At 71.1% G+C, this 54,948-nt stretch carries 56 protein-coding genes (1 of these 56 only partly in view); 29 read left to right on the top strand and 27 right to left on the bottom strand.

Annotated features, from left to right (window positions below):
* Nucleotides 1–533, bottom strand: the 5' portion of a protein-coding gene (locus tag AC0IW9_RS09835) for an aminotransferase (protein WP_471648055.1). The gene continues 664 nt to the left of window position 1, outside the view; the window shows 533 of its 1,197 coding nt (coding positions 1–533); the start codon lies at nt 531–533; its stop codon lies off the left edge, out of view.
* Nucleotides 534–930: 397 nt separating this feature from the next.
* Here AC0IW9_RS09835 and AC0IW9_RS09830 point away from each other — a divergent pair, with 397 nt between their 5' ends.
* Together AC0IW9_RS09830 and glnA are read left to right on the top strand one after the other, a co-directional pair.
* On the top strand, nt 931–1,269 hold the full coding sequence (locus AC0IW9_RS09830) for a P-II family nitrogen regulator (protein WP_471648054.1): 339 nt from the start codon (nt 931–933) through the stop codon (nt 1,267–1,269).
* A gap of 245 nt (nt 1,270–1,514) precedes the next feature.
* Nucleotides 1,515–2,936 (top strand): type I glutamate--ammonia ligase, encoded by a 1,422-nt coding sequence (gene glnA, locus AC0IW9_RS09825; protein WP_471648053.1) that lies wholly within the window; start codon nt 1,515–1,517, stop codon nt 2,934–2,936.
* Nucleotides 2,937–3,013: 77 nt separating this feature from the next.
* Here glnA and AC0IW9_RS09820 read toward each other — a convergent pair whose 3' ends face one another.
* Genes AC0IW9_RS09820 through AC0IW9_RS09805 form a run of 4 tightly spaced genes read right to left on the bottom strand, consistent with a single transcriptional unit; the run spans nt 3,014 to nt 6,378 of the window.
* Entirely contained in the window at nt 3,014–3,742 is a 729-nt protein-coding gene (locus tag AC0IW9_RS09820) for a haloacid dehalogenase type II (protein ID WP_471648052.1), read from the bottom strand.
* 35 nt (nt 3,743–3,777) lie between these two features.
* Entirely contained in the window at nt 3,778–4,758 is a 981-nt protein-coding gene (locus AC0IW9_RS09815) for a Bug family tripartite tricarboxylate transporter substrate binding protein (RefSeq protein ID WP_471648051.1), read from the bottom strand.
* Nucleotides 4,759–4,810: 52 nt separating this feature from the next.
* A complete protein-coding gene (locus AC0IW9_RS09810; RefSeq protein WP_471648050.1) occupies nt 4,811–5,206 on the bottom strand; it encodes a Zn-ribbon domain-containing OB-fold protein in 396 nt (131 codons plus the stop codon).
* Nucleotides 5,207–5,211: 5 nt separating this feature from the next.
* Entirely contained in the window at nt 5,212–6,378 is a 1,167-nt protein-coding gene (locus AC0IW9_RS09805) for a thiolase domain-containing protein (RefSeq protein ID WP_471648049.1), read from the bottom strand.
* Nucleotides 6,379–6,531: 153 nt separating this feature from the next.
* Here AC0IW9_RS09805 and AC0IW9_RS09800 point away from each other — a divergent pair, with 153 nt between their 5' ends.
* Entirely contained in the window at nt 6,532–7,752 is a 1,221-nt protein-coding gene (locus AC0IW9_RS09800) for a CaiB/BaiF CoA transferase family protein (RefSeq protein ID WP_471648048.1), read from the top strand.
* 16 nt (nt 7,753–7,768) lie between these two features.
* Here AC0IW9_RS09800 and AC0IW9_RS09795 read toward each other — a convergent pair whose 3' ends face one another.
* Both AC0IW9_RS09795 and yddG read right to left on the bottom strand, forming a co-directional pair.
* Nucleotides 7,769–8,194 carry a hypothetical protein gene (locus AC0IW9_RS09795; protein ID WP_471648047.1) on the bottom strand — a complete coding sequence of 142 codons (426 nt, stop codon included), beginning with the start codon at nt 8,192–8,194 and terminating at the stop codon, nt 7,769–7,771.
* Between the two features lie 132 nt (nt 8,195–8,326).
* Complete coding sequence (yddG, locus tag AC0IW9_RS09790; protein ID WP_471648046.1) at nt 8,327–9,214, bottom strand: aromatic amino acid exporter YddG; 888 nt, start codon at nt 9,212–9,214, stop codon at nt 8,327–8,329.
* Between the two features lie 63 nt (nt 9,215–9,277).
* Between yddG and AC0IW9_RS09785 the strand changes: the two genes are divergently transcribed.
* From AC0IW9_RS09785 to AC0IW9_RS09770, 4 genes are all read left to right on the top strand, one after another.
* Nucleotides 9,278–9,619 (top strand): phage holin family protein, encoded by a 342-nt coding sequence (locus tag AC0IW9_RS09785; RefSeq protein ID WP_471648045.1) that lies wholly within the window; start codon nt 9,278–9,280, stop codon nt 9,617–9,619.
* 48 nt (nt 9,620–9,667) lie between these two features.
* Nucleotides 9,668–10,483: a 23S rRNA (guanosine(2251)-2'-O)-methyltransferase RlmB gene (rlmB, locus tag AC0IW9_RS09780; protein ID WP_471648044.1), complete on the top strand. Its 816-nt coding sequence runs from the start codon at nt 9,668–9,670 to the stop codon at nt 10,481–10,483.
* Entirely contained in the window at nt 10,480–11,256 is a 777-nt protein-coding gene (locus AC0IW9_RS09775) for a 2-keto-4-pentenoate hydratase (RefSeq protein WP_471648043.1), read from the top strand. The genes rlmB and AC0IW9_RS09775 overlap by 4 nt, the downstream gene beginning before the upstream one ends.
* Before the next feature lie 105 nt (nt 11,257–11,361).
* The gene (locus AC0IW9_RS09770; RefSeq protein WP_471648042.1) at nt 11,362–11,589 is read left to right on the top strand and encodes a hypothetical protein; all 228 of its coding nucleotides are present in this window, start codon (nt 11,362–11,364) and stop codon (nt 11,587–11,589) included.
* Nucleotides 11,590–11,782: 193 nt separating this feature from the next.
* Here AC0IW9_RS09770 and tyrS read toward each other — a convergent pair whose 3' ends face one another.
* Nucleotides 11,783–13,018 (bottom strand): tyrosine--tRNA ligase, encoded by a 1,236-nt coding sequence (tyrS, locus tag AC0IW9_RS09765; RefSeq protein WP_471648041.1) that lies wholly within the window; start codon nt 13,016–13,018, stop codon nt 11,783–11,785.
* A gap of 92 nt (nt 13,019–13,110) precedes the next feature.
* On the opposite strand from tyrS, the gene AC0IW9_RS09760 reads away from it, so the two are divergent.
* The gene (locus AC0IW9_RS09760; protein ID WP_471648040.1) at nt 13,111–14,250 is read left to right on the top strand and encodes an anhydro-N-acetylmuramic acid kinase; all 1,140 of its coding nucleotides are present in this window, start codon (nt 13,111–13,113) and stop codon (nt 14,248–14,250) included.
* Between the two features lie 3 nt (nt 14,251–14,253).
* Here AC0IW9_RS09760 and AC0IW9_RS09755 read toward each other — a convergent pair whose 3' ends face one another.
* Nucleotides 14,254–14,718: a RidA family protein gene (locus tag AC0IW9_RS09755; protein WP_471648039.1), complete on the bottom strand. Its 465-nt coding sequence runs from the start codon at nt 14,716–14,718 to the stop codon at nt 14,254–14,256.
* Between the two features lie 201 nt (nt 14,719–14,919).
* Between AC0IW9_RS09755 and AC0IW9_RS09750 the strand changes: the two genes are divergently transcribed.
* Nucleotides 14,920–17,139: an HWE histidine kinase domain-containing protein gene (locus AC0IW9_RS09750; RefSeq protein WP_471648038.1), complete on the top strand. Its 2,220-nt coding sequence runs from the start codon at nt 14,920–14,922 to the stop codon at nt 17,137–17,139.
* Nucleotides 17,140–17,164: 25 nt separating this feature from the next.
* Here the strand turns inward: AC0IW9_RS09750 and AC0IW9_RS09745 are convergent, their stop codons facing one another.
* Nucleotides 17,165–18,595 (bottom strand): TSCPD domain-containing protein, encoded by a 1,431-nt coding sequence (locus tag AC0IW9_RS09745; protein WP_471648037.1) that lies wholly within the window; start codon nt 18,593–18,595, stop codon nt 17,165–17,167.
* 320 nt (nt 18,596–18,915) lie between these two features.
* Here AC0IW9_RS09745 and AC0IW9_RS09740 point away from each other — a divergent pair, with 320 nt between their 5' ends.
* The 7 genes from AC0IW9_RS09740 (at nt 18,916) to AC0IW9_RS09710 (ending at nt 23,103) form a co-directional block, all read left to right on the top strand.
* Nucleotides 18,916–19,269, top strand: a complete 354-nt coding sequence (locus AC0IW9_RS09740; RefSeq protein WP_471648036.1) for an NADH-ubiquinone oxidoreductase subunit NDUFA12 family protein — start codon at nt 18,916–18,918, stop codon at nt 19,267–19,269.
* 3 nt (nt 19,270–19,272) lie between these two features.
* A complete protein-coding gene (gene mlaD / locus AC0IW9_RS09735; RefSeq protein ID WP_471648035.1) occupies nt 19,273–19,803 on the top strand; it encodes an outer membrane lipid asymmetry maintenance protein MlaD in 531 nt (176 codons plus the stop codon).
* Nucleotides 19,800–20,018 carry a hypothetical protein gene (locus tag AC0IW9_RS09730; RefSeq protein WP_471648034.1) on the top strand — a complete coding sequence of 73 codons (219 nt, stop codon included), beginning with the start codon at nt 19,800–19,802 and terminating at the stop codon, nt 20,016–20,018. The genes mlaD and AC0IW9_RS09730 overlap by 4 nt, the downstream gene beginning before the upstream one ends.
* The gene (locus AC0IW9_RS09725; protein WP_471648033.1) at nt 20,015–20,410 is read left to right on the top strand and encodes a DUF2155 domain-containing protein; all 396 of its coding nucleotides are present in this window, start codon (nt 20,015–20,017) and stop codon (nt 20,408–20,410) included. Before AC0IW9_RS09730 ends, AC0IW9_RS09725 begins: the two co-directional genes overlap by 4 nt.
* The gene (locus tag AC0IW9_RS09720; RefSeq protein WP_471648032.1) at nt 20,407–21,369 is read left to right on the top strand and encodes an MBL fold metallo-hydrolase; all 963 of its coding nucleotides are present in this window, start codon (nt 20,407–20,409) and stop codon (nt 21,367–21,369) included. The genes AC0IW9_RS09725 and AC0IW9_RS09720 overlap by 4 nt, the downstream gene beginning before the upstream one ends.
* A gap of 82 nt (nt 21,370–21,451) precedes the next feature.
* Nucleotides 21,452–22,096 (top strand): DUF47 domain-containing protein, encoded by a 645-nt coding sequence (locus AC0IW9_RS09715; RefSeq protein ID WP_471648031.1) that lies wholly within the window; start codon nt 21,452–21,454, stop codon nt 22,094–22,096.
* Entirely contained in the window at nt 22,096–23,103 is a 1,008-nt protein-coding gene (locus tag AC0IW9_RS09710; protein ID WP_471648030.1) for an inorganic phosphate transporter, read from the top strand. Before AC0IW9_RS09715 ends, AC0IW9_RS09710 begins: the two co-directional genes overlap by 1 nt.
* On the opposite strand, the gene AC0IW9_RS09705 is transcribed toward AC0IW9_RS09710, so the two are convergent.
* Nucleotides 23,100–24,371, bottom strand: coding sequence for a M20 family metallo-hydrolase (locus tag AC0IW9_RS09705; protein ID WP_471648029.1), 1,272 nt, complete (start codon nt 24,369–24,371; stop codon nt 23,100–23,102). The two genes, AC0IW9_RS09710 and AC0IW9_RS09705, sit on opposite strands and share 4 nt — an antisense overlap.
* A gap of 106 nt (nt 24,372–24,477) precedes the next feature.
* Between AC0IW9_RS09705 and uraH the strand changes: the two genes are divergently transcribed.
* From uraH to wrbA, 3 genes are read left to right on the top strand one after another with little or no spacing between them, the layout of a single operon-like run.
* Complete coding sequence (uraH, locus tag AC0IW9_RS09700) at nt 24,478–24,837, top strand: hydroxyisourate hydrolase (protein ID WP_471648028.1); 360 nt, start codon at nt 24,478–24,480, stop codon at nt 24,835–24,837.
* 35 nt (nt 24,838–24,872) lie between these two features.
* Nucleotides 24,873–25,277, top strand: coding sequence for an ankyrin repeat domain-containing protein (locus AC0IW9_RS09695; RefSeq protein ID WP_471648027.1), 405 nt, complete (start codon nt 24,873–24,875; stop codon nt 25,275–25,277).
* Nucleotides 25,278–25,328: 51 nt separating this feature from the next.
* Entirely contained in the window at nt 25,329–25,928 is a 600-nt protein-coding gene (wrbA, locus tag AC0IW9_RS09690; RefSeq protein WP_471648026.1) for an NAD(P)H:quinone oxidoreductase, read from the top strand.
* A gap of 18 nt (nt 25,929–25,946) precedes the next feature.
* On the opposite strand, the gene AC0IW9_RS09685 is transcribed toward wrbA, so the two are convergent.
* The gene (locus AC0IW9_RS09685; RefSeq protein WP_471648025.1) at nt 25,947–27,644 is read right to left on the bottom strand and encodes a methyl-accepting chemotaxis protein; all 1,698 of its coding nucleotides are present in this window, start codon (nt 27,642–27,644) and stop codon (nt 25,947–25,949) included.
* A gap of 278 nt (nt 27,645–27,922) precedes the next feature.
* Here AC0IW9_RS09685 and fusA point away from each other — a divergent pair, with 278 nt between their 5' ends.
* The 3 genes from fusA (at nt 27,923) to AC0IW9_RS09670 (ending at nt 33,676) form a co-directional block, all read left to right on the top strand.
* The gene (gene fusA, locus AC0IW9_RS09680) at nt 27,923–30,004 is read left to right on the top strand and encodes an elongation factor G (RefSeq protein ID WP_471648024.1); all 2,082 of its coding nucleotides are present in this window, start codon (nt 27,923–27,925) and stop codon (nt 30,002–30,004) included.
* A gap of 93 nt (nt 30,005–30,097) precedes the next feature.
* Nucleotides 30,098–31,537 (top strand): D-glycero-beta-D-manno-heptose-7-phosphate kinase, encoded by a 1,440-nt coding sequence (gene rfaE1 / locus AC0IW9_RS09675; protein WP_471648167.1) that lies wholly within the window; start codon nt 30,098–30,100, stop codon nt 31,535–31,537.
* Between the two features lie 66 nt (nt 31,538–31,603).
* Nucleotides 31,604–33,676 (top strand): sensor histidine kinase, encoded by a 2,073-nt coding sequence (locus AC0IW9_RS09670; protein ID WP_471648023.1) that lies wholly within the window; start codon nt 31,604–31,606, stop codon nt 33,674–33,676.
* Between the two features lie 6 nt (nt 33,677–33,682).
* On the opposite strand, the gene AC0IW9_RS09665 is transcribed toward AC0IW9_RS09670, so the two are convergent.
* The 3 genes from AC0IW9_RS09665 to AC0IW9_RS09655 are packed head-to-tail and all read right to left on the bottom strand — an operon-like array spanning nt 33,683 to nt 35,554.
* The gene (locus AC0IW9_RS09665; protein WP_471648022.1) at nt 33,683–34,126 is read right to left on the bottom strand and encodes a MaoC/PaaZ C-terminal domain-containing protein; all 444 of its coding nucleotides are present in this window, start codon (nt 34,124–34,126) and stop codon (nt 33,683–33,685) included.
* A 6-nt stretch (nt 34,127–34,132) separates the two neighbouring features.
* On the bottom strand, nt 34,133–34,915 hold the full coding sequence (locus AC0IW9_RS09660; protein WP_471648021.1) for an SDR family oxidoreductase: 783 nt from the start codon (nt 34,913–34,915) through the stop codon (nt 34,133–34,135).
* Nucleotides 34,916–34,939: 24 nt separating this feature from the next.
* Nucleotides 34,940–35,554, bottom strand: coding sequence for a hypothetical protein (locus AC0IW9_RS09655; RefSeq protein ID WP_471648020.1), 615 nt, complete (start codon nt 35,552–35,554; stop codon nt 34,940–34,942).
* A gap of 45 nt (nt 35,555–35,599) precedes the next feature.
* On the opposite strand from AC0IW9_RS09655, the gene AC0IW9_RS09650 reads away from it, so the two are divergent.
* From AC0IW9_RS09650 to AC0IW9_RS09630, 5 genes are all read left to right on the top strand, one after another.
* Nucleotides 35,600–36,541: an endonuclease/exonuclease/phosphatase family protein gene (locus AC0IW9_RS09650; protein ID WP_471648019.1), complete on the top strand. Its 942-nt coding sequence runs from the start codon at nt 35,600–35,602 to the stop codon at nt 36,539–36,541.
* A gap of 56 nt (nt 36,542–36,597) precedes the next feature.
* On the top strand, nt 36,598–37,563 hold the full coding sequence (locus AC0IW9_RS09645; protein WP_471648018.1) for a Bug family tripartite tricarboxylate transporter substrate binding protein: 966 nt from the start codon (nt 36,598–36,600) through the stop codon (nt 37,561–37,563).
* A gap of 2 nt (nt 37,564–37,565) precedes the next feature.
* Entirely contained in the window at nt 37,566–38,795 is a 1,230-nt protein-coding gene (locus AC0IW9_RS09640; protein ID WP_471648017.1) for an MFS transporter, read from the top strand.
* Between the two features lie 119 nt (nt 38,796–38,914).
* Nucleotides 38,915–39,808, top strand: a complete 894-nt coding sequence (locus AC0IW9_RS09635; protein WP_471648016.1) for a polyphosphate kinase 2 family protein — start codon at nt 38,915–38,917, stop codon at nt 39,806–39,808.
* Nucleotides 39,809–39,839: 31 nt separating this feature from the next.
* Nucleotides 39,840–40,124, top strand: a complete 285-nt coding sequence (locus AC0IW9_RS09630; RefSeq protein ID WP_471648015.1) for a hypothetical protein — start codon at nt 39,840–39,842, stop codon at nt 40,122–40,124.
* A gap of 34 nt (nt 40,125–40,158) precedes the next feature.
* On the opposite strand, the gene AC0IW9_RS09625 is transcribed toward AC0IW9_RS09630, so the two are convergent.
* From AC0IW9_RS09625 to AC0IW9_RS09590, 8 genes are all read right to left on the bottom strand, one after another.
* Nucleotides 40,159–40,713: a hypothetical protein gene (locus AC0IW9_RS09625; RefSeq protein ID WP_471648014.1), complete on the bottom strand. Its 555-nt coding sequence runs from the start codon at nt 40,711–40,713 to the stop codon at nt 40,159–40,161.
* On the bottom strand, nt 40,710–41,879 hold the full coding sequence (locus AC0IW9_RS09620) for a zinc-dependent alcohol dehydrogenase (protein ID WP_471648013.1): 1,170 nt from the start codon (nt 41,877–41,879) through the stop codon (nt 40,710–40,712). Before AC0IW9_RS09620 ends, AC0IW9_RS09625 begins: the two co-directional genes overlap by 4 nt.
* A gap of 102 nt (nt 41,880–41,981) precedes the next feature.
* On the bottom strand, nt 41,982–42,962 hold the full coding sequence (locus AC0IW9_RS09615) for a cation diffusion facilitator family transporter (protein ID WP_471648012.1): 981 nt from the start codon (nt 42,960–42,962) through the stop codon (nt 41,982–41,984).
* 70 nt (nt 42,963–43,032) lie between these two features.
* Nucleotides 43,033–45,660 (bottom strand): DUF4175 domain-containing protein, encoded by a 2,628-nt coding sequence (locus AC0IW9_RS09610; RefSeq protein ID WP_471648011.1) that lies wholly within the window; start codon nt 45,658–45,660, stop codon nt 43,033–43,035.
* Nucleotides 45,657–47,015: a diaminopimelate decarboxylase gene (lysA, locus tag AC0IW9_RS09605; RefSeq protein ID WP_471648010.1), complete on the bottom strand. Its 1,359-nt coding sequence runs from the start codon at nt 47,013–47,015 to the stop codon at nt 45,657–45,659. Before lysA ends, AC0IW9_RS09610 begins: the two co-directional genes overlap by 4 nt.
* A 67-nt stretch (nt 47,016–47,082) precedes the next feature.
* Nucleotides 47,083–48,069 (bottom strand): Bug family tripartite tricarboxylate transporter substrate binding protein, encoded by a 987-nt coding sequence (locus AC0IW9_RS09600; RefSeq protein ID WP_471648009.1) that lies wholly within the window; start codon nt 48,067–48,069, stop codon nt 47,083–47,085.
* Nucleotides 48,070–48,089: 20 nt separating this feature from the next.
* On the bottom strand, nt 48,090–49,073 hold the full coding sequence (locus AC0IW9_RS09595; protein WP_471648008.1) for a Bug family tripartite tricarboxylate transporter substrate binding protein: 984 nt from the start codon (nt 49,071–49,073) through the stop codon (nt 48,090–48,092).
* A gap of 86 nt (nt 49,074–49,159) precedes the next feature.
* Entirely contained in the window at nt 49,160–50,116 is a 957-nt protein-coding gene (locus tag AC0IW9_RS09590; protein WP_471648007.1) for a threonine dehydratase, read from the bottom strand.
* 74 nt (nt 50,117–50,190) lie between these two features.
* On the opposite strand from AC0IW9_RS09590, the gene AC0IW9_RS09585 reads away from it, so the two are divergent.
* Entirely contained in the window at nt 50,191–50,724 is a 534-nt protein-coding gene (locus AC0IW9_RS09585; protein WP_471648006.1) for a hypothetical protein, read from the top strand.
* Between the two features lie 50 nt (nt 50,725–50,774).
* The gene (locus AC0IW9_RS09580) at nt 50,775–51,746 is read left to right on the top strand and encodes a Bug family tripartite tricarboxylate transporter substrate binding protein (RefSeq protein ID WP_471648005.1); all 972 of its coding nucleotides are present in this window, start codon (nt 50,775–50,777) and stop codon (nt 51,744–51,746) included.
* Nucleotides 51,747–51,770: 24 nt separating this feature from the next.
* On the opposite strand, the gene AC0IW9_RS09575 is transcribed toward AC0IW9_RS09580, so the two are convergent.
* The 4 genes from AC0IW9_RS09575 to AC0IW9_RS09560 all read right to left on the bottom strand — a co-directional run.
* A complete protein-coding gene (locus AC0IW9_RS09575) occupies nt 51,771–51,974 on the bottom strand; it encodes a cold-shock protein (RefSeq protein WP_290317583.1) in 204 nt (67 codons plus the stop codon).
* 262 nt (nt 51,975–52,236) lie between these two features.
* Nucleotides 52,237–53,883 (bottom strand): chaperonin GroEL, encoded by a 1,647-nt coding sequence (groL, locus tag AC0IW9_RS09570; RefSeq protein ID WP_471648004.1) that lies wholly within the window; start codon nt 53,881–53,883, stop codon nt 52,237–52,239.
* A 108-nt stretch (nt 53,884–53,991) separates the two neighbouring features.
* Nucleotides 53,992–54,303: a co-chaperone GroES gene (groES, locus tag AC0IW9_RS09565; RefSeq protein WP_290317581.1), complete on the bottom strand. Its 312-nt coding sequence runs from the start codon at nt 54,301–54,303 to the stop codon at nt 53,992–53,994.
* 164 nt (nt 54,304–54,467) lie between these two features.
* The coding region (locus AC0IW9_RS09560; protein WP_471648003.1) for a hypothetical protein at nt 54,468–54,948 on the bottom strand (481 nt) is incomplete at its 5' end.

The following is a 54,948-nucleotide window of genomic DNA, read 5'->3' as shown; positions in this document are numbered from 1 at the left end:
GCGGTGAAGACCTTGCCGGTCGGGTTCATCGGGCTGTTGAACAGGATGGCCTTGGTCTTCGGCCCGAAGGCGGCGGCCAGCTCGGCCCGCGGCAGTTCCCATTTCGGTGGGCTGAGCCGGACCAGCTTGGGGATGGCGCCGAGCAGCTTCACCACCGGCAGGTAGGTGTCGTAGAGCGGCTCGATCAGCACGCATTCGTCGCCCGGGTTCAGCACCGCCATGAGGCAGGCGGTGATGGCCTCGGTGGCGCCGGAGGTGACGATGACCTCGCCGTTCGGGTCGGCGTCGATCCCGTAGAAACGCTTGTTGTGGCTGGAGACCGCCTGGCGCAGCTCCAGCAGCCCGGTCATCGGCGGGTACTGGTTGCGGTTGTCCTTCAGGGCGGCGGCGGCCGCCTCCACCACATCCTCGGGCCCCTCGTAGTCCGGGAAGCCCTGGCCGAGGTTGATGGCGTCATGCTGCACCGCGAGCGCGCTCATCACCGTGAAGATGGTGGTGCCGGTGGCGGATAGCAGATCGTTCTGGGGCTTCATCCGCCCAAACCCTTCCAAGCCGATTGCGGGGCCGGGCGCTGGCGCCGGGCCTGCCCCATCATACGCATCGGCGCCAGCGGGGCTAGGCTGCGGCTGGGCCCGGACGGACCCGATCGGAAACGACACGGTATCTGCCGGTTTTCCGGGCAAGATGCCGCCAAGACAGGCGATCATGGCGTGAAAACCTCGGGAATCCCTGGACACGGCCGATTGAACCCGTGGCACGGGGCGTGCAAAACACCCGGGGACGGCGACGGCGCAACGGGTGCCCGCCGAGGGAAGCGTCAGGCCGGAAGCCAAATCGGACATCAGTGCAGGATCGGAGCCCCTTGCGGGATCGGGCCATGGCAGGATCGACCGGGTGGGGACCAACACGCTGGAACGCAAAGCGGAGCCGATGAAAAAGATCGAGGCCATCATCAAGCCCTTCAAGCTCGACGAAGTGAAGGATGCCCTGCACGAGATAGGGCTGCAGGGGCTCACCGTCGTCGAAGCCAAGGGCTTCGGCCGCCAGAAGGGCCATACGGAACTCTACCGCGGGGCCGAATACGTCGTCGATTTCCTGCCGAAGGTGAAGATCGAGGTCGTCTGCAGCGATGACCTCGTGGAGCGCGCCGTCGAGGCGATCTCCCAGGCCGCCCGCACCGGGCGCATCGGCGACGGGAAGATCTTCATCTCCGAGATCCAGGAGGTGATCCGCATCCGCACCGGCGAAAGGGGCGACGACGCGGTCTAGCTGACGGGCGCGCTTTTCCGGATTTCAGCAGAAGCCGGAATGGTGCATCACGGGCCGGGATAGGCCGCTGCCGGGTTGCACCCACGGCCGGCGGTGACAAGCCTGGATGGCACGCAGGCCCCCTTCCCGGGGGCAGCGCGGCATCCGGGGCGCGCAACGGGCCATGGGGCCGGGGCGCGGCAGGGGGCATCGTGGGGATCCCGCAAGGGGTCCCGGGACCAACCAAGGGTACAGGATACAAGCGCATGTCGGACAAGGCAGCCGCCGTCTCCAAGGTCATGGAGATGATCAAGGAGCACAGCGTCGAGTACGTGGACTTCCGCTTCACCGACCCGAAGGGCAAGTGGCAGCACACCGCGCAGCACGTCTCGACCGTGGACGAGGATAATTTCGTCGACGGCATCATGTTCGACGGTTCGTCCATCGCCGGCTGGAAGGCGATCAACGAGTCCGACATGATCCTCATGCCGGATGCCTCCACCGCGACGATGGATCCGTTCTCGGCCAAGCCGCAGCTGATCCTGATCTGCGACATCATCGAGCCCTCGACCGGCCAGTTCTATGCCCGCGACCCGCGCGCGACCGCCAAGCTGGCCGAGGCCTATGTCGCCTCCTCCGGCGTCGGCGACACCGTGCTGGTGGGCGCCGAGGCCGAGTTCTTCATCTTCGACAGCGTGAAGTTCGGCACCGGCGGCAACTTCGGCACCTACCAGCTCGACAGCATCGAGGGTCCCGGTTCGTCCTTGAAGGACTACCCCGAGGGCAACATGGGCCACCGCCCGGGCGTCAAGGGCGGCTACTTCCCGGTGGCGCCGGTCGATGGCGATGCCGACCTGCGCGCCGAGATGCTCTCGACCATGATCGAGATGGGCCTGCCGGGCGAGAAGCACCACCACGAGGTGGCGCAGTCGCAGCACGAGCTGGGCACCAAGTTCGGCAAGCTGACGACGATGGCCGACCAGATGCAGATCTACAAGTACTGCGTCCACAACGTCGCCCACAGCTACGGCAAGACCGCGACCTTCATGCCGAAGCCGATCTACGGCGACAACGGCTCGGGCATGCACACCCATCTTTCCATCTGGAAGGAAGGCAAGCCGATGTTCGCGGGCAACGGCTATGCCGACCTGTCCGAGATGTGCATCTACGCCATCGGTGGCATCATCAAGCACGCCAAGGCGGTGAATGCCTTCACCAACCCCTCGACCAACAGCTACAAGCGGCTGATCCCGGGCTTCGAGGCCCCCGTGCTGCTGGCCTATTCGGCCCGCAACCGCTCGGCCTCCTGCCGCATCCCCTACACCACCAGCCCGAAGGCGAAGCGGGTCGAGGTGCGGTTCCCGGATCCCTCCGCGAACCCCTATCTCGCCTATGCCGCGCTGACCATGGCGGCGATGGACGGGATCAAGAACAAGATCCACCCCGGCGACCCGATGGACAAGGATCTCTACGACCTGCCCCCCGAGGAGCTGAAGGGCATCCCGACGGTCTGCGGCTCGCTGCGCGAGGCGCTCGGCGCACTGGCCGCCGACCACGACTTCCTGCTCGAGGGCGGCGTCTTCTCGAAGGACCAGATCGAGAGCTACATCGAGCTGAAGTGGGCCGACGTCTACCGCTTCGAGCACACCCCGCACCCGGTCGAGTTCGAGATGTACTACTCGGTCTGATCGATCCTCGCCGGCCCCACGGGGCCGGCGAATGTTGCTGCGAAAGCCGGCCCGGGGTCTCCCCCGGGCCGGCTTTTTCATGGACCGGCGGCCAGCTCCGCCCGATGCGCCTCGACCAGCGCGGCCATGCTGGGGAAGTGGAAGGCGATCCGCGCCTCCTTCGGCGGCGGCGGCGTCGCGCCCCAGCCGGCGATGCCCTGGCGCCGGTCGATCCAGGCGCAGGCGAGCCCCGCCTCGGTCGCCGGGTCATGGTCGTGGAACAGGCTCTGCGCCGTGTGCAGGATATCCGCGCGGCCGAAGCCGAGCCCCGCCAGCTTGCCCAGCAGGTAATCGAAATTCGCCGGCGCCGGCTTGTAGGAACCGATGTCCTGCGCGGTGCAGATCAGGTCGAATTCCACCGCCAGCCGCCGGTTGCTGGCAGCGAAGCTGGTGCGGTCGACATTCGAAAGGATGACCAGCCGGAAATGCTGCTTGAGGTAGGCCAGCGCCGCGGCGGAATCCGGGAAGGCCGGCCAGTCCGGGACCGAGGCCCCGAAGGCGGCATCCGCGGCCGCATCCGGCGCGGCGCCCCATTCCTCCGCGAGCCGGCCATGCACCACCGCCAGCAGCTCGGAATAGACCATGCCGGGGGTCGCAGCTTCCTGGCGGGACTCATGCTCCCCGAAGACCTCCAGCGCCGCGTCGCGCCCGGGCGGCTTGGGCAGGCGGGAGAGCAGCGGTTGCAGCGCGGCGAAGATGCCGCTCTCCCAGTCGATCAGGGTGCCGTAGCAGTCGAAGGTCAGGACCTTGAAATCACGCAACCGCATCATCCGCTCCTCGGGTGGCGCGGCCAGGATAGACCTCAATCGGCCCGGATCGAATTCTCCCGCACCACCTTCCCCCAGATCTCCACCTGCCGGTCGACGAAGGCGGCCAGCGCCGGCGGCTCGGACAGCACCAGCCGGGCCTGCTGCGTCTCCTCCATCTGCTGGCGGAGCCGCGGCTCGTTCAGCGTTTCCCGCAGCACCGCATTCATCCGGGCGATCAGCGGCGCCGGCGTGCCGGCCGGGGCGAATACGCCCCACCAGGCTTCGGCCTGCAGGCCGGGGAAGCCGGATTCCTCGGCCGTGGCGATATCCTTCAGCAGCGGCAGGCGTTCCGGCCCGAACTGGGCGATGGCGCGCAGGCTGCCGCCGCTGATATGCGGCGCGAGCAGCGCGGCACTGCCGATCATCACCTCGATATGCCCGGCGATGGTGTCGTTCACGGCGAGGCCGCCGCCACGATAGGCCAGGTGCGGCATGCTGGTGCCGGTGCGGGCCTGCAGCAGCATCATCGTCAGATGGCCGAGCGTGCCATTGCCGGTGGAGCCGTAGGAGACGCCATCCGGCTTCGCCTTCGCCGCCGCCACCAGATCCGTCAGGCTGCGATAGGGCTTGTCCGGCCGCGTGGCGATGACATAGGGCGCGCCGCCGATCAGCATGACCGGATCGAGGTCCTTGGTCAGGTTGAAGGGCAGGCTCGGCAGCAGCGCCGGCATGGTCGCATGGCTGTCGAAGGTCAGCAGCCAGGTGAGGCCATCGGGCGTCGCCTTGGCGACCGCATCGGTGCCGATGGACCCCGCCGCGCCGGAGCGGTTCTCCACCACCACCGGCTGGCCGAAGCGCTGGGTGAGCCCCGGCGTCACCAGCCGCGCCACGGCATCGGTGGAGCCGCCGGCGGCGAAGGGCACGATGATGCGGATGGGACCGGCGGGCATCGCCGCGGGCTGGGCGAAGGCGGGGCCGGCAAGCGACGTGGCCGCCAGGCCAAGCGCCAGCCGCCGCGAAAGGCTTTGGGTCACTGCATATCCTCTCGGGAAGGGGCCGCGCCGCATGGCGCGGCCCCGGTTCGCATCAGGCCGGCTTGAAGACCGGATAGGGCGGGCCGTCATCCTTCGTCGGCCGCCAGGTGACCTGCACCTTGTCGCCGATCGCCACGGTGTCGTAGTCGCACTCGACGATGTTGGTCATCATCGTCGGGCCTTCCTCGAGCGTCACATAGGCGATGGCGTAGACCTCCGGCGCGCGCTTCATCACGCTGACGCTGTAGATCGTGCCACGGCCGGGGCTCTCGACCCATTCCGTGGTCTCGCTCATGCAATGCGGGCAGCAGGCGCGGGGATACCAATGCGCCTTGCCGCAGCTCGTGCATTTCTTGATCAGGAATTTGCCTTCCTTCGCCGCGGCCCAGAAGGGCTCCGTCTCGGGGGAGGACATCGGCGCCGGGATGGCGCGCTCCTTGCCGGCCATGCTGCTTACTCCCGTTCCATGATGAGGGTCGCGCCGCCGTGCCGGCTGCCGAGCAAGCCGCCCGTGCCATGCGCCAGGGCGATGTCGCAATTGGGCACCTGAACCTTGGGATGCGCCTCCCCGCGCAACTGCCGCACCGCCTCGATCACCTTGGTGATGCCGCCGCGATTGGCCGGGTGGTTGTTGCAGAGCCCGCCGCCATCGGTGTTGAAGGGCAGCTTGCCGACGCCCGAGATGAGGTTGCCGTCGGCGACGAAGCGGCCGCCCTGGCCCTTCTCGCAGAAGCCGAGGTCCTCGAGCTGCACCACCACGGTGATGGTGAAGCTGTCGTAGATGGAAGCGTACTTGATGTCGGACGGCTTCACCCCCGCCTCGGCGAAGGCGGCAGGCCCGGAGCGGACGCCGGCTGAATAGGTCAGGTCGACGTTGCCGCCCATCTGGCCCTTCATGCTCTCACCCGCGCCCATCACCTTGACCAGCGGGCGCTTGAGGCTGCGGGCGATCTCCGGCGAGACGACCACGAGCGCCCCGCCGCCATCCGAGACGACGCAGCAATCCAGCCGGTGCAGCGGCGTGGCGATCAGCGGCGAGCCCACCACCTGCTCCACCGTCACCACGTCCCGCAGCATCGCATGCTCGTTGTACTGCGCATGGTGGGAGGCGGCGACCTTTACCCAGGCCAGTTGCTCGCTAGTGGTGCCGAACTGGTGCATGTGCCGCGCCGCGACCATCGCATAGGCATTCACCGTGGCGACGCCGAGCGGGAATTCCCACTGGGTATCCGGCGCATCGGCCCCGCGGATGCGCGGCGTGGCCCCCGAATGCCCCTCCGACCGCGGCCGGCCGGCAAGGGTGATCAGCGCCACCGAACACTTACCGGCGGCGATCGCCTCGGCCGCATGGGCGACATGGGCGATGTAGGAACAGCCGCCGACATCGGTGCTGTCGTAGTGCTTGAGGGTGAGGTTCATGTAGTCGGCCATGGCCAGCGGGCCGAGGCCGGGCGCGTCGCCGGCGCAGAAATAGCCGTCCACGTCGTCCTTGGTCAGCCCGGCGTCGCGCAGGGCGCCGAGCGCCGATTCCGCGTGCAGCTGGGCGACGGATTTGTCCTTGGCCAGTCGCGTCGGATGCTCATAGGCCCCCGCGATATAGGCCTTGCCTTTGATCGACATGCGCTCGGGCGCTCCCCTTCCCTGCCCGGCCTTTGGCGGCCGGGCGGCGGGAGTGTCGCGCCACCCAGCCGGGGCGGCAAGGGAGGCCACCCGGGCTGGCCGGCCGGCCCTGCCGCCCCTATCCTGGCCCCCAGGGAAAAACGGGACCGATCCATGAACGACGCCGCCGATGCCACGCCCCCCGAAGCGACCGGGCCGCTGAAGGGCCTGCGCGTGCTGGACCTGACGGCGGTGGTGCTCGGTCCCTTCTGCACCCAGATGCTGGGCGACTGGGGCGCCGAGGTCATCAAGATCGAGACGCCGACCGGCGACATTGTGCGCAACTCCGGCGTCTACCGGAACAAGGGTATGGCCTCGGTCTTCCTCGGCATCAACCGCAACAAGCGGGCCGTCGCCATCGACCTCAAATCGCCCGAGGGGGCGGAGGTGCTGCGGCGGCTGATCCCGACGGTCGACGTGCTGGTGACCAATATCCGCCCGGCCGGCATGGCCCGTCTCGGCTTCGGGCCGGAGCAATGCCGGGTGCTGAACCCGAAGCTGGTCTTCGCCGTCGCCACCGGCTTCGGCCAGGACGGCCCGCACCGCGCCCGGCCGGCCTTCGACGAGATCATCCAGGCCGCCTCCGGCTTCGCCGACATCGTCGGCGAGGCGCATGGCCAGCCGATGTTCGTGCCCAGCCTGGTCGCCGACAAGATCACCGGCATGGCGCTGCTCTCGGCGGTGCTGGCCGCGCTCTATCACCGGGAGAAGACCGGCGAGGGCCAGCTGGTCGAGGTGCCAATGCTGGAGACGCTGACCGCCTTCCTCAGCGTCGAGCATCTCGGCGGCATGGCCTTCGAGCCGCGCAACGGCGAGGCCGGCTACAAGCGCCTCAAGCACCGCAAGCCGGCGCCGACGCTCGATGGCTACATCACCCTGCTGCCCTATTCCTCGGCGAACTGGAAAGCCTTCTTCACCATGGCCGGGCGGCCCGACCTGGTGGAGACCCTCTCGGTCGAGGATCCGGTGAAGCGCAATGCCCAGATCGACAAGGTCTATGCGGCGATGGCGGAAATCTCCGCCGGGCGGACCACGGCGGAATGGCTGGAACTCTGCGAGCAGCACGACATCCCGGCGACCGGCTTCTCCCGGATCGAGGATGTGACCGAGCATCCGCACCTGAAGGCGGTGGAGATGTTCGGGCTGCATGACCACCCGACCGAAGGCCGCATCCGCATGGCCAAGCCGCCGACCCGCTTCGCCCAGACCCCGGCGAATATCCGCAGCATGGCCCCGCGCCTGGGCGAGCATACCGAGGCGATCCTGGGCGAGCTCGGCTTCTCCGCCGCGGCGATCGCCGACATGCGGCTGCGGAAGGTGATCCGCCAGGCCTGAGGTTCCAGGCCCGCGGTCAGGGTACCGCCAGGAAGGCAAGCCCGGCCGCCGGGATGCTGCCCCCGGTGGCCCGGGCCAGCGCCGCCGCGGGGTCCGGGCAGACCGAATGCGCCACATGGGGCGCAAGGTGGTCCAGGTAGCGGGCGGTGAAGACCATCCCGCTGTCATGGCTTATCAGCACGCTGCGGGTCTGCTGCCGCTGCGCGGCCTGGCCATGCCGCAGGGCCATGATCTCGTTCATGCCTTCCACCCCAAGATGCCCGGTGTGCTGCCGCAGGTCGCAGATGCAGTGGAAACCGGTAAGGCCGGGATGGTCGCGGAACGCGCCGCGCAGCATGTCCAGCACCATGGCGGTCCGGACCTCGCCCCGGAACCGGGTGATGCTCAGCCGGTGCTCCGGCAAAACCAGCAGATCGACCCGGCCCAGGTCAGGATGGTGCATACCGAGGAGCTTTCGATATCGTTATCACATATGCGTGATTACGCTATCCTAGGATTGCCCATGTAGCGAGGCAGGGAACGCAACCAAGCATGAAAATAACACGACAGTCCGGATTATGGGACGTTTTCTGGATCAATCCTTCGCAGCCGTTGCAGCGATGATGCCGCCCCCGGCGACCAGGACGGTGGCGGCCAGGATCTGCCACGTCAGCATCCCCTCCCCCAGCGCGACCAGCAGCAGCGTGGAGGCGACCGGGGTCGCATAGCCGAGCGTCCCCAGCAGCCGCGGGTCGCCCCGCTTCATCCCGATGTCCCAGAGAAAGAATGCCGCCCCCATCGGCCCCAGCCCCAGCAGCAGGACCGCCAGCCATTGCCCCGGGGTGGGCAGCAACCTGGGCTCCACCAGGAGATGCGCCGCCAGCGCCAGCACGGCGGCGACCAGGCAGAAGCCGGCCACCGCCTCCGTGGGCACGGCGGCGAAGCGCGCCGAGAGGACGGAATAGAGCGCCCAGGTCACGGCCGCGGCGAGGGCGCAGGCGAAGCCGGCGAAAGCCTCCGCCGGGAAGCGGGCGCCGCCCGACAGCAAAAGCACCGCCCCGGCCGCGCCGAGCCCGACCCCGAGCAGCCGCTGCGGCCCCAGGCGCAGCCCGCGCAGCGGCGCCGCCAGCAGCACGATCAGCAGCGGCCAGGTATAGTTGAGGAGATTGGCCTCGACCGGCGGCGCCAGCGCCAGGGCGGCGAAGTACAGCACATGGTAGCCGGCCAGGCCGCCGGCGCCATGCACCCAGGCCAGCGGCGGCTGGCGCAGCGCGGCCAGCCGGCCCCGGGCAGCCACCACGGCCAGGCCGAGCACGCCACCCGCGGCGAAGCCCAGGCCGGTCAGCAGCAGCGGCGGCATGGGCTGCGCCAGCCGGGCCAGGGGCGCGAGGAAGGCCCAGAGCGCCAGAGCGGCGATCCCCGCCAGCGTGGACCCGCCGGCGCTTGCCATCCGGCCGCTGCCGGCGTTGTTGGGTGACGACACGTGAAGGGATTCTCCGGCAGCGGCGCACCATATGCCGGGCCGGAGCGGATGCGGAGACGACACATGGGATTCTGGGCGCGTACCTTCATCACGGCCTTCGCCCTTTGGGCGGCGACTCAGGTGGTGCCCGGCATCCATGTCGGCGGGCTGATCGGGCTGCTGCTGGCGGCCCTGGTCTTCGGCCTGGTGAATGCGGTGGTCCGGCCGGTGCTGGTGCTGCTCTCCCTGCCGCTGACCATCGTGACGCTCGGCCTGTTCCTGCTGGTGGTGAATGCGGCGATGCTCGGGCTGACCGCGCTGCTGCTGCCCGGCTTCCAGGTGGATGGCTTCGGCCCGGCGCTGCTCGGCGCCATCGTCGTCTCGCTGGTGAGCTGGGCGGCGGGCCGGGTCTTCTCCGGGCCCTGAGCCGCCAGGGGTGATGGACAGCCGGGCGGGGGCAGGCCAAATGAGCCCATGCGCCGATCGAACCAGCCCAATGCCGCCCCTCCCTCCCGCCGGCCGCCGATGCCGGAACAGCGCGGCGGCGCCGGCGGGGTCTGGCTGCACGGGCTACATGCCGTGGCTGCCGCCCTCGCCAACCCCGCCCGCCGGCTGAAGCGCCTGCTGGTCACGGAGGAGGCGGAGGCGACGCTGGCTGCCCGCCTGCCCCGCACCGATGGCGTCCCCAGCTGGCGCATCGCCCCGGAACGCGCCGACCGGCAGCGCTTCGGCACTTTCCTGCCGGAGGATTCCGTCCACCAGGGCGCCGCCCTGCTGGTCGAGCCGCTGCCCAACCTGACCCTCGACCGCGCCATCGAGACCGGCGAGGGCCCCGTGCTGGTGCTCGACCAGGTGACGGACCCGCGGAACATCGGCGCCATCCTGCGCTCGGCCGCCGCCTTCGGCGCCTCCGCCCTGGTGATGCAGGACCGCCATGCACCGCCGGAGACGGGCTCGCTCGCCCGCGCCGCCTCGGGCGCGCTCGAAGTCGTGCCGGTGGTGCGGGTGGTAAACCTCTCCCGCGCGCTCGATGAGCTGAAGAAGGCCGGGCTCTGGGTGGTCGGCCTCGACGGTGCCGCGCCGGTCACCCTGGCGCAGACCCAATCGGGGCTCGGCGGCCGCCGGGTGGCGCTGGTGCTGGGCGCCGAGGGCGACGGCATGCGCCGGCTGACGCGGGAGAATTGCGACGAGCTCTCACGCTTGCCGATCGCCCCGGAAATGGAGAGCCTCAACGTCTCGGCCGCCGCCGCCGTGGCGCTGTACGAGCTGGTCCGGGAGGAACACCGATGAGTGCCGCCGTAGACGCCATCCTCGCCGCCCGCCGGGCCAAGGGGATCCTTGCCCCGCTCGGCGGCGACGCGCCGCAGGATTTCGCCACCGGCTATGCGGTGCAGCGGGAGGTCGCCGAGGCACTCGGCGCGGTGCCGCCGGCCGGCTTCAAGATCGGCGCCACGACCAAGCAGATGCAGGACTACCTGGGCCTCGCCGGGCCGGCGGGCGGCTTCGTACCGCAGTCCTCGGTGAATGCCAGCGGGACCGTCTTCCGCCGAGCGGATTTCCTGAACCCCGGCGTCGAATGCGAGATCGGCGTCCGGCTCGGCCGCGACCTGCCCTTCGGCCCCTGCACCCGGGACCAGGCGGCGGCGGCCGTCGCCGAGGTCTTCCCGGCGATCGAGATCGTCGAGAAGCGCTACGGCGACCTCGCCACGCTCGGCACCCCGACCTTGATCGCCGACCAGGTCTTCCATGCCTCCGGCGTGCTGGGCACGCCGGTCGCCGATTGGCGCGCCATCGACCTCGGCGCCGTGCGGGGCGAGTTCCGCATCGGCGGCAAGGTGGTGGGGTCCGGCCATGGGCGGGACCTGCTGGGACATCCGCTGGAGGCGCTGGCCTGGCTCGCCGGCTCCGGCGCGGCGGAGGTCTTCGGCGGGCTGCAGGCGGGTCAGGTGGTCTGGCTCGGATCGGTCACGCCGCCGATCTGGCTGGACGGCGTGCTGGAAGGGCCGGGCACGGTCGAGGCGGATTTCGGCCTGCTGGGCATGGCGACGCTGCGCTTCGAATAACCCGACGATCGCAAGCCGTCGTTAACCCCGATGATGCAGGATGGCTTCGCCGCCATACGGGCGGATGACATTCTCCGCCAGAATGGCGCCAGGGATGGAAACCCCATGCCACCTGCCGACTGGAACCTGCTGACCGACGATCTGCAATTGGCGCTGTCCCGCGAGGCGCTGCGCCGTGCCGCGGAAACGCTGGCGGAACACGCCCGTTTGCTGGCGCTGGAGATGGAGCATGGCACGCTGAACGACCGTGGCGGCCCTGACGCGCTCAGGCTTTTCGCCGCGGTGGTGATGGCGACCAACCAGGATGCCTTCGGGCCGATCGGGCATGCCTGAGCGCCGATGATGATCCACCCCCGGGTGCCGCTCCTGCGCCCCGAATGCTCCGGTCAGCACACCATCTGACCGGAGCCGCCTTCATTCGGCTTCGTCTCGACCGAGGCCGCCCAGGCGCCGTATGGCGCGGTGCTGGCTACGTCCGGCGCCGTGGACGTCGCCGCGACGCGGAACCGGCTGGGATAGGGCGCCGCTACCCCGCCCGTACCAGCACATGCCGCTTGCGGCCGAGCGACAGCTTCGCCGCCCCGTCCCGCAGGTCGGCCGTGGTCACCTCCAGGGCCGGGTCGCTGACCGCGGCATCGTTCAGCCGGATGCCGGATTGCGCCACCAGCCGCCGCGCCTCGCCCTTGCTCTTCACGAAATCGGCCGCGAGCAGCAGGTCCAGCAGCCCGGCCGGCAGGGTGGCGGTGATGCTGGGCAGGGTCGCCGCGGCCTCGCCCTGCTCGAAGGCCAGCCGCGCCGTCTCCGCCGCCTGCTCGGCCGCGGCCCGGCCATGCAGCAGGGCGCAGGCCTCGGTCGCCAGGACCTTCTTGGCCTCGTTCACCTCGGCCCCGCCGAGGGCGCCCAGACGGCGCACCTCGTCCATCGGCAGCTCGGTGAACAGCGCCAGGAAGCGGCCGACATCCGCATCCTCGGTATTCCGCCAGAACTGCCAATAGTCGTAGGGCGAGAGCTTGTCGGCGCTCAGCCAGATCGCCCCGGCCGCGGTCTTGCCCATCTTCGCGCCGGAGGCGCTGGTGATCAGCGGGGTGGTGATGCCGAAGGCCTCGGCGCCATCCATCCGGCGGCAGAGCTCCACCCCCATGACGATGTTGCCCCACTGGTCGGACCCGCCCATCTGCAGCGTGATCCCATGGCGCCGGCGCAGCTCGGAGAAGTCGTAGCTCTGCAGCAGCATGTAGTTGAATTCGAGGAAGCTGAGATTCTGCTCCCGGTCCAGCCGCAGCCGCACGCTGTCCATGGTCAGCATGCGGTTGACGCTGAAATGCCGGCCGACGTCGCGCAGGAAGGGGATGTAGCGCAGCTCGTCCAGCCATTCGGCATTGTCGAGCATGATGGCATCGGCCGGGCCTTCGCCGAATTGCAGGAAGGCGTCGAAGACCTTCCGGATGCCGGCCTTGTTCCGCTCGATCGCCGCATCGTCCAGCAACGGCCGCGCCTCGTCCCGGAAGGAGGGATCGCCCACCTTGGTGGTCCCGCCGCCCATCAGCACCACCGGGCGGTGGCCGCACCGCTGCATCAGCCGCAGCAACATGATCTGCAGCAGGCTGCCGACATGCAGGCTGTCCGCCGTGCAGTCGAAGCCGATATAGCCCGAGACCACGCCCGCCCCCAGCCGGGCATCCAGCGCCGCGGCATCGGTGACCTGGTGGATATAGCCGCGCTCCTGCGCCTGCCGCAGGAAGTCGCTGGTCGGGCCGCTCATGCTGGAGTCCTCGGGATGACGGTTTTGGGTTGGCACGGGGCCGTCCCCGTAGCACACGGCATGGATGCTTAGAACCATCGGGCGGCACGCCCGTGCTTAGAACCATCGGGCTCATGAGTGGCACGTCCCTCGATGGCGTGGATGCCGCCTGGGTGGAGACGGATGGGGAGGCGATCGGCCGGATCGGCCCCACCCTCACCCTGCCCTACGATCCCGCCCTGCGGCGCGACCTGCGGCGGCTGCTGGACCTGGCGCCGACCCTCGCCTCGCCGGAGGACCCCTTCCTGGCCGATTGCGTCCGCCGGCTGACCGAGCGCCATGCCGAGGCCGTGGCGCGGCTGCGCGAGCAGAGCTTGGCGCAACTGGGCGAGGATGCCGAGCTGGTCGGCTTCCACGGCCAGACCATCCTGCACCGCCCGGCCCCCAGCCGGCCCGTCCCGGGTGAGGCCGTGGCGCCCGGCTTCACCTGGCAGGTCGGCGATGCCCGGCTGCTGGCGCGGATGACCGGGCTGTCCGTCGCCTATGACTTCCGCAGCGCCGATGTCGCCGCCGGCGGCCAGGGCGCGCCACTGGTCCCGGTGGTGCATGCCGCCATGGCCGCGACCCTGCCCAAGCCGCTGGCGGTGCTGAACCTCGGCGGCGTCGGCAACGTCACCTTCATCGGCCGCGACGGCGCGCTGGTCGCCTTCGATACCGGCCCCGCCAATGGCCCGCTCGACGACTGGGCGCGTAAATCGACCGGCCGCGACTACGACAAGGACGGCCTCCTGGCCCTGGCCGGGCAGGCCGACGGCGCCGTGCTCGGCCGCCTCATGGCGCATCCCTACCTCGCCGCGACGCCGCCCAAGTCGCTGGACCGGTTGGACTTCGACCGGGCCCTGCACGAGTCCGGGGCCGGCGAGCTCTCGCCCCAGGATGGCGCCGCGACGCTCGCCACCTTCTGTGCCGTCTGCGTCGCCGCCGCGGCACGGCACTTCCCCGAGCCGCCGCTGCAATGGCTGGTCGGCGGCGGCGGCCGGCGCAACCCGGCCATCATGCGGGCCCTGGCCGGGGTGCTGGACCAGCCGGTCCGGCCGGTGGAAGTCGCCGGCTGGAACGGCGATGCGCTGGAGGCCCAGGCCTTCGGCGTGCTCGCCGCCCGCGTCACCCGCGGCCTGCCGCTGACCTTCCCCGGCACCACCGGCGTGGCGCAGCCGCTGACCGGTGGCCGGGTGATGGGCGCGCCGCGCTAGGCCTCAGGCGAGCTCGAACATCCCCTCGACCTCGACCGCCGCATCCCCGGGCAGGGAGGGCACGCCGATGGTGGTGCGGGCATGCCGCCCCGCATCGCCGAAGATCTCGACCGCGAGATCCGAGGCGCCATTCATCACCACCGCATGCTGGGTGAACTCCGCCGGCGCCGCGATGAAGCCGCCGAGCCGGACGATCCGCACCACCTTGTCGAGGTCCCCGGCCGCCGCCTTGAGCTGCGCCACCAGGTTGATGAAGCAGAGCCGCGCCGCGGCCACGCCCTCGGCCAGCGGCACGCCGGCGCCGAGCTTGCCGGTATAGGCGATCTTGCCATCCTTCAGCGGGATCTGGCCGGAGATCACCACCAGCTTCCCGGCGATGTTGTAGGGGATGTAATTCGCAATCGGCGCCGCCGGGGTCGGCAGGGTGATGCCCAATTCCTGCAGCCGCGCCTCGATCCTGCCCGTCATGCTGCCTCTCTCCTGTGATGCGGCTCGAGCATAGACCGGGGCGGGGCGGAGACGAAGCGGCGGACTGGCAGGCGGCAGGACCGCCCTGCCCGGACGGCGATTCGCCGGGCGACCGCCGCAACCCCGGCGTGGAAACCTGCTTACGGTCACAGGAACATGCAGTCCGGCCCCACCGTTCCGCAACAGTAAGGGACCAAAGGCATGGCTGGACCACAGGGAGACCTGGACCCGAACAGGGACCGGCCGCCCCTGCCGAAAGCGAGGTTTCGCCACCACCTCTTCCGCCTGGTCCTCGTCACCACCCTGCCTCTGGCCATCCTGGCCCTCGTGCTCGTGATCTGGAATGCCCGGGAGCGGCGCGAGGACGTGCTGCGCGGCCTCGACGCGACCAATTCGGCCCTGCAGATGGCCGTGGACCGGGAATTGCGGGTGACGGCCGCGACCCTCGAGATCCTGGGCACCAGCCAGCTGGTCGATGCGGCGCTCGGGCCGGAACCGGCGGCGGCTTCCGCGATCGCCGCGCTGCATCGCCAGGCCCTGGCGATCATCGCCCGCCGGCCCGCCGCGCTCTTCAACATCAGCCTCTCCACGGCCGAGGCGCCGCGGCAGCTGCTGAATACGCTGGTCCCCCCGGGGACGCCGCTGCCGGCGCTCGGCCCGCTCCGCTATCCGGCCGGCCGGTCAGGGTCGCAGCCCGGGACAAGGGAGATCTGGACGGAGATGGTCGCCACCCGGCAGCTCCGCATCTCCGACCTGCTCTGGGGGCCGGTGGCGAAAGGCTGGCTCATCGGCCTGTCACTGCCGGTGCTGCGCGGCGACCGGGTTATCGGGGTGCTGACCGCGAATATCCTGCCCGCCAGCATCGGCACCATCCTGCGCGAGCTTCAGCCGGGCAGCGACCAGGTCATCGCGGTGGTGGACCGGACCGGCATCATCCTGGCGCGCTCCCGCGACGAGCATGTCTTCGTCTCGGCGCCCGCCTCGCCGCAGGTACGGGCCTTCCAGGAAGGCACGGCGGGATCCGGGCGGGTCGAGGCGATCTCCCGCGACGGCGTGCCGGTCTATGGCACGCTGCGCCGCCTCGCCTCGGTGCCCTGGAGCGTCGTCTATACGGCGCCGAGATCCGAGGTGGATGCACCCCTCTACCAGACTCTCTGGATCGCCGGCACCATCGCGCTCTCGGCCATCCTGGCCGCCATCGGCGGTGCGCTGTGGTTCGGCGGGCGGATGGGCCGGGAGATCGAGTCGCTCGGCGCCGATGCCCAGGCCATCGCGCTGACGATATCGCCGCCACCACGGCGTCCCGCCGATGCGGTCCGCGAGGTCGCCCAGGTCCGCGATGCCCTGCATCGCTCCGCGCAGGCGCTTCAGGCGCGGACGGCCGCACAGAAGGCCGCGGAGGAGCACAGGCTCATCCTGATGCGGGAGATCGACCACCGCGCCAAGAATGCCCTGGCCGTCGTCCTGTCCGTGGTGCGGCTGGCGCCGCGGGGCAGCTCGCCGGCGCATTTCGCCGCCACGATCGAGGGGCGGATCTCCGCCATGGCCCGGGCGCATTCCCTCCTCGCCGCGACCGCCTGGCGCGGTGGCATGCTGGAGACCCTGGCGAAGGACGAGCTGGCCCCCCATGCCGGGCAGGCCCGCATCAGCGGCCCGGCCGTGCAACTGGCGGCCGAGGCGGTGCAACCCCTGGCAATGGTGCTGCATGAGCTGACGGCCAATGCCACGCAGCATGGCGCCCTGCCGGCCCCCAGCGGCCAAGTGGACCTCGATTCGGACATGCTGGCGCAGAACGGCCTCAGCCTGCGCTGGCGGGAGACCGGCGGGCCGCCCCTGCTCGGGCCGCCACCGCCTCCGGGCTTCGGTACCCGCCTGATGCGCCAGATCATGCAGCGCCAGCTCAAGGGCGAGATCGGCACCGAATGGGCACCGGCCGGCCTGAAGGTGACGATGACGGTGCCGCGGCAGATGCTTGCCGCCGTCGCGCAGTCGCCGCCCGGCCCGGATGCCGCGGCGCCGCCGGCGCCGCAGAGCATCCCCGCCGGCAATTTCACCCTGCCCCCGCGCGTGCTCGTGGTGGAGGACGAGGCGCTGCTGGCGCTGGAGATGGAATCCATGCTGCTACGGCTCGGCTACCAGGTCCTGGGCCCGGCGCTGGACCTGCAGGAGGCGCTGGCGCTGGCGAAGGCGTCCCCGCCTCCGGATGCCGCGGTCCTGGACGTGAACCTCGGCCGGGGCGAATGGATCTTCCCGGTCATCGACCTGCTGGAAACCCGTGGCGTGCCCTATGTGCTGGCAACCGGCTATGGCGACATATGGGCGGTGGAAGGCAAGGATGCCAAGCCGGTGGCCGTCCTCCGCAAGCCCTACGACCCGGCGCTGCTGGCCGAGGCCCTGGCGAGGGCCTTCCAGACCGTCTGAGGGCCTGGCCGCCCCCGGGCCGGCGTCAGCCCACCACCCTGAGCCCCCGCCGCCGCCCACGCGGGCTGGCGGCCGAGGGCAGGTCCAAGGGCAGCAGCGGCGAGATCAGCGCCGCCGCATGGCTTCCGGTATCCGAGACGCAATCCTCCTCGCTCGGCTGCGGCAGGTCACGCCGCCCGAGATAGTCCAGCGCCAGCCGGCGGAAGGCCCAGTCCAGGATGCTGGTCGCCCGCGGGATGGCGGGATCGCCCTCCACCACCCCGGCCGGGCCGAAGCGGGTATAGGCGAAGGCCTCCACGTATTCCGCCAGCGGCACCTCCCGCTGCAGGCCGAGCGAGACCGCCTGGGCGAAGCCATCCATCAGGCTGCGGAAGGCGGGGCCTTCCTTCGACAGGCCGAAGGCGATCTCGAGCAGCCTGCCCTGCGCATCCTCGGCGGTGCGCAGCGCCACGCGATGCCCGCCCACCGTCACATGCAGGGTGCTGCCGGCATGGCGCCGCAGCATCGGCGCCGGCCGCGCCACCGGCTGGGCCGGGGCCGGCAGGGCCACCGGGGCCGGCGGTGCCGCGTGCAGGAAGGCGACCACCGCCTCCCGCATCGCTGCCCGTGCCGCCTCGGAGGCCGGGGCCAGCAGCGTGCCGGCGCGGGCGGCATGGTCGCGGGCAATCGCCAGGGCGGCGCGCGTCGGCACCTCCGCCACCTCGCCCGTCGCCGTCAGCACGGCGCGGGTGGAGCCGGCGGCCGGGGCCAGGCCACCGGTCTCGACGCCCAGCAACGCCTCCACCGCATCCGGCATCGCCAGGGCCAGCAGCGCCTGGTGCCGCAGCCCGGGCGACTGCGCCGCGGCATCGAGCGCCGCCCGCGCCGCCGCCGCCAGCCCCGGCACCGGGGTCGCCGCCGGCGGGGCCGGCCAGAGCAGCGCCACCGGCTCCCGCGCGCCCAGCCGGGCGGCGATGCGGCCGGATTCCGCCTCCGCCGCGCCACGGGTCAGGGCGGCGATGGCCGCCGCCGTCGCCCGTCCCTCGGCGCTGTCATAGGCCAGGCCGAGCCCGGCCAGCAGCCCGGCGAGATCGGCGAAGCCCAGCCGCAGCCGGCTGGCCTTGGCGCCGCCCAGGCAATCCAGCGCCCGCACCGCCAGGGCGCAGGCCTCCGTGTAGCCCTCGCTATCGAAGCCGCCATCGGGCTCGAGGAAGGCCGGCAGGTTCAGCACGAAGCGCGGCTCGGTCCGGCCCGGCTTGACCTCGTTCCGCCAGACCTCGAGGCCCGGCGCGCCACGGCGGGTCAGCAGCAGGGCGCGCAGGCCCTCGGCCAGCCGCGCGGCGCCCGCCTCGTCGAGGATCGCGGCCTTCAGCCCAGCCTTTGCGATGCGGCCGATCCAGGCCTCCGCCACGCGCGGCAACAGGGCGGGCCTCTGCCCCGGCGCCAGGGCGGCGAGTGCCGCGGCGGCCTCGGCCATTCCCCCCGGCCCCCAGCCCTGAGGCCCCCAGCCCTGAGGTAGGGCGACCGGACGGGGCATTGCATCGGGGTCCGCCCCCGCGCTCATCCGGCGCAGTGCCACCCCATCCCAAAGCGAGCCAGTGATACGTGCCATGCCCTGAAGATAGGGTGCCCGACCGGGGTCGGGAAGCCGTATTTGGTGGCAAGCGTACCGAATCGACGCAACATCCTGTGGATAGCCGGTCGTCGCCGCTCCCTTTGCGCCGCAGCATCCGTTGTGCGATTGTCCGGCCCGCAAACCCCTGGCCTTGCGGCGCCCCCTGGAGTAGTCCCGGCCCCATGTCCTTCCTGCTTCGCCTCACCTCCTCGCTCACCGGCCGCAAGGTCGGCACCGACCGCTTCGGCACCGTCTATTACGAGAGCCGCGCGAAGCAGGCGATCTACAACCGCACCCGCCGCTGGGCGATCTTCCCCGGCCGGGACCCGAGCGTGGTCCCGCCGGAATGGCATGCCTGGCTGCACCACACGGTGGCCGAGCCGCTGTCCGAGACCAAGCGCTACCCCTGGCAGCAGGAACACCGGCCGAACCTGACCGGCACCGCCCATGCCTATCGCCCGGCGGGGCACGACTACGTCGGGGGCACGCGGCGGGTCACCGGCGGTGACTACGAAGCCTGGACCCCTGGCTCCTAGCCGGTGAAAGGACGCAGCCTCGCCGAGGTCGCCACCGGCGGCATCGTGCTCATCGTCGCCGCCGTATTCCTGGGCTATGCCGTGCTGCATAGCGGCCGCGGCGCCTCCAATACCGACGGCCTGCAGCTGACCGCCCAATTCGACAAGATCGACGGGCTCTCGAACGGCGCCGATGTCCGCATCGCCGGCGTCAAGGTCGGCAGCGTGACCGATAGCCGGATCGATCCCACCAGCTTCGGCGCAGTCCTGACGCTGCGGGTGGACCGCAGCCTGAAGCTGCCCAGCGATACCTCGGCCGAGATCACCTCCGAAGGCCTGCTCGGCGGCAAGTATGTCTCCCTGGTGCCCGGCGGCAGCGAACGCTTCCTCGCCGACAACGGCCGCATCACCGAGACCCAGGGTTCCGTCAGCCTTGAATCGCTGCTCGGCCGCTTCATCTTCTCGGTCACGCAGATGAACAGCTCCCAGCCCAATGCCGGCGGCGAGGCCGCGCCCTCCGCTCCCGCACCGGCTCCCGCCCCGCCGGCCCGATGACTGCCCTGCCCGAGCACTGGCCCGGCGCCGATGGCACCCCGGTGTCCTGCCGGGAGAAGCTGAAGGTGCTGGCCGAGAACCATGCCGAGCTGGCCCAGATGATGCGCGACGCCTTCGAGGATGCCGTCCTCATGGGCGTCGACGAAGCCGCCATGCGCCGCATCCTCGGCGAGCTGGTCGCCGGCCTGCCCAGCCCGAAGCGCGCCCGGACATGAGGCTCTGCCTCGCTGCGCTGCTGCTGGTCCCGGTGATCGCCCAGGCTCAGTCCCAGGCCCAGGCCCAGGCTCAAACCCAGGGCAGCGGCGACTGGGTGCCGAAGCCCATGGCCGAGCTGCAATTGCTCGACAAGGTCACCGCACGGATCTCGACTTTGCGTGCCCCGGTCGGCCAGGCGACCCGGGTCGGGACGCTGACTATCCGCGTCACCGCCTGCAATGCGCGGCCGCCGGATGAGGTGCCGGATGCCAGCGCCTTCATCGAGGTCAGCGACGGCCGCCGTGCCAATGGCTTCCAGGACGTCTTCCGTGGCTGGATGTTCGCCAATGCCCCCGGCGTGAACATGCTGGAGCATCCGGTCTATGACCTGCGGGTGATCGACTGCAAGTGACGCCGGCCCGCTCGGACCATTTCGACGGTCGGGTCTTCCACAATGTCCACGACCGAACCGACAAGACGCTGGCCGATGTCCTGGCCTGGCGGCGCCAGTCGCACCGCATCCCCTGGCCCCGCTGGATCGAGGACCCGCCGCAGCCGCCGCCCGCACGGGTGGCTGCAGGCCGCATCGCCGTCACCTTCATCGGCCATGCCAGTTTCCTGCTGCAGATCGGCGGCCGCTGCCTGCTACTGGACCCGGTCTGGTCGCCCCGCGCCAGCCCGCTGAGCTTCGCCGGCCCGAAGCGGGTCCGCGCCCCCGGCCAGCCGCTGGAGGCGCTGCCCGGCGTGGACCTGCTGCTGGTCAGCCACAACCACTACGACCACCTGGACCTGGCGACCCTGCGCGCGGTGCGCCGCCGCTGGTCGCCGCCCGCGGTCACCGGCCTCGGCAATGCCCGCCACCTGGCCAAGGCCGGCTTCCGGGCCGTGCCGGAGCTGGACTGGTGGCAATCGACCGAGGCCGCCGGGCTGCGCATCACCTATGTCCCGGCCCAGCATTTCTCCGCCCGCACCCCCTTCGACCGCAACCACAGCCTCTGGGGCGGCTTCGTCATCCAGGCCGGGGAGGCCACCGTCTATTTCGCCGCCGATAGCGGCTGGTGCCCGCATTTCGCCGAGATCGCCCGCGCCTTCCCCCGCATCGACCTCGCCCTCCTGCCGATTGGTGCCTATGAGCCACGCTGGTTCATGCGCACCCAGCACATGGACCCGGGCGAGGCGGTCCGCGCCCACCAGATCCTCGGCGCCCGGCGCAGCATCGGCATGCACTTCGGCACCTTCGCCGGCCTGACCGACGAGGCGATCGACGGCCCGGAGACCTGGCTGGCCGAGGCCCGCGCCGAAGCCGGGCTGGCGACGGAGGATTTCGCCACCCTGCCCTTCGGCGCCACGCTGGAACTGCCGGCCGGCTGACCGCCGCCGGCTTGGCATGCTGGCCGGCTTTGTGACAAACCGGTGACATCGAGTCTCCCGGCCCGTTCCAAGGACTTTCCCGATGTTCGCCTGGTTCCGCCGCCTGATGCCGCGCGAGGACGCCTTCTTCGAGCTCTTCGCCCGCCATGCCGATACCATCCTGCTGGGCGCCAAGGAATTGCAGGCGATGCTGGCCGGCGGCACCACCGTCCAGCACCATTACACCGCGGTGCTGGCCGCCGAGGATGCCGCCGATGCCATCACCCGGGAGGTGGTGCAGGCGGTGCGCCGCACCTTCGTCACCCCCTTCGACCGCAGCGACATCCAGACCCTGATCGGCCGAATGGACGATACGCTCGACCAGATGAAGAAGACCGCCAAGGCCATGGCGCTCTATGGCCTGACCGACTTCGGCGAGGATGCCCGCAGCCTCGGCGACGCCGTCGTCCGCAGCGCCGAGCTGCTGCGCGAGGCGGTGCCCCTGCTGGCGCGCATCAGCCCCAATGCCACCCAGATCAACCTGCTCTGCGAGCAGATCCGCCAGGTCGAGGGCGAGGCCGACGACGTGCACGACGCCGGCGTCGCCACCCTGTTCCGCCAGGCCGATCCCGGCGCGGCGCTCGCCTTCATCGCCGCGCGGGAGATCCTCGACCAGCTCGAGAAGGTGGTGGACCGCTTCGACGATGCCGCCAATGCCATCGAGGGCATCGTGGTCGAGCACGTCTAGTGGACGCCGCCGCCCTCTCGATGCCGCTGCTGGTCGGCCTGATCGCCGTGGCGCTCGCCTTCGACTTCCTGAACGGGCTGCATGACGCGGCCAATTCCATCGCCACCATCGTCTCGACCCGGGTGCTGAAGCCGCAGTACGCCGTCGCCTGGGCGGCCTTCTTCAACTTCATCGCCTTCCTGTTCTTCGGCCTGCACGTGGCCCAGACCATCGGCACCGGCATCGTCGCGGCGCAGGTGGTGGACGCGCAGGTGATCTTCGGCGCGCTGATGGGCGCCATCGCCTGGAACCTCATCACCTGGGGCCTCGGCATCCCCTCCTCCTCCTCCCATGCGCTGGTCGGCGGCATCCTCGGCGCCGGCGTCGCCAAGGCGGGGGTCGGCGCCATCGTCTGGTCGGGGCTGGGCAAGACGCTGGCGGCCATCGTGCTCTCGCCGCTGGTCGGGCTGCTGCTGGCGCTGGTCCTGGTGCTGATCGTCTCCTGGGCCTGCGCCCATACCACCCCCTTCAAGGTGGACACCCGCTTCCGCACGCTGCAGTTCATCTCGGCCTCGGCCTATTCCCTCGGCCATGGCGGCAACGACGCGCAGAAGACCATGGGGATCATCGCCGTGCTGCTCTATTCCCAAGGGCTGCTGCAGGGTGAGTTCCACGTGCCCTACTGGGTCGTGCTGTCCTGCCAGGCGGCGATGGCCTGCGGCACCCTGTTCGGCGGCTGGCGCATCGTCCGCACCATGGGCTCGCGCATCACCCGGCTGACCCCGGTGCAGGGCTTCTGCGCCGAGACGGGCGGTGCGCTGACCCTGTTCCTGGCGACTTGGCTCGGCATCCCGGTCTCGACGACGCATACCATCACCGGCGCCATCGTCGGCGTCGGCGCGGCACGGCGCACCACGGCGGTGCGCTGGGGCGTCGCCGGCAATATCGTCATCGCCTGGGTGGTGACCCTGCCGGCCGCGGCGGTGATCGCCGCGCTCACCTACTGGCTGGCGGGCGCGCTGGGCTAGTCCCGCGCCAGCTCCGCCAGCACCTGGGCCAGCACCCGCGTCCCCTTGGCCAGCTGCTCCGGGGAGGAATACTCCGCCGGATTGTGGCTGATGCCCTTGTGGCTGGGGATGAAGATCATCCCGCTCGGGCATAGCGGCACCATGAATTGCGCATCGTGGAAGGCACCGGAGGGCATCCGCACCGCGCCCAGCCCCTGGGATGCCGCCGCCCGTTCCACCACGCCGGTCACGGCGGGATGGAATTCCACCGGCAGCGCATGGAAGCGCTCCGTCACCACCACCGCGCAATGCTTGACCGCGCCGCGGATGGTCGCCTCGATCGCATCGCCGCGGCCGAGCAGCACCGCCGCCTCGGGATGGCGGAAGTCGATGGTGAAGCGCACCCGCTCCGCCACGCTGTTCGAGGAATTCGGCTCCACCTCGATCTTCGCCACGGTGAAGCGGACCACGTCGTCCGGGTCCGCCATCAGCGCATTCAGCGCGGTGATGGCGCGGACCATGTCCTGCACCGCATCGCGCCGCATCGAGACCGGCGCCGTCCCGGCATGGGCGCTGGCGCCGAGCAGCTCCACCAGGAACCAGCGGCTGCCCTGGATGCCGGTGACGATGCCGATGTCGAGCCCGGCCGCCTCGAGCTGCGGCCCCTGCTCGATGTGCGCCTCGACATAGGCATGCGGCGCACCGCCCAGTGCCCGGCGCGGCAGGTCCGCCTCCGCCGCCAGATGTTCCCGCAGGGCCTCGCCGAAGGTCGTGCCCTGGCTGTCGGTCACCGCATCCCAGGTCTCCGGCGCGCTATGCCCGGAATAGGCCATGCTGCCCATGCAGCCCGGGGCGAAGCGGCCGCCTTCCTCGTTGGTCCAGGCGACCACCTCGATCGGCCGCTGGGTCTCGACGCCCGCCTCGCGCAGCGCCTGCACCGCCTCCAGCGCCGCGACCACGCCCCAGATGCCATCGAAGCGGCCGCCCGCCGGCTGGCTGTCCATGTGGCTGCCGGCCAGCACCGGGGCCAGGCCGGGCACCCTGCCCTCGGCCCGCAGGAACAGGTTGCCGAGCGCATCGACGGAGGGCGAGAGGCCGATCGCCTCGCCCCAGCCGATCAGCAGCCGCCGCGCCTCCCGGTCCAGCGGCGTCAGGCAGGCGCGGTTCACCCCCTCCGCCCCATCCACCCCGCGGAAGGCGCCGAGCTTCGCCATCTCCATCAGCCGGTCCCACTGCCGGGCCTCGCTGACGGCGGCAACGGCATTCGGGGCGATCGTCGTCTCGGTCATGCCGCGGGGCTCACTTTCACTGCTGCCAGGGCTAAACCGCGCCTTGCCGCCCGGCGTCAAGCGGCCCCACCCTGGCGGTCGTTCCACCTGCATCGAAAGGCCGGCGATGGCGCAGCACGACAGTTACCTCAGCACCCATATGCTCAATACCGCCGAGGGCCGCCCCGCCGAAGGCGTCGGCATCGAGTTGTGGCGGCTGGAGCCGGAGCCGGTGCTGCTCTGCCGGACCGTCACCACGGCGGATGGCCGCAACCAGGCCATCCTGCTGCCGGAGGCCGCTCTGGTCCCCGGCCTGCATGAGCTGCGCTTCGCCGTTGGCGCCTATTTCCACGGCCGCGGCCTGACCCCGGCCGAGGGCTACCTCGAGGTGGTCCCGGTCCGCATCCGCCTCGGCGCCGGCCAGGGCCATTACCACGTGCCGCTGCTCTGCTCGCCCTTCAGCTATACAACCTACCGGGGGTCCTGAGCGTTTCCCGCCCGTCACAGGCGGGAGGCACAGGAATGGACCAGCCGGATTTCCTCACCGCGGTCGGCCAGGGCGATGCGCCCGCGGTCGCCGCCATGCTTGCGGCCGATCCGTCCCTGGCCGCCCCGCGCTCCGGCCAGGTGGCCGACCCGGTGGCGCTCGCCGCCCGCCACGGCCATCTCGCGGTGCTGCGCCTGCTGCTCGAACGCGGCGCCATGGAGGCGGCGGAGGGCGACCCGCGCGAGGCACCCACGGCGCTGATGGCGGCCGCCAGCGCCGGGCAACAGGATGCGGTGGCGCTGCTGCTGGAACATGGCGCCGACCCGGCGCTGCGCGACCCCGCCGGCCGCACCGCCGCGGATCTGGCGACGGAAGCCGGCCATGCCGACCTCGCCCGCCGGCTCTCGACCGACGCCGAGGCGGAACGAATGGTCTGGTAAGGCAACGCCACCAGGGCCGGCGCGTATGGGCCGCGACAAAAGGAGGCCCTGATGGCGCGTGTTCTGGTGCTGTATTATTCGATGTACGGCCATGTCGAGACGATGGCCGGCGCCGTCGCCGAAGGGGCCCGCGCCGCCGGCGCCACCGTCACGGTGAAGCGCGTGGCGGAACTGGCCCCGCGAGAGGTGCTGGAGAAGGCCCATGCCAAGCTGGACCAGGCCGCGCCCGAGGCCAGCCCGCAGGAGCTGGACCAATACGATGCCATCATCATCGGCTGCCCGACCCGCTACGGGCGGATGGCGGCACAGATGGCGCAGTTCTGGGACCAGACCGGCGGCCTCTGGGCCCGTGGCGCGCTGGTCGGCAAGGTCGGCAGCGCCTTCTCCTCCACCGCCAGCCAGCATGGCGGGCAGGAGACGACCCTGATGGCCATGCATACCATGATGTTCCACCACGGCATGGTGCAGGTCGGCCTGCCCTATAGCGCCGCCGGCCTGACCCGGATCGACGAGGTGAGCGGCGGCACCCCCTATGGCGCCACCACCATCGCCGGCGGCAAGGGCGAGCGCCAGCCCAGCGAGAACGAGCTGGAGATGGCCCGCTTCCAGGGCAAGCACGTGGCGGAGATCACGGCGAAGCTCTTCGGCTGAGACCTCCGCCGCGGCGGATCAGGCGGCGCGGACCCGGCCGAGGAACTCGCCCATCTCATGCCGCAGGGTCGCGGCCTGGGTGGCGAGGGTGGAGGAGGTCGATTGGACCTGCCCCGCTGCTCCGCCGGTCTCCGCCGCCGCCGCCGTCACCCCATCGATCGCCCCGGCGATCTCGTTGGTGCCGACCGCCGCGCGCTGGACGTTCTGGGCGATATCGCGGGTCGCCGCCCCCTGCTGCTCCACCGCGGCGGCGATGGCCGCGGTGACCTCGTTGATGCCGGTGATGCTCTCGCGGATGGCGCCGATATCGGCCGCGGCCTCCCGGGTCGCGGCCTGCATCGCCTGGATCTGGGTGGCGATGCTGCCCGTGGCCTGGGCAGTCTGGTTGGCCAGGGCCTTCACCTCGCTCGCCACCACCGCGAAGCCCTTGCCGGCCTCGCCGGCCCGCGCCGCCTCGATCGTGGCGTTCAGCGCCAGCAGGTTGGTCTGCCCGGCGATATCGCCGATCAGCCGCGTCACCTCGCCGATCTTGGCGGCCGCCTCGGTCAGGTTGGCCACGGTCGCATTGGTGCGGTTCGCCTGCTCCACGGCCCCGGCGGCCATCCGGGCGCTATCGGCCACCTGGCGGCTGATCTCGGCGACGGAGGCGGCCAGTTCCTCGGTCGCGGCGGCCACCGTATTGACGTTGCCGCTGGCTTCCGCGGTCGCGGTGCTGACGACGCCGGCGCGGCTGCTGGTGGCATCGGCGATGCCGACCATGGAGGTCGCCGCCGCATTCAGCTCGGATGCGGCCGAGGCGATGCCATCGATCACCCCGCCCACCGTCTGCTGCAGGTTGCCGGCCAGCCCGACCAGGGCGGCTTTGCGATCCACCTCGGCCTGGATCTTCATAGCCTCCTGCTCGAGCCGCAGCGCCTCGCCCGCCTGCAGGCTGGTGGCGAAGCCTTGCAGGGCGCGGGCCATGGCGCCGATCTCGTCACCCCGTTCGGTCTCGCCGACCTCGGTCGTCAGATCGCCGTCGGCCAGGCGCCGCATGCTGCCCTGCAGCCGGCCGAGGGGCCTGACGGTGGTCGAGAGAGTCAGCCAGATGCCCAGCACCAGGCTCAGCGCCACGCCGAGGCCCAGCATCAGAATCGACGTCAGCGCCGCCACGTCGGTCTCCGCCGAGAGGGCCTGGGACCGCCGGGCCGCCGCCGCCTCCAGGGTTTCGGTCAGGATCTGGTTCTTCGCCCGCAGGTCGTTGACCTGCCGGTAGAAGCTCGTCGTGAGCAGGGTCCGGGCTGCGTCGAGCTGGCCGGATTGCTGCAGGCGCAACCCGTTCAGCGCCACCAGCCGCAGCGCCAGGAAATCCTTTTCCATGTCGGTCAGGATGACGTCGAGCGCGGTCCGGGCGACCACTGCGCGGATGGGACCGGTCCGGTTGGAGAATGCGGCGTCCATCGCGCTCACCTCGCGGATCGAGGCCGCCGTGCCTGCGGGATCGGCCACCGCGACGCTGCGCCAGACGGCGCGGGCCAGGTCGACGGCAAGGATGTTGAGCCGGGCCGCGAACAGCGCCGCCGTGCTTTCCCGGCCCAGCAGCTGGGAATACTTGGCATCCGTGACAATCAGGGTCCGGCTGACGAATCCCCCGGACCCGATCGCCACCACGGCGAGGATTGCCAGCGGGACCATGATCTTGACCGAAAGGCGCGTGTTCCTGAACAGGGACAGCATGATGCGGGGACGCTCCTGAAACCGGGGGCCGGGAATGGTGGGCAGGCCGGCTTTACCCCCCCCGGGTTTGCGATCGCGTTAACGGTAACGCGTATAGTGAAACGAATTTCCCGTCGGCCGTTCCCACCCCTGGTGCCCTCCCTGCAGGAAACCCGCTTGCAAATCCCGGCCGGAGGGGGCATTTCCCCCGCGATACCAGATTGAACCAGTCAGACCTCGGCGGGCGGTGCGGAAACCAATCCGCGGCCGGGCCCGCTTTTGCCTTTGGAGGCCCTACCGTGGCGCGCACCCCGCTCGACCGAATCCGCAATATCGGCATCACCGCGCATATCGACGCGGGCAAGACCACGACGACCGAGCGGATTCTCTACTACACCGGCAAGTCCCACCGCATCGGTGAGGTCCACGACGGCAACACCACCACCGACTACATGGACCAGGAGCGCGAGCGGGGGATCACCATCACCTCCGCGGCCGTGACCGCCGTGTGGAAGGACTACCGGATTAACGTCATCGACACCCCCGGCCACATCGATTTCAACATCGAGGTGAACCGCTCGCTGCGCGTGCTCGACGGCGCCGTCTTCATCATCGAGGGCGTGGCCGGCGTGCAGCCGCAGTCCGAGACCAACTGGCGCCTGGCGGACCGCTACAACGTCCCCCGGCTGATCTTCATCAACAAGCTCGACCGCACCGGCGCCGACTTCTACCGCGCCGCGGCGACCTTGACCGAGAAGCTCGGCATCACCTGGATCACCCTGCAGCTCCCGATCGGCATCGAGGACACCTTCAAGGGCGTCGTCGACCTGGTCGAGATGAAGGCGATCATCTGGGAGGGCGACGAGCTCGGCGCCGCCTACCACTACGAGGACATCCCCGAGGATCTGAAGGAGAAGGCGGCCGAGTACCGCCAGATCCTGCTCGATACAGCGCTGTCCGTCGACGACGCCGGCATGGAGGAGTATTTCGAGAAGGGCGACGTCTCGGTCGAGACCCTGAAGCGCGCCATCAAGCGCGGCACGATCGACGGCACCTTCCGCCCGGTCATGTGCGGCACCGCCTTCAAGAACAAGGGCGTGCAGCCCCTGCTCGACGGCGTGATCGACTACCTGCCGAGCCCGATCGACATCCCCGGCATCAAGGTCGCCGCCGAGGAAGGCGAGGACGAGAGCGTCGAGCGCCGCATCATCCCGGCCGACGAGAAGCTGCCCTTCGCCGGCCTGGCCTTCAAGATCATCAACGACAAGTACGGCAACCTGACCTTCGTCCGCGTCTATGCCGGCGTCCTCAAGCAGGGCGACATGGTCATGAACACGACCAAGGGCCACAAGGAACGCATCGGCCGGATGTTCCAGATGCACGCCGACAAGCGTGAGGAAATCAAGGAAGTCTTCGCCGGCGACATCGCCGCCTTCGTCGGGCTGAAGGACACCGGCACCGGCGATACGCTCGCCGACCAGGCGGATCCGGTGGTGCTCGAGCGCATGGCCTTCCCGATCCCGGTCATCGACATCTCCGTCGAGCCGAAGACCAAGGACGGCGTCGAGAAGATGACGCTCGGCCTGCAGAAGCTGGCCGGCGAGGATCCCTCGCTGCGCCTCAAGACCGACCAGGAGACCGGCCAGACCATCCTGTCCGGCATGGGCGAGTTGCACCTCGAGATCATCATCGACCGCCTGAAGCGCGAATACGGCGTGGACGCCCATATCGGCGCCCCGCAGGTCGCCTACCGGGAGACGATCTCGAAGCCGCATACCGAGACCTATACCCACAAGAAGCAGTCGGGCGGTTCGGGCCAGTACGCCGAGGTCAAGATCGTGTTCGAGCCGCGCGAGCGGAACGAGGGCATCGAGTTCGTCAACGGCACCACCGGTGGCTCGGTGCCGCGCGAATACATCCCGGCCGTGGAAAAGGGCATCAAGGTGCAGGCCGATACCGGCGTGCTCGCCGGCTTCCCGACCGTCGATTTCCGCTACACCCTGGTCGACGGCAAGTACCACGACGTCGATTCGTCGGCGCTGGCCTTCGAAATCGCCGCCAAGGCCTGCTTCCGCGAAGGCATGAAGAAGGCCGGTCCGGTCATCCTCGAGCCGATCATGGACGTGGAAGTGACCACCCCGCAGGATCACGTCGGCGACGTGGTGGGCGATCTCAACCGCCGCCGCGGCGTGATCCAGTCGCAGGACATGGCCGGCACCTCGGTCATCGTCCGGGCCCATGTCCCGCTGAAGGAGATGTTCGGCTACATCTCCAACCTGCGCGGCATGACCAAGGGGCGCGCCTCCTTCTCGATGCAGTTCCACCACTACGACCCGGTGCCGCGGAACATCGCGGACGAGATCATGGCGAAGTCCGCCTGATCCCGGCCTACCCAGGCTAAAAGGCGACGGCGCGCGGGTCCTCCCGCGCGCCGTTTGCAATTCCGGCCCCGACAGGTTTATTGCGATTCCATGCTGAATTTCACCGGCTGCCGCATCCTCGTCCTCGGCGACGTGATGCTCGACCGCTTCCTCTACGGCGACGTGGACCGGATCTCGCCGGAGGCCCCGGTCCCGGTGATGCGCCTGCGCCGGACCATCGCCATGCCCGGCGGCGCCGGGAACGTTGCCCGCAACATCTCCGCCCTCGGCGGCCAGGCGGTGCTGGTCGGGCTGCTGGGCGAGGACCCGGCCGCGGCCGAGTTCCGCGCCCTGCTGGCCGATGACCCGCGCATCGCCGATGCGACCGTCGCCAGCGCCGCCCGCCCGACCATCTGCAAGACCCGCCTCATCGCCGGCACCCAGCAGCTCGCCCGGCTGGACGACGAGACCACCCGCCCGGCCGATGCCGCCGAAGCCTCGGCCCTCGTCGCCGCCACCGCCGCCGCCCTGCCCGGCTGCCAGGCGCTGATCCTTTCGGACTACGCCAAGGGCGTCCTGGCGCCGGAGGTGATCGCCGCCGCCATCGCCGCCGCCCGCGCGCTGCGCATCCCGGTCTTCGCCGACCCGAAATCGGATGACTTCAGCCGCTACCGCGGCGCCGATTGCCTGACGCCCAATGCGCGGGAGCTGGCCCGCGCCGCCCGGATGCCGGCCGGCACGGAAGCCGAGGTGATCGCCGCCGCCCGCCACGTCATGGCCGCCGCCGCGGCCCCGGCCCTGCTCTGCACCCGGGCCGAGAAGGGCATGACCCTGGTCGAGGCCGGGACCGCCGAAAGCGTCTCGGCCCTGGCGCGGGAAGTCTTCGATGTCTCCGGCGCCGGCGATACCGTCATCGCCACCCTGGCGCTGGCCCATGCCGCCGGGCATCCGCTGGCGGAGGCCATGCGCATCGCCAATACCGCCGCCGGCATCGTCGTCGGCAAGCTCGGCACCGCGACGGTCGGCGCCGATGAGCTGGCGCATGCGCTGCGGGCCGAAGGCGGTGCCGGCACCGACGAGGGCATGCTGCTGGACCACGCCGCCGCCGCCCGGCTGGTCGCCGACTGGAAGGCGCATGGCCTCCGCGTCGGCTTCGCCAATGGCTGCTTCGATATCCTCCACGCCGGCCATGTCGCCATGCTGCGCGCCGCGCGGCGCCGCTGCGACCGGCTGGTGGTGGCCTTGAACACGGATGCCTCGGTCGCCCGGCTCAAGGGACCGAGCCGCCCGGTGAATGCCTTGGGCGACCGCGCCGCGGTCATCGCCGGCCTCGCCTCGGTCGATGCCGTGGTGGCCTTCGGCGAGCCGACGCCGCTCGAACTGATCCGGTTGCTGCTGCCGGACGTGCTCATCAAGGGCGCGGACTACCGCATCGATCAGGTGGTCGGTGCGGCCGAGGTCCAGGCCGCCGGGGGCGAGGTCCTGTTGCTCGACCTGTTGCCGGGCCGCTCCACCACGGGGGTGATCCGCCGCCTGCAATCACCCCAGGGGTGATATCGGCCTCACGGCCCTCGCGAAAATGCGGTATACTGCTGCGTAATTCGTGATGGAACCGTTGCCTTGCCTAATCGCGCCGCTGCGCGGCTGCTCCTCCCCGGCCTGAGAGTGCCGTCCAGCCTGCGCAGCCGCATCCTCTCCCTGGTGCTCGCCCTCGCGCTGGCCATGGGCACTCTGGCCGGCATCGCTCTGTGGCAGGCCTATGCGACGGCGCAGGATCAGGTTGCGAACCAGCTGCTCGCCACCGCCCGCGCCATGGCCCGTGTGGTGGACCGCGAATTCGCCCGGGCCGAGGCGCTGCTGCAGGGCCTCGCCCTGATGCCGTCGATCCGCGACGGCGACTTCACCGGCTTCATCGAAAGCGGCCGCATCGCCGGCGACATCCTCGGCCTGCCGGACATGGCGCTTGCCGGCCCGGATGGCCGCCAGCGCGCCAGCACCATGGCCACCCACGAACGGCTGGCCCAGGGCCTGCCGGCCGCGCCCGAGGCCATGCGCGTCTTCCGCTCCGGCCGCACCGAGATCAGCAATTTCAGCGAGGGCTCCGCCGCGGAGCAGCCCCGCATCCTGGTTGCCGTGCCGGTCCGGGCCGGGCGCGATGGGCCGGTGCTCTATGCCCTGGCGCTGATCCTGCCGCGCGAGCGGCTGACCGCCGCGCTGCTCGAACAGCAGATGCCCGAAGGCTGGGCCGCCAGTGTCTCCGACCGCGTCCTGACCCTCGTCGCCCGCAACCGGTCGGAGGAGATCTGGGTCGGCCAGCGCACCCCCGAGGCGGTGGCCGCCCGCATGGGCGACCGGACGGAGGGGCTGATCCCCGACAGCGTCAACATGGAGGGCGAGCAGGTCCTGGTCGCCTTCTCGGTGGCGCCCTTCTCCGGCTACCGGGTCGCCATTGGCGCCTCGCAGGCTTCCTTCGCAGCCCTGCGCTGGACGGCCATGCTGCGGCTGGCCTCCGTGGTGGCGCCCATCGTCGGGCTGAGCGTGGCGCTGGCCCTGCTGCTGGCCCATCGCCTCGCCCAGTCGCTCCGCGGCCTCGCTCAGCCCAATGCCGCCCAGCCGGAGCTGCGCGAGATGGCCGAGCTGAGCAACGCCCTCGCCGCCGAACGCGCCGCCCGCGATGCCGCCGAAGCCGCGTTGCGCGACCGCAGCGCCTGGCTGGAAGCCGCCCAGCAGGCCGGCGAGGTCGGCGTCTGGGCCTGGGATGCGGCCAGCGACAGGGCCCGCTGGTCGGATGGCATGGCCGCGCTGCTGGGCATGGCGGGTGGGTCCTCCACCGGCCATGCCTATCGCCACCTGCGCCGGCTGGTGCTGCCCGCGGATCGCGCCGGGCTGGATGCCGCCATCGCCGGCATCCTGGCCGAGGCCGAACCGCCGGCTGTTGAATTCCGCCTGCGCCGGCCGGATGGCACGCTGCGCTGGCTGCGCGCCCAGGCCAGCCTGCTGCCGGCCACCCCGGATGGGACCAGGCTGGTGCTGGGCGCCTTCATCGACGTCACCACCCGGCGCGCGCTGGAGCAGGACCGCGAAGCGCTGCTGGCGCAGAAGGAATTCCTCGCCGGCGAGATCCACCACCGGGTCAAGAACAGCCTCCAGCTCGTGCTCAGCCTGCTGCTGCTGCAGGCCCGCCGCGCCTCCCCCGAAGCGGCGATGCAGTTGCGGGAGGCTGCCGGGCGGGTCTCCACCGTCGCCGCGGTGCATCGCCGGCTCTATGAGGATGACACCCAGGATGGCGGCGACGCCGGCCGCTACATGGCCGGGCTGGTCGAGGATCTGCGCCGGTCGTTCGCCGACCGCAGTGCCGGCCGCGACATCCTGCTGGTCGCCGAGCCCGGGCTGCGGCCGGGGCTGGAACGGCTGGCGCCGCTCGGCATCGTGGCGACGGAGCTGATGACCAATGCGCTGAAATACGGCGGCGGCACCGTCACGCTCCGGCTGCAACGGGCGGCAGCGGAACTCGAGCTGGCGGTCGAGGACGAAGGGCCGGGCTTCCCCACGGATTTCAACCCCAATGCCTCGCGCGGCCTCGGCATGCGGGTGGCGACCACCCTCACCCGCCAGGCCGGCGGCCGGCTGGATGTCGACCGCAGCGCCAAGGGCGGCCGGGTGGTGCTGCGGGTGCCGCTGGCCGTGGCCTGATCCGGCCTAGCGCCGCAGGATCACCGTCGTCAGCACATCCAGCACCACCACCGCATCCGCCACCCGCCGCCCGGTGAAGCGCAACCTGGCGATCCCCCGGTCCGGCTTGCTCCGGCTCGGCGTCAGCTGCTCCACCCGGCCGGTGATGTGCAGTTCGTCCCCCGGCCGCACCGGCGCCGGCCAGGCCACCTCCATCCCCGCCCCGCCCAGCGAGGTCTTGGCGATGACCCCGGTGCGGATCATCAGCGCGAAGCAGGCCGAGAGGGTATGCAGCCCGCTGGCGATCAGCCCGCCGAAGGGCCCCTCGGCCGCCGCCGCCTCATCCACATGCATCGGCTGCGGGTCGAAGCGCTGGCCGAAGTCGAGGATCTCCGCCCGCGTCATCACCAGGCGGCCGAAGTCGAATTCCTGGCCGACCGTCAGGGCGTCGAATGATTCGATGGGGTCCATGGTCACTCACATCAGGGATTGCATGTCGCCGTCGACCGCCATGGACTGGCCGCTGATGGTCGCGCCGAAGGGGCTGCAGAGGTACAGCGCCATGTTGGTGATGTCCTGCGGCGTCACGTAGCAGCGCAGCGAGACGTTCTTCAGCGCATCGGCCTCCTGCTCGGCGAAGCTCCAGCCGCGGGCCTGGGCCTTGGCTTCCAGCACCCGGCGGATGCGGTCGCCGGCGACCAGCCCGGGCAGGATGGCATTCACCCGGATGCCGTCCCCGCCCAGCTCGATCGCCAGCGACTTGGTGAAGCCGATGACGCCCCACTTGGCCGCCGCGTAGGGGCTGCGCAGCGGAAAGCCGAAGCGCCCCGCCGCCGAGGAGAGGTTGACGATCGACCCGCCGCCGGCCGCCCGCAGCGCCGGCACCGCCCGCCGGGCGCAATGGAACATGGCCTCGAGGTCGATCTTGAGGGTGCGGCTCAGCGCCTCCGGCGTCACATCCTCGACCCGCGCGGTCGGCCCGGCGATGCCCGCATTGTTCACCAGTACATCCAGCCCGCCGAGCCTGGCGACGGCGGCATCGACGAAGCCCTCGCAGCCCTCCACCGTCTCCATGTCGGCCGTCATCGAGGGATAGGGGCAGCTCGCCAGGGCCTCCCGGTCCACGTCGCAGACGAAGACCCGGGCACCGCAGCCGGCAAAGCCGTCGGCCAGCACCCGGCCGATCCCGCCTGCCCCGGCGGTGATCGCCACCCGCAACCCATCCAGCCGCACCGTCAGCGGCGCCGTATTCGCCTGCATTCCCGATCCTCCCTGATCCATCGTCTAGCGGGCGGCGGCCGCCACGACCTCCCGCCCCAAGGCCTGCACCAGCTGCGCCGCAGCGCCCGGCGGCCCGAGCGGCAGGGTCATCCGCAGCTTCAGGAAGCGGCCCCGCACCACGCCGAGGCAGAGGAAGCCCTCCGCCCGGTTGCCGCCCTCGAAGGCCAGGCCCAGGGCCTCGCAGCGCAGCGCCGGCTGGCCATCCGGCCCGGGGACCGGCTCCGCCGGCAGCCGCCCGTCCACGCGATAACGGCGTTGCGGCCCCAGGATCTCCACCTCCCGCACCGCCTGGGACAGCTCGGCCTCCAGGCTCGCCACGGCCGCTGCCGGTTCCAGCCCGCGATCGTAGCGATAGACCGTCGCCACCCCCGGGCCACCCGCCGCCGGCCGGTACTCCGCCGCCGCCCCGAGGCCGGCCCCGTTCGGCCGCGCCTCGAAATCGGTCACCTCGCCCCGCCGCCAGCCCGCCGCCAGCTCCGGCAAGGCGGCGATCAGCTGCAGTGGGGTCTCGGGCAACTTGGGTGCCGGCTGGTTGGGTGCCGGTTGGTTGGGTGCCGGCTGGGCCGCGGCGAGGCCCGGCACCGCCAGCAGCGACAGGGCGAGGAGGATGCGCATCATGCTCCAGGCTAGGCACCCTCCTCCCCAACCGGCAAGGTCGCCCGCATGCGCCTGATCGCCCTTTTTGCCGCCCTGCTCATCGCCCTCGGCCTTTACCGGACCCTGACTCCAGACGAGCCCGCCCCGAAGCACCACCCCGCCGGCCGCAGCAGCCAGAGGCCGGCGCAGACACCGGCCCAACCGGGCGAGCTCAAGCTCGCCACCTGGAACATCGCCTGGCTCACCGACCGCGACCACCTGCTGCCGCGCGACCGGACCCAGCGCCGGCCGGCCGACCTCGCGCTGCTGGCCGGCTATGCCCAGCGGCTGGACGCCGACATCCTCGCCCTGCAGGAGATCGACGGGCCGGAGGCCGCCGCCCGGGTCATCGACCCCCGCCGCTACGCCTTCTACTTCCCCGACGAGGACGACCTGCAGCGCTCGGGCTTCGCCATCCGCCACGGCCTGCGCGTCACCCAGAACCGCGACCTCGAGGCGCTCGACCTCAATCCCGGGGCCCGCTTCTCACTCCGCCGCGGCACCGACATCACGGTCGACTCGGGCCGCGCCCGCATCCGCCTGCTCTCGCTCCACCTGAAAAGCGGCTGCGCCTCCGGCTCGAACGGCCGCGACGACAATGATTGCGCGCAGCTCATCCGGCAGGGCAAAATCCTCGCCCAATGGATCGCCGCGCGCCGTGCCGAGGGCATCCCCTTCGCCCTGCTCGGCGACTTCAACCGCACCATGACCAATCCGAACGACGAGCTCTGGCGCAGCCTGACCGCCACCACCCCGCTGCTGCGGGCGACCGAGGGCACCTCCAACCCCTGCTGGGCCAGCGGCCGCGGCGGCCGGTCCTTCATCGACCATATCCTGCTCGGCGGCCCGGCGCGGGACTGGCTGGTGCCGGACAGCCTGCGCGTCCTGGTCTATGCCGAACGCGGCCAGGACTACCGCGAGCGCCTCTCGGACCACTGCCCGGTCAGCCTCCGCCTCCGCCTGCCGTAACGGCTTCCGCCGTCGCGCCGGTGGTGCAACCATCCGGCCGGAACGGGAGGATACCGATGCAGCGGCGCGCGATACTGGCCACGGGTCTGGCGGCCCTGGCGGGCCCGGCCGTCCAGGCGCAGGGCGCCTGGCCCAGCCGCCCGCTGCGGCTGATCATCCCCTACACGCCGGGCGGCGCCACCGATGCCATGGCCCGGCTCGCCGCGCAGACGCTGGGGGAAGGCCTCGGCCAGACCGTGGTGGTGGAGAACCGGCCCGGCGGCAATGGCGTCATCGGCACCCAGGCGGTGCTGCAGGCCCCGGCCGATGGCTATACCATCCTCGGCTCCGCCTCGACCCATGTGCTCCAGCACCTGGTCCTGAAGGCGCCGGGCTACGACCCGCTGGCGGATTTCCAGCCCGTCGCCCGCACCGGCCGGGCGCCCGCCATGCTGGTGATGGACCCCAGGCGGCCGCAGCGCTCACTCGCCGAGGTGGTCGCCGCCGCCAAGGCGAATCCCCGCGCCTGGAGCTTCGCCACCTCCTCCCTCGGCGCCTCCGGCCATCTCGCCGCCGTCGCCTTCAACCAGGCGACCGGCGCCGGGATCGAGATCATCCCCTATCGCGGCACCGCCCCGGCGCTGGTCGATGTCCAGGCCGGCAACATCCAGCTGCTCTTCGACAGCGCCGCCGCCCTGCTGCCCACCGCCCGCAGCGGCAATGTTCGCGCCCTGGCGATCACCGCGCGGGACCGCTCCGCCCTGGCGCCCGACGTGCCGACCGCCATCGAGCAGGGCCTGCCCGGTTTCGAATTCGCCAGCTGGTACGGCGTTTGGGCCGCCCGCGGCATGGCGCGGGAGCAGGTGGAGCGGATGAACGCCATCCTCCAGGCCGGGCTGCGGGAGCCGGCGACCATCCAGCGCCTCGCCGGCCTCGCCCTGGAACCCATCGCCGAATCCACCGCCGAGACCGCCCGCTTCATCGCCGCCGATGTCGAGAAGAACGCCGCCCTGCTCCGCTTCGCCAATTTCCAGCCGGAATAGCGGTGAACGTCTTCCTCCGCGTCAGCCTGCCGCTGGCCGCCGTCGGCTTCATCAACCAGGCCTCCCGCACCGTGGTGGCGACGGTCGGGCCGGTGATGGCGCTGGAATTCGGTCTCTCGGCCAGCGGCCTCGGCGCCCTGGCCGCCATCTTCTTCGCCGCCTATGCCCTCGCCCAGCTGCCGATCGGCCTCGCCATCGACCTGCACGGCGCCCGCCGGGTGCAGACGGTGCTCGCACTTGTCGCCGCCATCGGCTTCGCCACCTGCGCCCTGGCGCCCGACCCCGGCCTGCTCGCCATCGGCCGCTTCGTCACCGGGCTCGGCATCGCCGGGGCGCTGATCGGGCTGATGAAGGCGAATTCCCAGTGGTACCCGCCGCAGCGGCTGCCGGCGGTCAATGGCGTCGCGGTCTTCATCGGCGCCGCCGGCGGGCTGGCGGCGACGGTGCCGGTCCAGGCGCTGCTGCCGCTGGCCGGCTGGCGCGGCATCTTCCTCGGCCTCGCGGCGCTGGCCACGCTCATCGCCCTCTGGGTCCGGCTCTCGGTGCCGCTTGCCCCGCCCGGCGCCCGGCCGCCGGTCCGCCGCCGCCTGCTGGTCGAGGTCCTGGAGTTCGGCCGAATCTTCCGCCACCCGGAGTTCACCCGGAACATGCCGGCGCTCGCCCTCTGCTCCGGCCTGGTCTTCACCTACCAAGGGCTCTGGGCCGGGCCCTGGCTGCGCGACGTCGGCGGGCTGGAGGCCGGGGCCCGCGCCGGGGTGCTGCTGTTCTATTCGCTCGGGATGATGACCGGGCAGCTGGTCAGCGGCCAGATCGCCTCCGCCCTGCACAAGCGCGGGCTCGACCCGATGCTGGTGCCCTTCGCCGGCATCGGCGCCATGGCGGTGATGCAGGCGCTGCTGCTCGCCGGGCCGCAGGGCACCACCCTGCTGTCGGTGCTGTGGTTCGGCTTCGCCTGCGTCGGCTCCACCGGCCCGGTCGCCTATGCGGTGCTGGCCCAGCGCTTCCCGCCGGAGATGACCGGCCGCGTCGCCACCGCGCTGAACGGCAGCATGCTGGCCCTGGTCTTCCTGCTGCAGAGCCTCATCGGCCTCATCCTCGACCTTTGGCCGCGCACCGCCGCCGGTGGCTGGGACCCGGCGGGCTATTCCTGGGCACTGGGCTTGACCCTGGCCGGGCAGGTGGTGACGGTGGCCTGGTTCTGGCTCGCCCCGCGCCTGCGGCACGGAGTCTAAAGCGTGATCGTCCGAGGTGGAATCACCGAAGGACGTGAATCATGCGACAAAACAATAAGCTGGACCGTGATCCGCGCTTCTGTCAGCGCGGATCACGGCCGGATAGGGGGATTGCCGCCATGGAGCCGAAGCGACGCCGCAAGCTGGTGTCCCAATACCGGATCGACTCCGGCAAGGGCTTCCACCTGAAGGACCACGATCCGGGCGATACCGCCGGCCTCGACCTCGATAAGGATGCTGGCGCCGCCCTGCTGGTCGAAAGCGCCGAGCGCCTCTCGATCCTGCAGGACAAGCTTTATGCCCAGGACCGCTGGGGCGTGCTCTGCATCTTCCAGGCGATGGATGCGGCCGGCAAGGACGGCGCGATCAAGCATGTCTTCAACGGGGTCAATGCCCAGGGCTGCCACGTCACCAGCTTCAAGGCCCCCGGCCCGGTGGAGCTGGACCATGATTTCCTCTGGCGCCACGCCGTCGCCCTGCCCGCCCGCGGCGTGATCGGCATCCACAACCGGTCCTGGTACGAGGAGGTGCTGGTCGCCCGCGTCCATCCCGAGATCCTCGATCGCCAGAAGCTGCCGTCGAGACTCCGCGGCAAGCATCTCTGGGACCAGCGGCTGGAGGATATCGCCGCCTTCGAGGGCTACCTCGGCCGCCAGGGCTTGGTGGTGCTGAAATTCTTCCTGCACGTCAGCAAGGACGAGCAGCGCCGCCGCTTCCTGAAGCGCATCGAGGAGCCGGAGAAGAACTGGAAATTCAGCCTGGGCGACGTCGCCGAGCGGCGCCACTGGGACGACTACCAGGCCGCCTACGAGAAGGCCATCCGCGCCACCGCCACCGCGGATGCGCCCTGGTACGTCGTCCCGGCGGACAACAAGTGGTTCACCCGCCTGGTGGTCTCCGAGGCCCTGGCCGGCGCGCTGGAGGACCTCGACCTGCACTACCCCAAGGTCTCGGCCGAGAACCGCGCCGCCCTCGATGCCGCCCGGCGGGAGCTGGGCGCAGAGGAGGCTTGACGAGGCCCTGCGCGACTAGGACCATGATGGGGTGAGGGACCTTGCCCCCGTCAGCCGCGGCGACGACGACCAGCTCTGGGCGGTCTATGCGACCGTGGGCCGCACCAACCGCGTGGCCGATGTCTATCGCAGCCGCGCCGCCGCGCTCGCCGACCGCGAATGGCGGGCGCAGCAGGTGAAAGCCTATGAGGACTTCCTCCGCCGCTCCCGCCAGCCGGTGCCGCATTACAGCGTGGCACCGATCTCTCGGTCCGAGCTGCCGCGGAAATGGACCCCGTTGCCGGCACTCGGCTTCCTGCGGGGCCAGTTCATCTGAAGCGGATCGCCCGGCCACCGGCCGGGCGCAGTAGTCAGGCCGGCTTGCCGCCGACCCAGGGCCGCAGCGCCGCTGGGGTACGCATATCCTCCGGCACGGTAAAATCGCTGGCCTTGCCGCGCATCGCCCCAGGCGGCTTCGGCAACCCGCTGCGCTGGCGGAAGGCCGCCATCGCCGTCGGGCGCGGCCGCTGCAGGGCCAGCGCGCACCAGAGATCCAGCGCGGCGATGCCGAGCGTCGCCAGCATCGCCGCGCCGGACCGCTCCCGCTCCGGCCCTGCCACCCCGGCGGCCAGGGTGCCGATGTCCAGCGCATCGCCGCCCACCCGGCCCCAGACCCAGGGGGTCGGGTCCTTCGCAGTCAGCAGGCCGATGCCGGTGGCGATCTCCCGCATGCCATAGCTGGACATCAGCCGCTCATGCCCGGTGAGGCCGGTGGCGCGGGTGACCCGGTGTGGCGCCACCACCTGGGCGACGCCGAGGGCGATGCTGAACCAGCCCAGGCCCTGGGCCAGGGCCAGTGCCTGATCGGACCCGCGGGTCCGGCGCGGGGTGGCGGTCTGCGTGGCGGTTTGGGGCACCCCGCTCATGGCTTGATCACCACCTTGATGCAACCGTCTTCCTTGTCGCGGAAGGTCTTGTACATCTCCGGCCCCTGCTCCATCCCGACGGTGTGGGTGATGACGAAGCTCGGGTCGATCTGGCCATCGACGATCCGCTTCAGCAGGTCGTCGGTCCAGCGGGCGACATGGGTCTGGCCCATGCGGAAGGTCAGCCCCTTGTTCATCGCCATGCCGAAGGGGACCTTGTCGATCAGCCCGCCATAGACGCCGGGGATCGAGAGCGTGCCGGCCGGGCGGCAGACGTACATCATCTCCCGCAGCACATGCGGCCGGTCGCTTTCCAGCATCACCGCCTGCTTGACCCGGTCATAGACGCTGTCGATCGTCGCCGTCGCATGCGCCTCCATGCCGACCGAATCGATGCACTTCTCCGGCCCCTTGCCCTGGGTCAGCTCGTTCAGCCGCTCGACCACGCTCTCCTTGGAGAAATCGATGGTCGTCGCGCCGCCGGCCTCGGCCATCGCCAGCCGCTCCGGCACCCGGTCGATCGCGATCACCTGCTTCGCGCCCAGCAGCACGGCGGAGCGGATGGCGAATTGCCCGACCGGACCGCAGCCCCAGATGGCCACCGTATCGGTTGGCTGGATGTCGCATTGCACCGCAGCCTGCCAGCCGGTCGGGAAGATGTCGCCAAGGAAGAGCACCTGCTCGTCCGTCAGCCCATCCGGCACCTTCACATGCGTCGTATCGGCGAAGGGGATGCGGACGTATTCGGCCTGGCCGCCGGCATAGCCGCCGGTCAGGTGGGAATAGCCGAAGAGCCCCGCCGTGCTGTGGCCGAAGACCTTGTCGGCCATCGCCTTGTTGCGGTTGGACCGCTCGCAGACCGAGAAATTGCCCCGCCGGCACTGCTCGCACTGGCCGCAGGTGATGGTGAAGGGCACGACGATCCGGTCGCCGCGCTTCAGCGCCTTGTTCTCGGAGCCGACTTCCTCGACCACGCCCATGAACTCATGGCCCATGATGTCGCCGCTCTCCATGCCCGGCATGAAGCCGTCGTAGAGATGCAGGTCCGAGCCGCAGATGGCGCAGGCGGAAACCTTGATGATGGCATCGCGCGGATGCTCGATCTTCGGGTCGGGAACAGTATCACAGCGGATATCGTGTTTGCCGTGCCAACGTAGTGCGCGCATCGAAGCCTCCCGCGGGCCCGCGAACCGGTCCCCTCACGGGTCGAACGCGAATGTACCGGCCTCGGTTGTGCGATGCAGGCGGAATGGCTACTGCGCGCCGCCCTAGATCACCTCGGCCGGCGCCAGCACGCAGGGATGCGCGGGATCGCCGGCCTCCACCTGCACCGTGACATGGCCGATCCCGAAACGGCTGCCGAGCCCCTGGCAGAGCGCGGCGAGGAAGCCGTCGTCCACCGCCGCGCCGGGCCGCACCAGATGCGCGGTCAGTGCCGTCCGGGTGGTCGAGATCGGCCAGATATGCAGGTCATGCACCTCCGCCACCCCCGGCTGCGCCGCCAGCCAGGCGGCCACCGCCTCGGGGTCGATCCCGGCCGGCACCGTATCCATGGCCATGTCCATGGAGTCCCGCAGCAGCCCCCAGGTCCCGGCCAGGATCACCCCGGCGATCACCAGGCCGAGCACCGGATCGACCCAGGTCCAGCCCGTCGCCCGGATCAGCAGCGCCCCGGCCACCACCCCGGCCGAGACCCCGGCATCCGCCACCATGTGCAGATAGGCGCCGCGCCGGTTGATATCGGCGGCCCGGCCGGCGGCAAACAGCAATGCCGTGCCGCCGTTCACCACGATGCCCGCCGCCGCGACCCAGAGCATGAAGCCGGTCGCCACCGGCGCCGGCTCCCACAGCCGCTGGATGGATTCCAGCGCGATCGCCCCGACCGCCACCAGCAGCAGCATCGCATTGCCCAGCGCCGCCAGGATGGTGCCGCGGTGCCAGCCATAGGTCCGCCGCCCGCCGGGCCGGCGCTGGGCCAGCCGCACCGCCACCCAGGCGAGGATCAGCCCCAGGACATCGGAAAGGTTGTGCCCGGCATCCGCCAGCAGCGCCACGGAGCCGGCCATCAGCCCCGCCACGACCTCCAGCACCACGAAGCCGAAGTTGAGCGAGACGCCCAACGCGAAGCCCCGCTCCTCGGGCGCCGGCCCATGGCTGTGCCCTGCGTGGCCATGTCCTGCGTGGCCATGCCCCGCATGGTCGTGGCCGGCGTGGTCATGGCCGTGATCGTGGTCGTGGTGTCCGGCCATGCTGGCTCCTACGCCACCGGCCGGGGCGCGGCCGCCCCTTCACCGTGGCTGCCGAGCCAACGCCGGGCCATCAGAAGCGCTTCAGCAGCCGGTCGATATAATCCAGCTCCTCCGGCGGCCGCTCCTTCTCCGCGCCGCGGCGGCGCAGCTCATCCTGCAGCCGGCGGGTCCGCAGCATCTCGACTTCCTCCGGCACCCGGGTATCGGCGCCGTTGTCGGCATTGCCGTTCACGTCGCGGGACCGGCGGCCGAGCGGATCCCGCCCCTCGCCCTGGCCCCGCGCCTGGTCCTGGCCCTCGCCGCCGGGCTGGTTCTCCCCGGCCATGTCCTGCGGGTCGCCATCCTCCTCGCCATCCATGCCCATGCCGAACTGGCGCTGCATGGATTGCGCCATCTGCCGGCCGCCTTCCTGCAGGGCCCGCAGCGCCCGCTGCTGGGCATCCCGCGCATCGCCGCCCTGGCCGAGCGATTCCTGGGCATCCCGCATCGCCTGGTCGGCCCGGCCGAGCCCTTCCGGGATCTCCCCGGTCAGGTCGCCGAATTGCTGCATCAGCTCGCCCAGGGCCCGGCGAAGGGCGCGCTGGGTGCGGCCATCCTGCTGCGTCTGCTGCTGCGCCTGCGGGTCCGCGGCACCTAGCGGCTGGGCCGGGGCCGGCGGCTCCTGCGGCCAGCGGAACTGCTGCTGGCTGCGCTGCTGCCGGCTGCGCTGCGTCCGGTCGCGCTCGCCCTGCTCGCTGCGCTGGTGGCTGCGGTCGAGCATCTCGCTCTGCCGCTTCACCATGTCCTGCACCACGCCCATCTGCTGCTGGCCGCGCTCGCGGCGCTGCTGCCGCTCCGGGCTCTCGGCGCGCTGGGCGCGGCCCTCCTCCAGCGCCTTCAGCATCTCCTCCAGCTCGGCGAGCTCCTTCTGCGCATCCTCAGTGCGCCCCTCGCGCGCGGCCTCCTCCATCCGGCGGGTGCGGCGGTCCATCTCGCGCTGGTCCATCAGGCGGTTCTGCGCGCCTTCCGGCATCTGCTCGGCATTCTCGCGCTGCAGCCGCTCGGCCAGCGCTTCCAGGTGCTGGCGGATGGCATCGCGCAATTCCTGGATGCGGCGCTGCAATTCGGCCCGCTGCTGCTGCTGGGCCGGGTCCTGGGCCTGCTCCTGTGGCGTCTGCGGGTTCTCCTGCTGCTGCCGCTCGGCCTGGTCCAGCGCCTCGCGCAGCGCCTCCCGCGCCTGCTGCAGGGCGCGGAGCGTCCGGCCGTCGCGGCCCTCCTCCAGCGCCAGCGCCACTTCCCAGAGCAGGTCCTGCACCTCGCCCACCGCCTCCGGCCGGCGATCGGTCGCCAGCCGGGTGCGGGCGACGCGGATCGCCAGGTAGGTCGCCACGTCGTGCTCGAAGGCTTCCGGCGCCCGGCCGATCTCCTCCAGCGCCCGCCGCGCCGGTGCCCGACGGTCCGGCGCCACCGACAGCTCCCGCCGCACGCCGATCAGCAGCCTGGCGACGGGGTGGTTGAAGCTGCGCTCCGGCAGGGTCAGGCCGGCGGCCTCCGAGGCCCCCTCCTGCCCGGCCCCGTCGCGCGCCCGCAGCACCACCGCCACCTCGAGCCCCGCCCAGGGATGCGCCGAGAGATCCGGCTGCGCCGTGCCCTTGGCCGATTTCGGCGCCGCGCCCGGCAACGGCAGGTCGAGGACCAGCGGCGCCGCCTCCGGCCGCAGCTTCAGCCGCAGCTCGGCCGTGAGGGCGGCCAGCCCCCAGTCATCCTCCGCCCGCCAAGGCAGCCGCGTGCCGAGGCCGCGCTGCGCCCGTCCCGGCGGTTCGGCGAAGGCGACGGTCGGCGGCGCATCCGCCTGCACCGTCAGCGCCCAGCGGGCCAGCTCCGCCCCGCCCCGCCGCACCACCAGGCGGGTGCCATGGTCGAGCGCCCGCTCCGCCGCGAAGCTGGCGCCATCCAAGGCCCGGAAGGCCGCGGCCTCCCCATCCGCCAGCAGCTCCGGCACCCCGCCGCTGCCGCCCGAAAGCGAGACCTGCAACCGGCTGCCCGCCGGCACCGTGGCCGCGCCGCCCGCCGGGTCGAGGAAGACCGGCGCCGCGCCGGTATAGGTCGGCGGCGTCACCCAGGCTTCCAGCCGCATGCCGGGTACCGGGGCCGAGCCGGCGAAGGCCGGGCTGACCGCCCGGCGCAGCCGCTCCCCCACCTCGCCACCGGCCACCACCAGCGCCGCCAGCAGGCCCAGCACCAGCGCGCCGCGCAGCGCCCGCGGGTCCCGCGCCGGCAGCCCCGGCCGCGGCGTGCCCACCTTCAACCGGCTGATCTGCGCCGCCGCCCGCTGCTGATGCACCCGCCACAGCGCCAGCGCCGCCGGGTCGTCGCCCGCGGGCTTGTCCGCCAGCGCCGCCAGCGGCCGGTGCCGCAGGCCGGATTGGCTCTCCAGCCGCCGTTCCGCCGCCGCCGCCCCGGGCACGACGAACCCGCGGAAGGCCCGCCAGGCCACCAGCCCGAGCGCCGCCGCGAAGCCCAGCAGCAGCAGGATATGCAGGATGCCCGGCAATTGCCGCGGCACGTCCAGCAGCGCCAGGATCAGGAAAATGCCGAGCACCGCCAGCACCGGCCAGGCCCGCGGCCAGACCGCTTCCCACCACAGGGCCAGCCGCGCCAGCCGGCGCCGGCGCCCGAGCGCCGAGACCAGGTCGCGCGGCCCGCCCGGCGGGCTCATTCCGCCCCGCCTTCCCGGACAAGCCACTCCGGCAACCGCTGGCCGCCGAGCATCGCCTCGTAGCTCTGCCGGTCGCGGACCACGGCGAAGCGGTCGCCGTCGACCAGGACCTCCGCCGCCAGGGGACGCATGTTGTAGGTGCTGCTCATCGCCGCGCCATAGGCTCCCGCATCGAGGAAGGCGACCAGGGCGCCCGGCCTGAGAGATGGCATCGCCCGGCCGCGTGCAAAGGTGTCCCCGGTCTCGCAGACCGGCCCGACCACGTCGGCCGGCCCGACCGGCGCCACGTAATCCACCGGCGAGACCGGCAGGATCCCGTGCCACGCCTCATACATCGCCGGACGGACGAGGTCGTTCATTGCCGCATCCAGCACCAGGAAGCGCCGCGCCGCCCCCTGCTTCTGCAGCACGACGGAAGCCAGCAGCAGCCCCGGCGGCCCGGCGATCCAGCGCCCCGGCTCCAGCATCACCGGCAGGCCGAGCCCGCCCAGCGTCGCCTTGATGGCGCCCGCCAGCGCCTCCGGGTTCGGCGCCGGCTCGTCCCGGTAGGGGATGCCGAGGCCGCCGCCGCAATCCACGTGCTTCACCGGCAGCCCGGCGGCGCGCAGCGCCACCACCAGCTCGGCCAGTCTGGCATAGGCGGCGCGATAGGCCGCCATGCCGCTGGTGATCTGGCTGCCGATATGCGTCGCCACGCCGACCGGCTCGAGCCCCGGCAGCGCCGCCATCCGGGCATAGAGCGCGGGCGCCTCGTCGATCGCCACGCCGAACTTGTTCTCCGACCGGCCCGTCGTGATCTTGGCATGGGTCTTGGCATCGACGTCCGGGTTCACCCGCAGCGCCACCCGCGCCACCCGGCCCATCGAGGCCGCCAGCGCCGAGAGCATCTCGACCTCCTCGGCGCTCTCGACGTTGATCTGGGCGATGTCCTCGGCCAGCGCCAGGCGCAGCTCCCGCTCGGTCTTGCCGACGCCCGAGAAGACGATCGCCGAGGCCGGGATGCCGGCGGCGCGGGCCGCCCGCAGCTCGCCCTCGCTGACCACGTCGGCGCCCAGCCCCTCGGCCGCCAGCACCCGCAGCACCGCGAGCCCGGTATTGGCCTTGACCGCATAATGGATGCCGGCCTGCAGCCCGGCCCCGGCCAGCGCTGCTTTCAGCGACCGCGCCCGCCGCCGCAGCGCCCCGGCGGAGGTCACCCAGGTGGGCGTGCCGGCGACCGCGGCGATGCGCGCCAGCGGCACGCCCTCCACCAGCAGCCCATCCAGGACATGCATCGACAGGTGCGGCCGGCCGGCGAGAAGCTCGGCGAAGCTCGGATCGGGATCGTTCGGGGCGAGGGGAAGGACGGAGGCCATCCCTCCATTGTGCGGCGCGGCCGGGGGGCGGGACAAGCGCGACCTGCGCAAGCCCGCCCCGCAGCGCTCAATCCACCTGCGCGCCCGAGGCCCGGATGAGCGGCGCCAGCCGGTCCTTCTGCGCCGTCCGGTAGCTCGCCATATCCTCCATGCTGGTCCACCAGGCACTCGCCCCGAGATCGGCATAGGCGCGGATCAGCGCCGGCGTCTCCAGCGCCTGCTTGGTCAGCGCCGACATCCGGTTCACCACCGGCGCCGGCACCCCCGCCGGCCCGCAGACGCAGGTCCAGGAAACCACGTCGAAGCCTGCTAGGTATTCGCTGAGCGCCGGGATCTCCGGCGCCACCGGGCTGCGCGCCAGCGAAGTGACCGCCAGCGGCCGCACCTGCCCCTGGCGCGAGAGCGACAAGGTGCCGGGGATATTGTCGAACATCATGGAGATCCGCCCGGCCACCAGGTCGAGCTGCGCCGGCGCGCTGCCGCGATAGGGCACATGCACCATGTCCACCCCGGCGAGTTGCTTGAACATCTCCCCGGCCAGATGCAGCGTCGTCCCCGACCCGGCCGAGCCGAAGGTGTATTTCCCCGGGTTCGCCTTCAGCAGCGCGATCAGCTCCGGCACGGTCCGCGCCGGCAGGTCGAGGTGGACCGCCAGCAGGTTCGGCAGCTGCCACAGCCCGGCGACCAGGGTGAAATCCTTCTCCGGGTCGAAGGGCAGGCTGCGGTAGAGCGTCGGCGCGATGGCATGGGAGGCGACGCCGCCGAGCCCGATGGTATAGCCATCCGCGGTGGATTTCGCGATCGCATCCGCACCCACGTTGCCGCCCGAGCCGCTGCGGTTCTCCACCACGAATTGCTGGCCGGTGATCTCGCTCATCCGCGCGCAATACAGGCGGGAGAGCGTGTCGGTCGGCCCGCCCGGCGGATAGGGGTTGATGTAGCGCACCGGCCGGTTGGGCCATTCACCGGCCTGGGCCGCGGCCCGCCCCACAAGCGCGGGTACGGCCAGCAGCCCCAGCGCGCCACGGCGCGACAGCCGAGTTGTATCGGTCATGTTCGTTTCCTCCAGTCCCACTAATCCACCTGCGCCCCGGCCGCCCGGATCACCGGCGCGAAGGCGGCCTCGTTCGCCGCCCGGAAGGCCAGCAATTCGGCCGGGCCGATCGGCCAGGTGGTCGCGCCATTCTCCTCGAAGCGGCCCTTCAGTTCCGGCGTCGCCAGCGCCTGGCGGGTCAGCGCGCCGATCCGCTCGATCATCGCCGCCGGCAACCCGGCCGGCGCGGCGACCGAGCCCCAGGAGGTGATCTCGAAGCCCGGCAGGAATTCCGCCATGGCAGGAATCTCCGGCGCCTGCGGGCTGCGCTTCGCCCCGGTCACCGCCAGGGCGCGCACCCGGCCTTCCTTCGCCTCGGCCAGGGCCTGGGGGATATTGTCGAAGATCATGTGCACCCGCCCGGCCAGCAGATCCACATGCGCCGGCGCGCCGCCGCGGTAGGGCACATGCACCATCTCGAGGCCCGCCATCGCCGCGAACATCGCGCCCGAGAGATGCACCGTGGTCCCCGAGCCGGAGGAGGCATAGGTGAATTGCCCGGGCTTCGACTTCACCAGCGCGATCAGCTCCGGCACCGTCCGCGCCGGCACGTCGTTGTTCACCACCAGCAGGTTCGGCAGCTGCCACAGCCCGCCGATATGGCTGAAGTCCTTCACCGCATCGAAGGGCAGCCGCTTGTACAGGGTCGGCCCGATCGCCAGCGGCGCCACGCTGCCGAGGCCGATGGTCCGCCCATCCGGCGCGCTGCGGGCGATCGCCTCGGTGCCGATGTTGCCGGCCGAGCCGCTGCGGTTCTCGACGATGAATTGCTCGCCGGTGATCTCCCCCATCTTCTGGCACCAGAGGCGGGAAAGGATGTCGGTGCCGCCGCCGGGCGGGAAGATGCCGATGAAGCGGATCGGGCCAGCGGGCCAGATGGCGGATTGCGCCAGGGCGGGCGCCGCCAGCCCACCGATCCCCAGCCCCAGCGCCATGCGCCGCGTCACCCGTCCCGAGCCGGCCATCCGTCGTTCCCCCAAGCCCGGCTTATCCGCCAGTGCTCGGGGCAGCCTCGCACGGAACCCGGGGGTCCTGCCAAGCCCGCGTCGTTTCAGTCGGCGAGAATCCAGTCACGAAACAGCGCCAGGTCGATGTTGCCGCCGCAGAGGATGGTCGCCACCCGGCGCCCGGACATCCGCTCCCGCTCCTGCAGCAGCGCCGCCAGCGGGGCGGCGCCGGCGCCCTCCGCCAGGTTGTGCGTGTCCTGCCAATAGGCGCGGATCGCCGCGGCCACCTCGGCGTCCGTCACGGTCACGATGCGGGCCGCGCCGCGACGGATGATCTCGAAGGCGCCGGGGTCGGGGATGCGCGTCGCCATGCCATCCGCCCGGGTCACCGCCGCCTCGGTCGTCACCACGCGGCCGGCGGCCAGCGACAGGGCATAGGCCGCCGCCCCCGTGCTCTGCACCCCGATGATCTCGGTCCGCAGCCCCAGCAGGTCCCGCGCCAGGATGCAGCCGCAGATCCCGCTGCCGAGGCCGATCGGCACATACAGCGCATCCAGCGCCGGCGCCGCGCGGAACAGCTCCAGCGCATAGGTCGCCACGCCGCGTACCAGGTCGGGCGCGAAGCTCGGCGCGAATTCGAGGCCCTGTTCCACGGCCATGGCGCTCGCCACCGCCCGGGCGGCGTCGAAATCCTCGCCGGCCTCGACCAGCCGCGCGCCCTGGGCCCGCATCGCGGCGTTCTTCTCGAGGCTGTTGCCGCGCGGCACGACGATGGTCACCGGCACGCCGAAGCGGGCCCCGGCGAAGGCCAGGCTCTGCCCATGGTTGCCCCGCGTCGCGGAGACCACGCCCTTCACCTCCGGCCGCTCGCGCCGCAGCCGTTCCATGTAGACGAGGCCGCCGCGCAGCTTGAAGGCGCCGGTCGGGGTGTGGTTCTCGTGCTTCACCCAGACCTCCGCCCCAGTCCGGGCGGCCAGCAGCGGCCAGGCGTATTGCGGCGTGCCGGGAAACACGCCCTGGACCAGCCGCGCGGCGGCTTCCAGGCCAGCAAGGTCGAACATCGGCACGGGTGCCTTTCGGAACGCCTGCGGGATGCCGGCGTTGGTTAGGGCCAAGAATAGCGGAGCATCCAGCCATGGCCATCGAACTCAATAGCGCCGACTGGACCGGCGATGCCGAGCCCACCCAGGTCTGCGGCGAATTCCACGACCAGAAGCAGCTGGATGAAGCCCTGTCCCGGCTGGAAGGCAGCCTGTTCCAGCGCGCCGACCTTTCGGTCCGCAAGCCCGGTCAGGAAGACCGCGCCAGCCAGTCCAGCGAGGAGAACCCGGTGCGGGAGGATGATGCCCGCAACCTGCGCCAGCTCGGCGTCGGCACCGCCGCGGCCGCCACGGCCATGGCCGCGGCCGGCGTGGTGATCGCCACCGGCGGCGCCGCGTTGCCGGCGATCGCCGCCGCCGCCTCCGCCGGCGGCGCGACCGCCGTGGTGGGCGAGGCCGCCGGCGCCGCCGCCACTCCCGATGGCGTCACCTCGGACGACAAGACGGTCGGGGCGGCTGGCAGCATCCTGATGGTGCATGCCGATACGCCGGAGAAGCTGTCCAAGGCCGAGGAACTGCTGAACGCCTGCGGCGCCGCCCGGGTCTGGCGCCAAAAAGCCACGGACTGACAGGCCGGTCGTCCTGCGCCACACTCCGGCGATCCCCGCCGGAGCCCAGGATGATCCCCCGCCGCGCCGCCTTCGCCCTCCCCGCCCTCGCCCTGCCGGCGATCGCCCGGGCCCAGCCCGCCTGGCCGGACCGCCCGGTCCGCCTCGTCGTGCCGACCCTGGGCGGTGCCGGCACGGCCGATACCCTGGCGCGGATCGTGGCGCTGGAATTGGAGAAGCGGCTGGGCCAGCGGGTGCTGGTGGAGAACCGCGCCGGGGCCAACGGCAATATCGGCGCCGCCGCCGCGGCCCGCAGCGCGCCGGACGGCACCACCTTCCTTTGGGGCTGGGCCGGCACCCTGGCGACCAACCCGGCGCTCTACCGCGACCTGCCCTTCGACCCAGTGAAGGATTTCGACCCGGTGGCGCTGGTCGGCAACGTGCCGAACATCCTCGTCGTGAACAAAACCCTCGGCCCGAAGTCGCTGGAGGAATTCACCGCCCTGGCCAGGGCCGAGCCGGGCCGGCTGCATTTCGGCTCCACCGGCAACGGCAGCTCGATGCACTTGGCCGGGGAGCTCTACCGGCAGAGCACCAATACCGACCTCGTGCATGTCCCCTACAGCGGTCCTGCCCCGGCGGTGACCGACCTGCTCTCGGGCCGCATCCAACTGATGTTCAACCTGGTGACCGGCGCCATGCCGCAGATCCGCGCCGGGGAAGTGGTGCCCATCGCGGTGCTGTCCGACCGCCGCGTGCCGCAATTGCCAGAGGTGCCGACAACGGCCGAGCTCGGCCTGCCGGGCCTGGTCTTCGGGACATGGTTCGGGGTGCTGGCGCCGCATGGCACCGCGCCGGCCATCATCGCCCGCTGCAACGCCGCGGTGAACGAGGTCCTGGCCGATCCGGCGGCCCGCCAGCGGCTGGGCGATGCCGGGATGGAAACCTATGGCGGCCCGCCGGAACGGCTGGCCACGCATCTCGCCGAGGAGCTGCGCCGCCATGCGGAGATCGTCCGCCGCAGCGGGGCGAGGCTGGATTGAACGGCCCGCGCCGGGGCCGCCGGCCTAGAGCGGCTTGAGGTTCGCGGCGGCGGCCTTGCCGCGCTCCATCACCACGTCGTAGCTGACCTTCTGGTTCTCGTTGAGGCCCTGGAGGCCGGCCTTCTGCACGGCGGTGATGTGCACGAAGACATCCTTGCCGCCGTCCTGCGGCACGATGAAGCCGAAGCCCTTGGTCGCGTTGAACCACTTCACGGTGCCGATCGCCATGCGATGCACCCTCCTCTCCCAAGGCGCGGACGCCGATCGCCCGCGCGGAGCCACCGGGCTGGAACGGCTTGAAGGCGCCCGGATCTGTTCCGGGAGGGCACGGCAAGGCGGGCCAAGGACGGCTGGCCCAACCAGTGGACACGAAACGCCCGGACCAAGTCAACGATCGCGCATACGCGATTCCGTGAGCCGCCATGCGTAGAAAAAGGGGCGAGGCCTTGCGGCCCCGCCCCCCTTTGTCAGCCTTCCGATCCAGTCTGGATCAGAAGTCCATGCCGCCCATGCCGCCCATGTCGCCGCCCGGCGGGCCACCGGCCGCAGCCTTACGCTCCGGACGCTCGGCCACCATGGCTTCGGTGGTGATCAGCAGCGATGCCACCGAGGCCGCATCCTGCAGCGCCGTGCGCACGACCTTGGTCGGGTCGATGATGCCGGCCGCGACCAGATCCTTGTAGGTGTCGGACTGGGCGTCGTAGCCGTACTCGTAGGTGGCGGTGCGGAGCACCTCACCGGCGACAACGGCACCGTCCTGGCCGGCATTCTCGGCGATCTGCTTCAGCGGAGCCTGGATGGCGCGCTTGATGATGTCGATGCCGACCTGCTGGTCGTGGTTGTCGGCCTTGACGTTGTTCAGGTTCTGCGAGGCGCGCACCAGGGCGACGCCGCCGCCGGGGACGATGCCTTCCTGAACCGCGGCGCGGGTCGCATGCAGCGCGTCGTCGACGCGATCCTTGCGCTCCTTGACCTCGACTTCGCTGCTGCCGCCGACGCGAATGACGGCGACGCCGCCGGCCAGCTTCGCCAGGCGCTCCTGCAGCTTCTCACGGTCGTAGTCCGAGGTGGTCTCCTCGATCTGCGCCTTGATCTGCTCGACGCGGCCGGTGATGGCCGACTTCTCGCCCGCACCATCGACGATGGTGGTGTTTTCCTTCTCGATGCGGACCATCTTGGCCTTGCCCAGCTGGGCGAGGGTCACGCTCTCGAGCTTGATGCCGAGGTCTTCGGAGATGACCTCACCACCGGTCAGGATGGCGATGTCCTCGAGCATCGCCTTGCGGCGATCGCCGAAGCCCGGCGCCTTCACGGCCGCGACCTTCAGGCCGCCGCGCAGCTTGTTGACGACGAGCGTGGCCAGGGCCTCGCCCTCGACATCCTCGGCGACGATGATCAGCGGACGGCCCGACTGCACCACGGCCTCGAGGAGCGGAAGCATGGGCTGGAGGCCCGAGAGCTTCTTCTCGAAGATGAGGATGTAGGGGTTCTCCATCTCGACGATCATCTTCTCCGCATTCGTGATGAAATACGGGGAGACGTAGCCGCGATCGAACTGCATGCCCTCGACGACGTCGAGCTCGGTCTGGATGCCCTTGGCTTCCTCGACGGTGATGACACCCTCGTTGCCGACCTTCTCCATCGCCTGCGCGATCATCTCGCCGATCTCGGTCTCGCCATTGGCGGAGATCGAGCCGACCTGCGCCACTTCGGCCGAGGTCGAGATCTTGCGGGTCTTGGACTCCAGCTCGGCGACGACCGAGGCCACGGCCTTGTCGATGCCGCGCTTCAGGTCCATCGGGTTCATGCCGGCGGCAACCGCCTTCACGCCCTCACGGACGATCGCCTGGGCCAGGACGGTCGCGGTGGTGGTGCCGTCGCCGGCCAGGTCGTTGGTCTTCGAGGCCACTTCGCGCACCATCTGCGCGCCCATGTTCTCGAACTTGTCGGCCAGCTCGATCTCCTTGGCGACGGTCACGCCGTCCTTGGTGATCCGCGGCGCGCCGAAGCTCTTGTCGATGACGACATTGCGGCCCTTGGGGCCCAGCGTCACCTTCACGGCGTCGGCGAGAATGTCCACGCCGCGCAGCATGCGGTCACGGGCGCTGGCGCCAAACTTAACGTCCTTCGCAGCCATGTGCGTACCTCATTGGATGGGGCCGTCCGTCGCTGCCGGGGGTATCGCTACCCACGGCGCGGTCCGGACCGCCGATGTTGACGATCGTCGCAGGCTTGAGCGTGAAGCTCAGGCGGCCTTGGCGACGGCGGGGGTGTCGAGAATGCCCATGATGTCGGACTCCTTCATGATGAGGAGCTCCTCGCCATCGAGCTTCACTTCCGTGCCGGACCACTTGCCGAACAGGATGCGGTCGCCGGCCTTCACGTCGAGTGCGCGAAGCTCGCCCTTGTCGTTCAGGGTGCCGGAGCCGACGGAGATGACTTCACCCTCCTGCGGCTTCTCCTTGGCGGTGTCGGGAATGATGATGCCGCCGCGGGTCTTCTCTTCGGCCGTCACGCGACGGACAAGAACGCGGTCATGCAGGGGACGGAAGCTCATGCGGTCCTCTCCTGTCTTTCTATCAAGGGTTTCCCCCACCGGTCGTGGTGACCCGCGGATACCGCCCAGCGGCCCGCTAGCACTCCCCCCGGAGGAGTGCCAGCGATGTAGGACAGGCCCGCGCGGCCGTCAAGCGCGGGCCGCGTGACAGATTCGATTCGACGTCAATCCGCGGCGAAACAGTAGAACAATCCGGCCCCGCCCGTGGTCTTCAGCGCCTCCTGCCCGCAGCCGCGCGTGGGGTGGGAGGAATTCCAGGACTTCGAGGCATCGTCGTCGCGCAGCCCCTCGCGGTCGTGGTGCCCGACCATCGCCGCGCCCTCGGCCCCCGAATAGGTCCAGTTGCGGCAGTTCCGGTCCTCCGCCCCGGCGAAGGCGGTGCCATCGGGCTGCGAGCCGGTCAGCACGTCATGGGTATTCGGCGTGGAGCGCCGGCCGTTGATCGGCTCCCCCTTCTCGGTCAGCGCCGTCTGCAGGGTCAGCGCATTGCTGCCGTGCAGCTCCGCCACGCTATTGGCGATGACCTCGCCCTTGGCATTGCGCCAGGGCCCGCGGCCGATGCGGTCCCGCGCGTTCACCCCGCCGGCGCCGCTGGTGCTGAGATAGGCCCGCCAGGTCCACCCGCCCGCCCCCGCCGCCTGGGCC

The sequence above is a fragment of the Belnapia sp. AC561 genome, from assembly GCF_979252845.1.
The sequence above is the reverse complement of the archived record's forward strand: the minus strand, read 5'-3'. Positions and strand labels throughout refer to the sequence as shown.

Coding starts and splice junctions, on each gene's coding strand:
- AC0IW9_RS09730 (WP_471648034.1), top strand. CDS start 19,800: ATGACTGCCCTGCCCGAGCACTGGCCCGGCGCCGATGGCACCCCGGTG.
- AC0IW9_RS09810 (WP_471648050.1), bottom strand. CDS start 5,206: ATGGCCGGCAAGGAGCGCGCCATCCCGGCGCCGATGTCCTCCCCCGAG.
- AC0IW9_RS09615 (WP_471648012.1), bottom strand. CDS start 42,962: ATGGCCGGACACCACGACCACGATCACGGCCATGACCACGCCGGCCAC.
- AC0IW9_RS09795 (WP_471648047.1), bottom strand. CDS start 8,194: ATGCACCATCCTGACCTGGGCCGGGTCGATCTGCTGGTTTTGCCGGAG.
- AC0IW9_RS09740 (WP_471648036.1), top strand. CDS start 18,916: ATGTCCTTCCTGCTTCGCCTCACCTCCTCGCTCACCGGCCGCAAGGTC.
- AC0IW9_RS09705 (WP_471648029.1), bottom strand. CDS start 24,371: ATGACCGAGACGACGATCGCCCCGAATGCCGTTGCCGCCGTCAGCGAG.
- uraH (WP_471648028.1), top strand. CDS start 24,478: ATGGCGCAGCACGACAGTTACCTCAGCACCCATATGCTCAATACCGCC.
- rlmB (WP_471648044.1), top strand. CDS start 9,668: ATGCGCCGATCGAACCAGCCCAATGCCGCCCCTCCCTCCCGCCGGCCG.
- tyrS (WP_471648041.1), bottom strand. CDS start 13,018: ATGAGCGGCCCGACCAGCGACTTCCTGCGGCAGGCGCAGGAGCGCGGC.
- AC0IW9_RS09575 (WP_290317583.1), bottom strand. CDS start 51,974: ATGGCGATCGGCACCGTGAAGTGGTTCAACGCGACCAAGGGCTTCGGC.
- AC0IW9_RS09715 (WP_471648031.1), top strand. CDS start 21,452: ATGTTCGCCTGGTTCCGCCGCCTGATGCCGCGCGAGGACGCCTTCTTC.
- AC0IW9_RS09830 (WP_471648054.1), top strand. CDS start 931: ATGAAAAAGATCGAGGCCATCATCAAGCCCTTCAAGCTCGACGAAGTG.
- AC0IW9_RS09585 (WP_471648006.1), top strand. CDS start 50,191: ATGGCCATCGAACTCAATAGCGCCGACTGGACCGGCGATGCCGAGCCC.
- AC0IW9_RS09655 (WP_471648020.1), bottom strand. CDS start 35,554: ATGATGCGCATCCTCCTCGCCCTGTCGCTGCTGGCGGTGCCGGGCCTC.
- AC0IW9_RS09645 (WP_471648018.1), top strand. CDS start 36,598: ATGCAGCGGCGCGCGATACTGGCCACGGGTCTGGCGGCCCTGGCGGGC.
- AC0IW9_RS09770 (WP_471648042.1), top strand. CDS start 11,362: ATGCCACCTGCCGACTGGAACCTGCTGACCGACGATCTGCAATTGGCG.
- AC0IW9_RS09775 (WP_471648043.1), top strand. CDS start 10,480: ATGAGTGCCGCCGTAGACGCCATCCTCGCCGCCCGCCGGGCCAAGGGG.
- AC0IW9_RS09755 (WP_471648039.1), bottom strand. CDS start 14,718: ATGACGGGCAGGATCGAGGCGCGGCTGCAGGAATTGGGCATCACCCTG.
- AC0IW9_RS09785 (WP_471648045.1), top strand. CDS start 9,278: ATGGGATTCTGGGCGCGTACCTTCATCACGGCCTTCGCCCTTTGGGCG.
- AC0IW9_RS09590 (WP_471648007.1), bottom strand. CDS start 50,116: ATGTTCGACCTTGCTGGCCTGGAAGCCGCCGCGCGGCTGGTCCAGGGC.
- AC0IW9_RS09625 (WP_471648014.1), bottom strand. CDS start 40,713: ATGAGCGGGGTGCCCCAAACCGCCACGCAGACCGCCACCCCGCGCCGG.
- AC0IW9_RS09660 (WP_471648021.1), bottom strand. CDS start 34,915: ATGCAGGCGAATACGGCGCCGCTGACGGTGCGGCTGGATGGGTTGCGG.
- AC0IW9_RS09595 (WP_471648008.1), bottom strand. CDS start 49,073: ATGGCCGGCTCGGGACGGGTGACGCGGCGCATGGCGCTGGGGCTGGGG.
- AC0IW9_RS09695 (WP_471648027.1), top strand. CDS start 24,873: ATGGACCAGCCGGATTTCCTCACCGCGGTCGGCCAGGGCGATGCGCCC.
- groES (WP_290317581.1), bottom strand. CDS start 54,303: ATGAGCTTCCGTCCCCTGCATGACCGCGTTCTTGTCCGTCGCGTGACG.
- AC0IW9_RS09650 (WP_471648019.1), top strand. CDS start 35,600: ATGCGCCTGATCGCCCTTTTTGCCGCCCTGCTCATCGCCCTCGGCCTT.
- wrbA (WP_471648026.1), top strand. CDS start 25,329: ATGGCGCGTGTTCTGGTGCTGTATTATTCGATGTACGGCCATGTCGAG.
- AC0IW9_RS09665 (WP_471648022.1), bottom strand. CDS start 34,126: ATGGACCCCATCGAATCATTCGACGCCCTGACGGTCGGCCAGGAATTC.
- AC0IW9_RS09610 (WP_471648011.1), bottom strand. CDS start 45,660: ATGAGCCCGCCGGGCGGGCCGCGCGACCTGGTCTCGGCGCTCGGGCGC.
- AC0IW9_RS09635 (WP_471648016.1), top strand. CDS start 38,915: ATGGAGCCGAAGCGACGCCGCAAGCTGGTGTCCCAATACCGGATCGAC.
- AC0IW9_RS09600 (WP_471648009.1), bottom strand. CDS start 48,069: ATGACCGATACAACTCGGCTGTCGCGCCGTGGCGCGCTGGGGCTGCTG.
- groL (WP_471648004.1), bottom strand. CDS start 53,883: ATGGCTGCGAAGGACGTTAAGTTTGGCGCCAGCGCCCGTGACCGCATG.
- AC0IW9_RS09820 (WP_471648052.1), bottom strand. CDS start 3,742: ATGCGGTTGCGTGATTTCAAGGTCCTGACCTTCGACTGCTACGGCACC.
- AC0IW9_RS09800 (WP_471648048.1), top strand. CDS start 6,532: ATGAACGACGCCGCCGATGCCACGCCCCCCGAAGCGACCGGGCCGCTG.
- AC0IW9_RS09725 (WP_471648033.1), top strand. CDS start 20,015: ATGAGGCTCTGCCTCGCTGCGCTGCTGCTGGTCCCGGTGATCGCCCAG.
- glnA (WP_471648053.1), top strand. CDS start 1,515: ATGTCGGACAAGGCAGCCGCCGTCTCCAAGGTCATGGAGATGATCAAG.
- AC0IW9_RS09805 (WP_471648049.1), bottom strand. CDS start 6,378: ATGTCGATCAAAGGCAAGGCCTATATCGCGGGGGCCTATGAGCATCCG.
- AC0IW9_RS09745 (WP_471648037.1), bottom strand. CDS start 18,595: ATGGCCGAGGCCGCCGCGGCACTCGCCGCCCTGGCGCCGGGGCAGAGG.
- lysA (WP_471648010.1), bottom strand. CDS start 47,015: ATGGCCTCCGTCCTTCCCCTCGCCCCGAACGATCCCGATCCGAGCTTC.
- AC0IW9_RS09685 (WP_471648025.1), bottom strand. CDS start 27,644: ATGCTGTCCCTGTTCAGGAACACGCGCCTTTCGGTCAAGATCATGGTC.
- AC0IW9_RS09620 (WP_471648013.1), bottom strand. CDS start 41,879: ATGCGCGCACTACGTTGGCACGGCAAACACGATATCCGCTGTGATACT.
- AC0IW9_RS09750 (WP_471648038.1), top strand. CDS start 14,920: ATGGCTGGACCACAGGGAGACCTGGACCCGAACAGGGACCGGCCGCCC.
- AC0IW9_RS09580 (WP_471648005.1), top strand. CDS start 50,775: ATGATCCCCCGCCGCGCCGCCTTCGCCCTCCCCGCCCTCGCCCTGCCG.